At 71.5% G+C, this 54662-nt stretch carries 56 protein-coding genes (2 of these 56 cut by a window edge); 31 read left to right on the forward strand and 25 right to left on the reverse strand.

Annotated features, from left to right (window positions below; genetic code table 11):
* The 3 genes from OHA98_RS07795 to OHA98_RS07805 form a co-directional block, all read right to left on the reverse strand.
* Positions 1–901 carry the 5' portion of an RNA polymerase sigma factor SigF gene (locus OHA98_RS07795; RefSeq protein ID WP_266923695.1) on the reverse strand. 26 nt of this gene lie to the left of the window's left edge, so only the first 901 of its 927 coding nucleotides appear in the window; its start codon is at positions 899–901; the stop codon falls past the left edge of the window.
* Between the two features lie 23 nt (positions 902–924).
* The gene (locus OHA98_RS07800; RefSeq protein WP_003966375.1) at positions 925–1338 is read right to left on the reverse strand and encodes an anti-sigma regulatory factor; all 414 of its coding nucleotides are present in this window, start codon (positions 1336–1338) and stop codon (positions 925–927) included.
* 232 nt (positions 1339–1570) lie between these two features.
* Positions 1571–1831, reverse strand: a complete 261-nt coding sequence (locus OHA98_RS07805; protein WP_266923696.1) for a UBP-type zinc finger domain-containing protein — start codon at positions 1829–1831, stop codon at positions 1571–1573.
* Positions 1832–1866: 35 nt separating this feature from the next.
* Here OHA98_RS07805 and OHA98_RS07810 point away from each other — a divergent pair, with 35 nt between their 5' ends.
* Complete coding sequence (locus OHA98_RS07810; RefSeq protein ID WP_266923698.1) at positions 1867–3468, forward strand: Na+/H+ antiporter; 1602 nt, start codon at positions 1867–1869, stop codon at positions 3466–3468.
* Here the strand turns inward: OHA98_RS07810 and OHA98_RS07815 are convergent.
* The 3 genes from OHA98_RS07815 to OHA98_RS07825 form a co-directional block, all read right to left on the reverse strand.
* Positions 3444–4358: a 1-aminocyclopropane-1-carboxylate deaminase/D-cysteine desulfhydrase gene (locus tag OHA98_RS07815; protein ID WP_266923699.1), complete on the reverse strand. Its 915-nt coding sequence runs from the start codon at positions 4356–4358 to the stop codon at positions 3444–3446. The genes OHA98_RS07810 and OHA98_RS07815 overlap by 25 nt on opposite strands.
* Before the next feature lie 44 nt (positions 4359–4402).
* Positions 4403–5599 (reverse strand): globin domain-containing protein, encoded by a 1197-nt coding sequence (locus tag OHA98_RS07820; protein WP_266923701.1) that lies wholly within the window; start codon positions 5597–5599, stop codon positions 4403–4405.
* A 154-nt stretch (positions 5600–5753) separates the two neighbouring features.
* Positions 5754–6200: an Rrf2 family transcriptional regulator gene (locus OHA98_RS07825; protein WP_266923702.1), complete on the reverse strand. Its 447-nt coding sequence runs from the start codon at positions 6198–6200 to the stop codon at positions 5754–5756.
* 178 nt (positions 6201–6378) lie between these two features.
* On the opposite strand from OHA98_RS07825, the gene OHA98_RS07830 reads away from it, so the two are divergent.
* From OHA98_RS07830 to OHA98_RS07855, 6 genes are all read left to right on the forward strand, one after another.
* Positions 6379–7785 (forward strand): family 2B encapsulin nanocompartment shell protein, encoded by a 1407-nt coding sequence (locus OHA98_RS07830; RefSeq protein WP_266923703.1) that lies wholly within the window; start codon positions 6379–6381, stop codon positions 7783–7785.
* An 86-nt stretch (positions 7786–7871) separates the two neighbouring features.
* Complete coding sequence (locus OHA98_RS07835) at positions 7872–8915, forward strand: family 2 encapsulin nanocompartment cargo protein polyprenyl transferase (protein WP_266927788.1); 1044 nt, start codon at positions 7872–7874, stop codon at positions 8913–8915.
* Positions 8916–9030: 115 nt separating this feature from the next.
* Positions 9031–9627 carry an N-acetyltransferase gene (locus OHA98_RS07840; protein ID WP_266927790.1) on the forward strand — a complete coding sequence of 199 codons (597 nt, stop codon included), beginning with the start codon at positions 9031–9033 and terminating at the stop codon, positions 9625–9627.
* A gap of 57 nt (positions 9628–9684) precedes the next feature.
* Positions 9685–10353, forward strand: coding sequence for a DUF6304 family protein (locus tag OHA98_RS07845; protein ID WP_266923705.1), 669 nt, complete (start codon positions 9685–9687; stop codon positions 10351–10353).
* Between the two features lie 251 nt (positions 10354–10604).
* A complete protein-coding gene (locus OHA98_RS07850; RefSeq protein WP_266923707.1) occupies positions 10605–11576 on the forward strand; it encodes a DUF1648 domain-containing protein in 972 nt (323 codons plus the stop codon).
* 2 nt (positions 11577–11578) lie between these two features.
* On the forward strand, positions 11579–11944 hold the full coding sequence (locus OHA98_RS07855) for a GntR family transcriptional regulator (protein WP_266923709.1): 366 nt from the start codon (positions 11579–11581) through the stop codon (positions 11942–11944).
* Positions 11945–12106: 162 nt separating this feature from the next.
* On the opposite strand, the gene snpA is transcribed toward OHA98_RS07855, so the two are convergent.
* Positions 12107–12787 (reverse strand): snapalysin, encoded by a 681-nt coding sequence (gene snpA / locus OHA98_RS07860; protein ID WP_266923711.1) that lies wholly within the window; start codon positions 12785–12787, stop codon positions 12107–12109.
* A 311-nt stretch (positions 12788–13098) separates the two neighbouring features.
* On the opposite strand from snpA, the gene OHA98_RS07865 reads away from it, so the two are divergent.
* From OHA98_RS07865 to OHA98_RS07885, 5 genes are all read left to right on the forward strand, one after another.
* Positions 13099–14052 carry a LysR family transcriptional regulator gene (locus tag OHA98_RS07865; RefSeq protein ID WP_266923712.1) on the forward strand — a complete coding sequence of 318 codons (954 nt, stop codon included), beginning with the start codon at positions 13099–13101 and terminating at the stop codon, positions 14050–14052.
* A 143-nt stretch (positions 14053–14195) separates the two neighbouring features.
* Positions 14196–15188, forward strand: coding sequence for a reductase (locus OHA98_RS07870; protein WP_266923714.1), 993 nt, complete (start codon positions 14196–14198; stop codon positions 15186–15188).
* A gap of 118 nt (positions 15189–15306) precedes the next feature.
* Complete coding sequence (locus OHA98_RS07875; protein WP_266923716.1) at positions 15307–16698, forward strand: choice-of-anchor A family protein; 1392 nt, start codon at positions 15307–15309, stop codon at positions 16696–16698.
* Between the two features lie 35 nt (positions 16699–16733).
* Positions 16734–17075 (forward strand): DUF952 domain-containing protein, encoded by a 342-nt coding sequence (locus tag OHA98_RS07880; protein ID WP_266923718.1) that lies wholly within the window; start codon positions 16734–16736, stop codon positions 17073–17075.
* Complete coding sequence (locus OHA98_RS07885; RefSeq protein WP_266923720.1) at positions 17072–17953, forward strand: SDR family oxidoreductase; 882 nt, start codon at positions 17072–17074, stop codon at positions 17951–17953. The genes OHA98_RS07880 and OHA98_RS07885 overlap by 4 nt, the downstream gene beginning before the upstream one ends.
* An 87-nt stretch (positions 17954–18040) precedes the next feature.
* Here OHA98_RS07885 and OHA98_RS07890 read toward each other — a convergent pair whose 3' ends face one another.
* From OHA98_RS07890 to OHA98_RS07905, 4 genes are all read right to left on the reverse strand, one after another.
* Entirely contained in the window at positions 18041–19210 is a 1170-nt protein-coding gene (locus OHA98_RS07890) for a DUF1266 domain-containing protein (RefSeq protein ID WP_266923722.1), read from the reverse strand.
* Positions 19207–20325 (reverse strand): DUF1266 domain-containing protein, encoded by a 1119-nt coding sequence (locus OHA98_RS07895; RefSeq protein ID WP_266927792.1) that lies wholly within the window; start codon positions 20323–20325, stop codon positions 19207–19209. Before OHA98_RS07895 ends, OHA98_RS07890 begins: the two co-directional genes overlap by 4 nt.
* 175 nt (positions 20326–20500) lie before the next feature.
* Complete coding sequence (locus OHA98_RS07900) at positions 20501–21208, reverse strand: SDR family NAD(P)-dependent oxidoreductase (RefSeq protein ID WP_266923723.1); 708 nt, start codon at positions 21206–21208, stop codon at positions 20501–20503.
* Entirely contained in the window at positions 21205–21966 is a 762-nt protein-coding gene (locus tag OHA98_RS07905) for a TetR/AcrR family transcriptional regulator (RefSeq protein WP_266923725.1), read from the reverse strand. Before OHA98_RS07905 ends, OHA98_RS07900 begins: the two co-directional genes overlap by 4 nt.
* 146 nt (positions 21967–22112) lie before the next feature.
* On the opposite strand from OHA98_RS07905, the gene OHA98_RS07910 reads away from it, so the two are divergent.
* Positions 22113–23582 (forward strand): DHA2 family efflux MFS transporter permease subunit, encoded by a 1470-nt coding sequence (locus OHA98_RS07910; protein WP_266923727.1) that lies wholly within the window; start codon positions 22113–22115, stop codon positions 23580–23582.
* 229 nt (positions 23583–23811) lie between these two features.
* On the forward strand, positions 23812–24234 hold the full coding sequence (locus OHA98_RS07915; RefSeq protein WP_266923728.1) for a hypothetical protein: 423 nt from the start codon (positions 23812–23814) through the stop codon (positions 24232–24234).
* Positions 24235–24325: 91 nt separating this feature from the next.
* Here OHA98_RS07915 and OHA98_RS07920 read toward each other — a convergent pair whose 3' ends face one another.
* The 3 genes from OHA98_RS07920 to OHA98_RS07930 all read right to left on the reverse strand — a co-directional run bounded on the left by OHA98_RS07920 (position 24326) and on the right by OHA98_RS07930 (position 27903).
* On the reverse strand, positions 24326–25744 hold the full coding sequence (locus OHA98_RS07920; RefSeq protein ID WP_266923730.1) for an MFS transporter: 1419 nt from the start codon (positions 25742–25744) through the stop codon (positions 24326–24328).
* Positions 25741–26715 (reverse strand): nucleoside hydrolase, encoded by a 975-nt coding sequence (locus OHA98_RS07925; protein ID WP_266923732.1) that lies wholly within the window; start codon positions 26713–26715, stop codon positions 25741–25743. The genes OHA98_RS07920 and OHA98_RS07925 overlap by 4 nt, the downstream gene beginning before the upstream one ends.
* Positions 26716–27057: 342 nt before the next feature.
* Positions 27058–27903: a ribokinase gene (locus OHA98_RS07930; protein WP_266923733.1), complete on the reverse strand. Its 846-nt coding sequence runs from the start codon at positions 27901–27903 to the stop codon at positions 27058–27060.
* Positions 27904–28137: 234 nt separating this feature from the next.
* Here OHA98_RS07930 and OHA98_RS07935 point away from each other — a divergent pair, with 234 nt between their 5' ends.
* On the forward strand, positions 28138–28890 hold the full coding sequence (locus OHA98_RS07935) for a GntR family transcriptional regulator (RefSeq protein WP_266923735.1): 753 nt from the start codon (positions 28138–28140) through the stop codon (positions 28888–28890).
* Positions 28891–29003: 113 nt separating this feature from the next.
* On the opposite strand, the gene OHA98_RS07940 is transcribed toward OHA98_RS07935, so the two are convergent.
* Together OHA98_RS07940 and OHA98_RS07945 are read right to left on the reverse strand one after the other, a co-directional pair.
* On the reverse strand, positions 29004–29459 hold the full coding sequence (locus OHA98_RS07940; protein ID WP_266923737.1) for a DUF4440 domain-containing protein: 456 nt from the start codon (positions 29457–29459) through the stop codon (positions 29004–29006).
* Between the two features lie 42 nt (positions 29460–29501).
* Complete coding sequence (locus OHA98_RS07945) at positions 29502–30581, reverse strand: ferritin-like protein (RefSeq protein WP_266923739.1); 1080 nt, start codon at positions 30579–30581, stop codon at positions 29502–29504.
* A gap of 758 nt (positions 30582–31339) precedes the next feature.
* Here OHA98_RS07945 and OHA98_RS07950 point away from each other — a divergent pair.
* The 5 genes from OHA98_RS07950 to OHA98_RS07970 all read left to right on the forward strand — a co-directional run bounded on the left by OHA98_RS07950 (position 31340) and on the right by OHA98_RS07970 (position 36178).
* Complete coding sequence (locus tag OHA98_RS07950; RefSeq protein ID WP_266923741.1) at positions 31340–31717, forward strand: hypothetical protein; 378 nt, start codon at positions 31340–31342, stop codon at positions 31715–31717.
* Position 31718: 1 nt separating this feature from the next.
* Positions 31719–32690 carry a tyrosinase family protein gene (locus OHA98_RS07955; RefSeq protein ID WP_266923743.1) on the forward strand — a complete coding sequence of 324 codons (972 nt, stop codon included), beginning with the start codon at positions 31719–31721 and terminating at the stop codon, positions 32688–32690.
* Between the two features lie 271 nt (positions 32691–32961).
* Complete coding sequence (locus OHA98_RS07960) at positions 32962–34401, forward strand: glycosyltransferase (protein WP_266923745.1); 1440 nt, start codon at positions 32962–32964, stop codon at positions 34399–34401.
* Between the two features lie 39 nt (positions 34402–34440).
* Positions 34441–36018: a DUF6056 family protein gene (locus OHA98_RS07965; RefSeq protein ID WP_266923747.1), complete on the forward strand. Its 1578-nt coding sequence runs from the start codon at positions 34441–34443 to the stop codon at positions 36016–36018.
* A gap of 25 nt (positions 36019–36043) precedes the next feature.
* Positions 36044–36178: a hypothetical protein gene (locus tag OHA98_RS07970; protein WP_266923749.1), complete on the forward strand. Its 135-nt coding sequence runs from the start codon at positions 36044–36046 to the stop codon at positions 36176–36178.
* Between the two features lie 196 nt (positions 36179–36374).
* Here the strand turns inward: OHA98_RS07970 and sodN are convergent, their stop codons facing one another.
* Positions 36375–36770: a superoxide dismutase, Ni gene (sodN, locus tag OHA98_RS07975; RefSeq protein WP_150487741.1), complete on the reverse strand. Its 396-nt coding sequence runs from the start codon at positions 36768–36770 to the stop codon at positions 36375–36377.
* 179 nt (positions 36771–36949) lie between these two features.
* Between sodN and sodX the strand changes: the two genes are divergently transcribed.
* Entirely contained in the window at positions 36950–37387 is a 438-nt protein-coding gene (gene sodX, locus OHA98_RS07980; RefSeq protein ID WP_266923753.1) for a nickel-type superoxide dismutase maturation protease, read from the forward strand.
* Here the strand turns inward: sodX and OHA98_RS07985 are convergent.
* Positions 37291–37920: a CGNR zinc finger domain-containing protein gene (locus OHA98_RS07985; protein WP_266923754.1), complete on the reverse strand. Its 630-nt coding sequence runs from the start codon at positions 37918–37920 to the stop codon at positions 37291–37293. The genes sodX and OHA98_RS07985 overlap by 97 nt on opposite strands.
* A gap of 88 nt (positions 37921–38008) precedes the next feature.
* On the opposite strand from OHA98_RS07985, the gene OHA98_RS07990 reads away from it, so the two are divergent.
* Positions 38009–38770: a trans-aconitate 2-methyltransferase gene (locus OHA98_RS07990; RefSeq protein ID WP_266923756.1), complete on the forward strand. Its 762-nt coding sequence runs from the start codon at positions 38009–38011 to the stop codon at positions 38768–38770.
* Between the two features lie 91 nt (positions 38771–38861).
* Here the strand turns inward: OHA98_RS07990 and OHA98_RS07995 are convergent, their stop codons facing one another.
* The 3 genes from OHA98_RS07995 to OHA98_RS08005 are packed head-to-tail and all read right to left on the reverse strand — an operon-like array spanning position 38862 to position 41556.
* Positions 38862–39614: an amino acid ABC transporter ATP-binding protein gene (locus tag OHA98_RS07995; RefSeq protein ID WP_266927793.1), complete on the reverse strand. Its 753-nt coding sequence runs from the start codon at positions 39612–39614 to the stop codon at positions 38862–38864.
* A 5-nt stretch (positions 39615–39619) separates the two neighbouring features.
* On the reverse strand, positions 39620–40567 hold the full coding sequence (locus OHA98_RS08000; RefSeq protein ID WP_266923758.1) for an amino acid ABC transporter permease: 948 nt from the start codon (positions 40565–40567) through the stop codon (positions 39620–39622).
* Positions 40568–40596: 29 nt separating this feature from the next.
* Positions 40597–41556 carry an ABC transporter substrate-binding protein gene (locus OHA98_RS08005; RefSeq protein WP_266923759.1) on the reverse strand — a complete coding sequence of 320 codons (960 nt, stop codon included), beginning with the start codon at positions 41554–41556 and terminating at the stop codon, positions 40597–40599.
* Between the two features lie 523 nt (positions 41557–42079).
* On the opposite strand from OHA98_RS08005, the gene OHA98_RS08010 reads away from it, so the two are divergent.
* Positions 42080–43312, forward strand: a complete 1233-nt coding sequence (locus OHA98_RS08010; RefSeq protein WP_266923761.1) for an NADP-dependent malic enzyme — start codon at positions 42080–42082, stop codon at positions 43310–43312.
* 262 nt (positions 43313–43574) lie between these two features.
* Complete coding sequence (locus OHA98_RS08015; protein WP_266923762.1) at positions 43575–44540, forward strand: zinc-binding dehydrogenase; 966 nt, start codon at positions 43575–43577, stop codon at positions 44538–44540.
* Between the two features lie 33 nt (positions 44541–44573).
* Here OHA98_RS08015 and OHA98_RS08020 read toward each other — a convergent pair whose 3' ends face one another.
* Complete coding sequence (locus tag OHA98_RS08020) at positions 44574–46007, reverse strand: hypothetical protein (protein WP_266923764.1); 1434 nt, start codon at positions 46005–46007, stop codon at positions 44574–44576.
* A 251-nt stretch (positions 46008–46258) separates the two neighbouring features.
* On the opposite strand from OHA98_RS08020, the gene OHA98_RS08025 reads away from it, so the two are divergent.
* From OHA98_RS08025 to OHA98_RS08040, 4 genes are read left to right on the forward strand one after another with little or no spacing between them, the layout of a single operon-like run.
* Entirely contained in the window at positions 46259–47668 is a 1410-nt protein-coding gene (locus OHA98_RS08025; RefSeq protein WP_266923765.1) for a cellulase family glycosylhydrolase, read from the forward strand.
* The gene (locus OHA98_RS08030) at positions 47661–48197 is read left to right on the forward strand and encodes a GNAT family N-acetyltransferase (protein WP_266923767.1); all 537 of its coding nucleotides are present in this window, start codon (positions 47661–47663) and stop codon (positions 48195–48197) included. The genes OHA98_RS08025 and OHA98_RS08030 overlap by 8 nt, the downstream gene beginning before the upstream one ends.
* A gap of 31 nt (positions 48198–48228) precedes the next feature.
* Positions 48229–48438, forward strand: coding sequence for a helix-turn-helix domain-containing protein (locus OHA98_RS08035; protein WP_266923769.1), 210 nt, complete (start codon positions 48229–48231; stop codon positions 48436–48438).
* Positions 48438–49028: a Clp protease N-terminal domain-containing protein gene (locus tag OHA98_RS08040; protein ID WP_266923770.1), complete on the forward strand. Its 591-nt coding sequence runs from the start codon at positions 48438–48440 to the stop codon at positions 49026–49028. The genes OHA98_RS08035 and OHA98_RS08040 overlap by 1 nt, the downstream gene beginning before the upstream one ends.
* Positions 49029–49091: 63 nt before the next feature.
* Here OHA98_RS08040 and OHA98_RS08045 read toward each other — a convergent pair whose 3' ends face one another.
* The gene (locus OHA98_RS08045) at positions 49092–50183 is read right to left on the reverse strand and encodes a PadR family transcriptional regulator (RefSeq protein ID WP_266923772.1); all 1092 of its coding nucleotides are present in this window, start codon (positions 50181–50183) and stop codon (positions 49092–49094) included.
* A gap of 1 nt (position 50184) precedes the next feature.
* Positions 50185–51042 carry a DUF4097 family beta strand repeat-containing protein gene (locus tag OHA98_RS08050; RefSeq protein WP_266923774.1) on the reverse strand — a complete coding sequence of 286 codons (858 nt, stop codon included), beginning with the start codon at positions 51040–51042 and terminating at the stop codon, positions 50185–50187.
* A 174-nt stretch (positions 51043–51216) separates the two neighbouring features.
* Here OHA98_RS08050 and OHA98_RS08055 point away from each other — a divergent pair, with 174 nt between their 5' ends.
* A complete protein-coding gene (locus OHA98_RS08055; protein ID WP_266923776.1) occupies positions 51217–52113 on the forward strand; it encodes a hypothetical protein in 897 nt (298 codons plus the stop codon).
* Positions 52114–52272: 159 nt separating this feature from the next.
* Here OHA98_RS08055 and OHA98_RS08060 read toward each other — a convergent pair whose 3' ends face one another.
* The gene (locus OHA98_RS08060; RefSeq protein WP_003966321.1) at positions 52273–52458 is read right to left on the reverse strand and encodes a DUF6104 family protein; all 186 of its coding nucleotides are present in this window, start codon (positions 52456–52458) and stop codon (positions 52273–52275) included.
* 177 nt (positions 52459–52635) lie between these two features.
* Between OHA98_RS08060 and OHA98_RS08065 the strand changes: the two genes are divergently transcribed.
* Together OHA98_RS08065 and OHA98_RS08070 are read left to right on the forward strand one after the other, a co-directional pair.
* The gene (locus OHA98_RS08065; protein ID WP_266923778.1) at positions 52636–52992 is read left to right on the forward strand and encodes a CU044_2847 family protein; all 357 of its coding nucleotides are present in this window, start codon (positions 52636–52638) and stop codon (positions 52990–52992) included.
* Positions 52985–54662 carry the 5' portion of a trypsin-like peptidase domain-containing protein gene (locus tag OHA98_RS08070; protein ID WP_266923780.1) on the forward strand. It continues 293 nt past the right edge of the window, so the window shows 1678 of its 1971 coding nt (coding positions 1–1678); its start codon is at positions 52985–52987; its stop codon lies off the right edge, out of view. Before OHA98_RS08065 ends, OHA98_RS08070 begins: the two co-directional genes overlap by 8 nt.

The raw sequence follows: 54662 nt of genomic DNA on the forward strand, positions 1-54662 counted from the left end.
GCAGCTGGGCGAGTGTGCGGGCCAGCAGCCGCGAGACATGCATCTGCGAGATGCCGACCTCCTGCGCGATCTGCGACTGGGTCATGTTCCCGAAGAAGCGCAGCAGCAGAATGCGCTTCTCGCGCGGCGGCAGGTCTTCCAGCAGCGGTTTCAGCGACTCCCGGTACTCGACACCCTCCAGCGCCTCGTCCTCGGAGCCGAGCGTGTCCGCGACCGCGGGCGACTCGTCGTCCGTGTCCGGGACGTCCAGGGAGAGCGTGCTGTACGCGTTGGCCGATTCCAGCCCCTCCAGGACCTCTTCCTCGGAGATGCCCAGCCGCTCCGCCAGCTCGTGCACGGTCGGCGAGCGGCCGTGCTGCTGGGAGAGCTCCGCGGTGGCCGTGGTCAGCGAGAGCCGCAGCTCCTGAAGACGGCGCGGCACCCGTACCGCCCAGCCCTTGTCGCGGAAGTGGCGCTTGATCTCGCCGACGACCGTGGGGGTCGCGTACGTCGAGAACTCCACGCCCCGGTCCGGATCGAACCGGTCCACCGACTTGATCAGGCCGATCGTGGCGACCTGGGTCAGGTCGTCCAGCGGCTCGCCGCGGTTGCGGAAGCGGCGCGCCAGATGCTCCACGAGCGGCAGATGCATCCGCACCAGCCGGTTGCGCAGCTCCGCCTTCTCGGGCGAGCCGTCGGGCAGCTCCCGCAGCTCGATGAAGAGTGCCCGCGCCCCGCTGCGGTCATGTGGATCGTGGTGCCCGTGCTCGCTCATCTGGACCGTCCGCTCTGCCTGCGACTGCTCCACCGCGACCGTACGGCTCTCGGGCCCGTCCGCTCCGTCCACCGGATGCGGCCGGGCCTGTTGCTCAGGGATGGCTGCTGGGCGCACCACCCCGGGTCGGATCGTCTCGTCCCGCACAGAACCGTCCCCGTTCCCCTCGCTCACGCCGGCCCGGGGCCCGCGCCGCGTTGCTTGTAGAGGCTGATGCTGACCGTACGGTCGTCGGCGACCGTGGAGTCGACCTTGCCGGCCAGCGCGGAGAGCACCGTCCAGGCGAAGGTGTCACGTTCGGGCGCGCGGCCGTCCGTCGTGGGGGCCGACACCGTCACCTCGAGAGAGTCGTCGACGAGACGGAACACGCAGCTGAGGACGGAGCCCGGCACGGCCTGCTGGAGCAGGATCGCGCAGGCCTCGTCGACCGCGATGCGAAGGTCCTCGATCTCGTCGAGAGTGAAGTCCAAACGCGCTGCGAGACCGGCCGTGGCCGTTCGCAGCACCGACAGGTAGGCACCCGCAGCGGGCAGCCGGACCTCTACGAAGTCCTGATTCCCGGGCTCGCCTGCGATCTGGGACACCCTCACCTCCAAGGTGGCACAAACTCTTTCGAGGTTCCGGGAGAAGTGGCCCGGAGCCATGTGGTCCGTCGTCGGTTCCTGGCTCGGCGACGCTATCGCGACCCATGATGCCGTGTCGCCGAGACCCCTCACCCCGGCCGTCACTCATGGTAGATCCATGTGTACGGACAGTGGCTAGGGGTCTGCGGCGGCCAATTGCGAAGAACCGGCGCCGCATTGACGTACCCAGACGTCAGACGATCGAACCGTCCTGGAAGCACCAGCGCCAGCTCTCGCCCTGCTCGAAGCTCCGCATCACGGGATGACCGGACTCCTTGTAGTGCGCCGAGGCATGCCTCAGCGGCGACGAGTCGCAGCAGCCGACATGCCCGCAGGCCAGGCACAGCCGCAGCTGCACGGGGTGGCTGCCCGCCGCCAGGCATTCGAGACAGGTGCCGCTGAGCGGGGCGGGCTCGGGGCGCGGCAGTTCGAGAACGTGCGGGCACTCACTCATGATTGCCAGATTACGACGGATGCGAGGACCGTGAGATGGACGCATTGCCGCTGGTGGCCCTGATCGCGGCCAGTGCGGCGGTCGCGGGGGCGGCGCGCCGGACCCCCGTGCCCCCGCCGCTGCTGCTGGTCGCCGTGGGTCTGGTGGCCTCGTACCTTCCCGGGGTGCCGTCGTACACCCTGGACGCGCACATCGTGCTCCCGCTGCTGCTGCCGCCGCTGCTCTACACGGCGGCGGTCGACAGCTCGTACCTCGATCTGCGGGCCAACGCGCGGCCGGTCGCGCTGCTCTCCGTGGGGTACGTGCTCTTCGCGACCGTGGCGGTGGGCTGGCTCGCCTATCTGATGGTGCCCGACCTGCCGCTCACCGCGGCGCTGGTCCTCGGGGCGGTGATCGCCCCGCCGGACGCCGTGACGGCCGCCGCCATCGCCCGCCGGGTCGGGCTGCCCGCCCGGGTCACCACGATCCTCCAGGGCGAGTCCCTGGTGAACGACGCCACCGCGATCACCGCCTTCAAGGTGGCGCTGGCCGCCGCGGTCGGTGAGGGGATGAGCTGGGGCGCCGGGATCGGCGAGTTCCTGCTGGCGGCGTTCGGCGGGGTGGGTGTGGGTCTGCTCCTGATGGTGCCGCTGCACTGGCTGCGCACCCACCTCAAGGAGGCGCTCCTCCAGAACACGCTGTCCCTCCTCATCCCGTTCGTGGCGTACGCGGCGGCCGAACGGGTGCATGCCTCCGGAGTGCTCGCCGTCGTGGTCGTCGCGCTCTATCTGGGGCACCGTTCCTGGCAGGTCGACTTCGCGACCCGGCTCCAGGAGGCGGCGGTCTGGAAGATGGTCGCGTTCGTCCTGGAGTCCGCGGTGTTCGCCCTCATCGGGCTCCAGCTGCCCTTCGTACTGAAGGGGCTCGGCGCGTACGGGGTGGGGGAGGCGCTCGGCTACGCGGTCGTGGTGTTCCTCGCGGTCGTCGTGGTGCGGTTCGTCTGGGTCTACCCGGCCACCTATCTGCCCCGGTGGCTCTCCCGGCGGATCCGGGAACGCGAGCCCGGGACCGACTGGACCGCCCCGCTGATCGTGGGGTGGGCCGGGATGCGCGGCGTCGTCTCGCTCGCCATCGCGTTCTCGATCCCGATGGTCACCCATGACGGTGAGGACTTCCCGGCCCGGAACCTGGTGCTGTTCCTGACCTTCACCACGGTCATCGGCACGCTGGTGATCCAGGGCCTGACCCTGCCCCTCCTGGTGCGGGTGCTGAAGCTCCCGGGGCGTGACGCGCAGGCCGAGACGCTGGCCGAGGCGCAGGCGCAGAGCGAGGCGTCCACGGCCGCCGAGGAACGTCTGGAGGAGCTGCTGTCCGACGAGCACAACCGTCTGCCCCCGCCGCTGGCCGACCGGCTGCGCACCGTGATGGAGCGCCGGCGCAACGCCGTGTGGGAGCGGCTGGGCGCGGCCGACCCGGTCACCGGGGAGTCGGCGGACGACACCTATCGCCGCCTGGCCCGGGAGATGATCGGGGCGGAGCGCGAGGTCTTCGTGCGGCTGCGCGACGAGCGGCGGATCGACGACGAGATGATGCGGACCCTGCTGCGGCGGCTCGACCTGGAGGAGGCGGCGGCCTACCGGGAGACCGACGACTCGTAGGGCGGGCCGGTCACCACGGCGGTCACCGTCGTTCCCGGTGCGAAGGCGCCCTCCTCGGTGAGGGCCGTCAGCGCGTACAGCATCTTCGCGACGTACATCCGCTCGACGGGCAGCCCGTGCCGGTCCTCGAAGTCCTCGGCGAAGGCGTGCAGCTCCGGGGGCGTACGGGCGTAGCCGCCGAAGTGGAAGCGTTCGTCCAGGGACCACCGCCCGGCGCGACGGCCGAAGGCCTCGTGCTGGAGCCGGGTCACCTCGCCCCCCAGGAAGCCGCCGCGCAGGACCGGGATGCCCAGCGCGCGCTGACCCGGATCCAGGCCTGCGGCGAGGCCGGCCAGGGTGCCCCCCGTCCCGCACGCCACGGCGGCCACGTCGGTGCGCCCGCGCAACTCCTGCCCCAGGGCTGTGCAGCCCTGTGCGGCCAGGGCGTTGCTGCCGCCCTCCGGGATGACACAGACCTCCCCGAAGAGGCTCAGCAGCCCCTCCAGGACCTCTGGACGGGTCTTCGCCCGGTACGTCGCGCGGTCCACGAAGTGCAGACGCATGCCGTCGGCCGCGCAACGGGCCAGTGAGGGGTTGAGCGGACGGTGGGCCAGTTCGTCGCCGCGTACGACGCCGATCGTGGGGAACCCGAACAGCCGCCCGGCGGCCGCGGTGGCCCGCAGATGGTTGGAGTAGGCACCGCCGAAGGTGAGCAGGGGCGATCCGGCGGCGGCCGCGAGGTTGGGCGAGAGCTTGCGCCACTTGTTGCCCGGCAGGTCCGGGTGGATCAGGTCGTCGCGCTTGAGCAGCAGCGTGACGCCGTGCCGGGCGAACCGCTCGTCCTCGGCCGGCCGCAGCGGCGAGGGGAGGCGGGGCCGCGGCCGGGCGGGACGGGGGGCTTCGTGGTGCATGCGTCCATTGTCGCCGCGGGGCGGCCCCGGGGGGCGGCCGTGGGTCAGCCGGCGGCGAGCCAGAGGTCCGGGCCGAACACCTCGTAGTGGATGTCGGACGCCCGGACGCCCGAGCCCAGCAGCTGGCCGCGGACGGCGCGCATGAAGGGGAGCGGGCCGCAGAGATAGGCGTGCGTTCCGGGCAGGACGGTGATACCGGTCAGATCGACCGTCCCGGTGCGGCCGGCGGGGTGGCCGGGCTCCGGGTCCTCGTACCAGAAGTGCGCTTCGGCGCCGGGGAGTTCGCCGGTGAGCAGCGTGTGCTCGGCGCGCAGCGCGTGTGCGGCGGGCGAGCGGTCGCCGTGCACGACGGTGACGGGGGAGCGGTGGCCGGTGTCCACCAGGTGCTCCAGCATCGAGAGCATCGGGGTGCAGCCGATGCCCGCGGAGGCGAGCAGCAGGGGCGCGTCCGTGTGGTCGAGCACCAGATCCCCGTAGGGGACGGAGACGCGCAGCCGGTCGCCGGCCCGGGTGTGCTCGTGCAGCTGCCGGGACACCTCGCCGTCCGGGGTCCCTTCCCCGCGGACCCGCTTGACGGTGATCGAGCGCAGCGGGGACCCGGGGGAGCGGGAAAGGCTGTACTGGCGTATCTGCCGGGCCCCGTCGGGCAGTTCCAGCTGTACGGAGACGTACTGGCCGGGCCGGAAGGAGGGAGCGGCGGTTCCGTCCACGGGGCGCAGCCGGAAGGTGGCGACGTCCTCGGTCTCCTCGGTCCGGTCCACCACCTCCCACTCGCGCCACACATCACCGGCGACGACGCCCCGCTGGGCGTACAGGCGCTCCTCGATGGAGATCAGCGCGCCCGCCATCAGCCAGTAGACCTCGTCCCAGGCGGCGGCGACCTCCGGAGTGACGGCGTCGCCCAGCACCTCGGCGATGGCGGCGAACAGATGGGTGTGCACCACCTCGTACTGTCCGGCGGTCACCCCGAGCGAGGCGTGCTTGTGGGCGATGCGGCCGAGCATCACGTCGGGACGGGTGTCCGGGTGCTCGACCAGTTGGGTCGCGAAGGCGGCGATGGAGCCGGCGAGGGCCTGGCGCTGGGCGCCGGAGGCCTGGTTGCCGCGGTTGAAGAGGTCGCGCAGCAGCTCGGGGTGGGCGTCGAAGAGCTTGCGGTAGAAGAGGTCCGCTATCTCCCCGATGGCCGCGCCCACGGCGGGGAGGGTGGCACGGACGGTGGCGGTCGACGTCTCGGAGAGCATCGGTGGACTCCTCAGGGTGGGATGACGGCGTAATTAATTGGTATGGGAGATGCGTATTTTTGGCCGCGACGGACCGCTCCGTGCGCTGACCCGCGTGCGGGCGCGGGGCGACGGAGTGCCGGAACGGTGGTGCGGGGGAGTGCGGCCCGGCGGGTCAGTCCGGTGCGGGGCGGGCGCTGATGCCTACCAGCAGCGGGCCGGTGGGGGAGACGACGAGTTCGGCGACGGTGACCGGGTCGAGGGTGGCGTAGAAGGCATCCTCGGCCAGGCGCAGGGCGCCGCGCAGACGACAGGCGGAGCGCAGCGGGCACGGGGTGTCGCCCTCGCACTCGACCACTTCGCCCGTACCCTCCAGTTCACGTACGAGCTTGCCGACCGAAGCGCGGTGGCCCGCCGAGGTGAGGGTGAGTCCGCCGCCGCGGCCGCGGCGCGCGTCGACCAGACCGAGGTGCTGGAGCCGGGCGACGACCTTGGCGGTGTGGGTGTACGGCACCCGCATCGTGGCCGCCACCTCCCGGGTGGTCGGCGGATCGTCGTCCCGCGCGACGGCCAGTCGCATGAGCACGCGCAGTGCCACATCGGTGAATCTCGTCAGCCGCATGGGCGCCAGAGTAGATAAGTGGCATCCAAGATGCAAATTAACCGGAGCGCCGGGCGACACGGAACACCGTGCCCCGACTTGGGCCCGGTTAGTCACACTCATTTGTGTAATGGCGCTGCGACTCATCGTGCTGAAAGGCTTCTTCGCGCAGGTCAGTCCATGATCGAAAGGACGTCAGATGTCCGTTGGTGAAGAGGTTCGCGACACGCAGGGCCCGCCGCAGCAGAGTCTCGGCACGGCCGCTGCGCGGAACCTCGCGACGACCACCAAATCCGCGCCGCAGATGCAGGAGATCACCTCGCGGTGGCTGCTGCGCATGCTGCCGTGGGTGCAGGTGCAGGGCGGCACGTACCGGGTGAACCGACGGCTCAGCCACGCGGTGGGCGACGGCCGGGTGACCTTCGTGCAGACCGGCGACCAGGTCGCCGTCATCCCCGCCGAGCTCGGGGAACTGCCCGCGCTGCGGGACTTCGGCGACCAGGAGGTCCTCGCCGAACTGGCCCGCCGGTGCGAACAGCGGGAAGTCGCCGCGGGAGAGGTGATCGCCACCGCGGGGGACGCGGCGGACCGGGTCCACCTGCTGGCGCACGGCAAGGTGGAGAAGGTCGGCTCCGGTCCGTACGGGGACGAGGCGGTGCTCGGAGTCCTCGCCGACGGCTCGTACTTCGGCGACCACAGTCTGGTCGACGGTGACGCCGCCTGGGAGTACACCACCCGCGCCCTCACCCCCTGCACGCTCCTGACCCTGCGCCGCGCGGACGTGCTCAACCTCGCGGACCGCGCCGATTCCCTCCGGGATCATCTCGCCGGTGTGCTCTCCATCCCGCAGCAGCGGACCAACCACTACGGCGAGGCGGCGATCGATCTCTCCGCGGGCCACGTGGGAGAAACGGTTGTCCCGCACACCTTCGTCGACTACGACGCGGCGCCGCGCGAGTACGAACTGAGCGTGGCCCAGACCGTGCTGAAGGTGCACAGCCGGGTCGCCGATCTCTACAACCAGCCGATGAACCAGACCGAGCAGCAGTTGCGGCTCACGGTCGAGGCGCTGCGCGAGCGCCAGGAGCACGAGCTGATCAACAACCGTGAGTTCGGGCTGCTGAACAACTGCGACTACGGGCAGCGGATCCAGCCGCACGACGGGGTGCCCAGCCCCGACGACATGGACGAACTGCTGTCGCGCAGGCGGGGTTCGAAGATGTTCCTCGCCCATCCGAAGGCCATCGCCGCCTTCGGCCGCGAGTGCAACCGGCGCGGTCTGGTGCCGGAGAGCGTGGACATCGGCGGCCACCATGTGCCGGCCTGGCGCGGGGTGCCGATCTTCCCGTCCAACAAGATCCCGGTCAGCGACACCCGCACCACGTCGATCATCTGCATGAGGACCGGCGAGGCCGAGCAGGGCGTCATCGGACTCCAGCAGAGCGGCATCCCGGACGAGATCGAGCCGAGCCTCTCGGTCCGCTTCATGGGCATCGACGAGCAGGCGATCATCTCCTACCTCGTCACCGCGTACTACTCCGCCGCGATCCTCGTCCCGGACGCCCTCGGCGTACTGGAGAACGTCGAAGTGAGCCGCTGGCACTGACCCCTTCGGCGGGCCGGGCGGCGCGGGCCGCCCGGCCCGCCGCCCCGCCCGTATCCACCGCACCCACAGGGGGAGTGACCATGACCATGACGAGTACGGACGCCACGACGGAAGGGCACGAGGCCGCGGTGCTCCTGGAGCGCACCCGCGACATCGTCGACCCGCACCTGCGATCGGCGGTGGAATCGCTGCCCGGCGGGATACGCCGAGTCGCGATGTACCACTTCGGCTGGGAGAACGCGGACGGCACCCCGGCCGACGGGCAGGCCGGCAAGGCCATCAGACCCGCGCTGGTACTGGCCGCCGCCAGGGCGCTGGGCGGTGACCCGGACCAGGCGCTGCGGGCCGCCGTCGCCGTGGAGCTGGCGCACAACTTCACGCTGCTCCACGACGACGTCATCGACGAGGACACCACCCGCAGGCACCGGCCCACGGCCTGGGCGGTCTTCGGTATCCCGGACGCCGTCATCGCGGGCGACGCCCTGCTCGCCCTCGCCCAGCGGCTGCTGGCGGAGGACCCGCACCCGGCCTCCGCCCGCGCCTCCGCGCGGCTCGCCTCGTGCGTGATCGAGCTGTGCGCCGGACAGCAGGCCGACTGCGCCTTCGAGGAGCGCGGCCCCGAGGAGGTCTCACTGGACGAATGCCTCGCCATGGCGACCGCCAAGACCGGCGCCCTGCTCGGCTGCGCGTGCGCGCTGGGCGCGCTCTACGCCGGGGCGGGGGAACGGGCCGTCGGCGCGATGGACGGCTTCGGGCGCGAGGCGGGTCTCTCCTTCCAGCTCATCGACGACCTGATCGGCATCTGGGGCGACCCGGCCCGGACGGGCAAGCCGGTCGGGGCGGATCTGGCCGCCCACAAGAAGTCCCTGCCGGTGGTGGCGGCGCTCACCTCCGGTACCCCCGCCGCCGCCGAACTCGCCGCGCTCTACCGGGGCGCCATGAACACCCGCGGCGAAGTGGAGCGGGCAGCCGACGCCGTCGAGCTGGCCGGTGGCCGGGACTGGGCGCAGGTCTGCGCGGCCGACCGGATGGCACGCGCGGTGCACCATCTGTCCCGGGCGGTGCCCGACCCCGCCGCGGCGGGCGATCTGCTGTCGCTGGCCGAATTCGTCACGCGCCGGACCCACTGACCGCCCTCCCGTGACCGGCCTCCCGTGACCGGCCTCCTGTGACCGGCTTCCGGTCCCAACTCTAGGATTCCACCCGTTGGTTGAGGTCGGGCTGGAGAAGGGGCGGGAGCCGGTCATGGGTGTACGGACACGACGGGCGGACGCACGGGACAGGGACCTGGTCGTCTCGGTCCTGGAAGAGGCGTTCCATCACGATCCGGTCAGCAGCTGGGTCTTCCCCGAGGAGGAGCACCGGCGCGCGGTGCACGGGAAGTTCCTCGGCGTCTTCGTCGACGTCACGCTCACCGAGGGCCGTATCGACGTGCTGGAGGACGGCACCGCCGCGGCCCTGTGGCTGCCGGTGCCCGCGGGGGAGCCCGAGGAGGAGGACCCCACACCCGCGCTGATGCGGCGGACCGCGGACCCCGGCAACGAACGGTGCGAACTCGTGGGCCGGCTCACCGGCGCCATCCACCCGCACGACCGGGCCCACGAGTATCTGCTCATGATCGGTGTCTCCCCCGGACACCAGGGGGAAGGCCTCGGGGCGGCCCTGATCGAGCAGGTCCTGGAGCGCTGCGACCGCGACGGCGTCCCGGCCTATCTGGAGGCGAGCAGCGCCCGCAGCCGCAGCCTCTACGAACGGCTGGGATTCACCTTCATGGGCACCACCGTCGAGCTCCCGGACGGCCCCTCGATGTGGCCGATGTGGCGTGAACCGGACGCGGGTTGAAGCGCAGGTGGAGGGCGCCACGGCGACCCGGCCGGGTACGGGCTACAGTCCCTGCTCATGACAGATGAGTCGTGGGCAGGCTGGTACCGGGACCGCGAGGGTTCCGAGGCCGTCGTACTCACCACGGACGGACGGCAACTCCGCATCCGGATCAGGGGCGTCGACTTCGAGGGCGAAAGCTTCGACGGCCTCGGACCGGTGTCCGGCATACCTCCGGAGAACGACCGGTTCGTCCTGGCGGACGGCATGCTCACCGACTGCGTACTGGAGTGGGATCTGCCGATCCCGGTCCTCTCCGCGGGCACGGTGCGCCAGGCCACGCTCGGTTGCCTGCTGTCGTTGCGCCGCAGCGATCCCGACCTGTACCTCGCCCTGCACCTGGACGGCGCGGTCTACGAATCGGCCCGCGCCGAACGGGACTTCGCGTCGGCGATGGCCACGATCCAGCGCATCCTGCCGTCCGGCACGCAGGTGCAGACGTGCATCGCCTGCGCCTTCTCCGACTACTTCCCGGCACCCGTCCGGGGCCTCTCCGGCGCGCTCGCCTGCTTCCGCGGGGCGAAGGACGCCTACCGGGGCGCCGCGGGCGAGGGCGATGTGCTGGACCTGTGGGACCGGCGGACCGGTTTCGTCCAGGAGATCTGGAGCTGCCGCGAGTTCGAGGCCCGCCCGGCCGAGGGCGCCGGGACCGGCCACCGGGGAGCGTTCCCGCTGGAACTCGCCTGACAGTCGTCTCCGAGTGGGCGGAGGGCCCGGCACCGATGGTGCCGGGCCCTCCGTCGCGCCGCGCACCTCTCCTGCCCGGAGCCGCCGGTGCTCCGGCCGGGCGGATGCTCCCGGCCCGCTGACGGTCCGGGCCCGCTGACGGTCCGGGCCCGCTGACCGTCCGGGCCCGCCGACCCGAAGACCCGGCCCGCGCCCACCGCGCCTTGTTGCGCGCGCATTGTTCTACTAACATGCGAACAACGGAGGTTTTCATGAGACGTAGGAACCTTGGCCGCGTCACCCTCGCGGGCCTGCCCTTTCTGATCGCCCTGCTGGTCGACCTGATCCTGTTCGCCGCCCTCAGGGACCGGCTGCCCGACCGGCTGGCGAGCCACTTCGACGCCGCCGGGGACATCGACGGCCATGTCGGCCGGACCTGGTACGTCCTCGGCATCGTGCTGGCGCTCGGCGTGCTCGGCGTGCTGTGGACCTGGACGGTGGCGAGGGGTACGTTCCACGGCCCGTCCCACCACCGGATCATCGCCGGGGGGTACGCCCTGGCGGCGTTCTTCGGCTATGTGCTCGCGGCGGTGCTGTTCGTCAACCTGGACGCCACCGAGGGCGACCCCGCCGGCGGATTCCCGCTGTGGCAGCTCGCCGCGGCGCTGGGGACCGGTGTCCTCGGCGGCGGGCTGGGGCTGCTGCTCGCCCGGCTCGTCCCGGCGCCGCAGGACCCGCGAACGGGCCCGGGACAACTGCCCGGTGAGCGGATCGCGCTCGCCGACGGGGAGGTCGCCGGCTGGGCCCGCAGCGCCGGTTCCTGGTGGCTGCCGCTGTCCACGCTCGCGCTCCTCGCCGCGGCGGTCGTCCTCCAGTTCGCCGTCGGGTGGCTCGCCGCGGTGCCGCTGCTGCTCCTCGGGCTGGCCCTGCTGACCTTCTCCCGGCCCTGCGTCACCGTGGACCGGCGCGGGCTCACCGTCGCCGGACTGCTGCCCTGGCCGCGCGTCCGCGTCCCCCTGGAGCGCATCGAGTCGGCGGACAGCCGGGAGGTCGACGCCCTTGCCGAGTACGGCGGCTGGGGCTACCGGATCCGCCCCGGCCGGAGCGGGGTCATCATCCGCTCGGGCGAGGCCATCGTGGCCAGGCTGGTGGGCGGCCGCGACTTCGCCGTCACCGTCGACGACTCGGCGACCGGGGCCGCGCTGCTGAACACCCTCGCCGACCGGCAGCGGGCGGGGCGCTGACCATGCTCTTCCGGGTCGACCCCACATCCACCGTGCCGCTCGGTGACCAGATCGCCGCGTCGGTCCGCCGTGCCGTCGCCGACGGCGCGGTGACCCAGGGGGAGCGGCTGCCCGCCGCCCGGGTGCTGGCCGAGTCGCTGGGCGTCAATGTCCACACGGTGCTCCGCGGCTATCAGCGGCTCCGTGAGGAGGGGCTGATCGAGCTGCGCCGGGGCCGCGGGGCCGTCGTCACCGGCGGAGCCTCGCCGCACCGGGCCCGGCTGCTGGAGCGCGTACGGGAAGTGGTCTCGGACGCGCGGGAGCTGGGCATGACGGAGGACGAGCTGCTGGCTCTCGTCCGTGCCGAACTGGGCGGGTCCCCCCGGTAGGGCCGAGTGCCGGTGTTCTTGGAGCCGTTCAGCCCACAAGGGGCCACCCCGCGGTGCGGGATGGCCCCTTGTGGCATGGGGGAACCGGTGGCCGGTGCGCGGTGTGCGGCGTTGCCGCCGGGAGCGGTGGCGCCGGGTGCCGTACCTGCCCGTACGGGGGCGTCAGGAGGTGGCGCGGGCCAGCGCGGCCGCGAAACCGTTCTGCCACAGGTAGTTCACCTGCGACTTCTCGCTCGCGTTCGGGTAGGCGTTGGTGCAGGACGTGCCGGGGCCGCCGCCCGACATGAGCTCGCTGCACGGACCGGAGTAGTGGTCCGGAAGGCCGAGCACGTGCCCGGTCTCGTGGGCCGTGACCCGGGTCGAGTCGTACTGCTGGTTCTGCGCGTAGTCGAGGAAGATGTACCCGTTGCCGTGCCCGTCGGTGCTCGCGTACGAGCCTCGCGAGTCATTGCCCTCGTAGTAGGTGAAGTCGGCGTTGGAGCCCTGCTGGAGCTTGACGTTGGAGACCGAGCTGTTCCAGATCTGCGCGCTGCTGGCTATCTGGCTGCTGAAGCTCGGGGCGTTGGAGGCGTTGTAGACGACGGTGACCGCCTGCGTGCCCGGGTTGGCGGCACGCTTCTCGGCGACGGACTTCACCACCGCGTCGAAGAACGCCCGGTTGGCCGCGGCGTTCTCGCTGGACCCCTCGTACGCGGCGAAGCTCGCCTGGGTGCCGGCCGCGGAGCCGGTGGGTGCGACAGGGGCCGGAGCCGAGGCGAGCGCCGGTGCGGTGCCCAGTGCGGCGACGAGCCCGAAGCCGATGCCGACGACGGCCGAGGCGAAGGCGGTCCTGGAGTTTCTCATGGGGGGTTTCTCCTACGTGTCCGATGAACCCGTGCCGCGGGGGTGTCCGGTGACCGGACTCGGTACGGGTGCGGTACGGGGAGAGTGTGGGGGAGCACCGGTCCCGCGCGGATGATGTCAATCCGCGATAGCGCCGCCCTATCGCCCGGCCGGTCCCCGAGCGGGGCCCGGCCGGGCGCCCTGGTGCCACGCGCACCGGAACAGCACGGCATCAGCACGTTTCGGTCGCCCCAACACCCGCTGAATTGACGCCCTTTGGTGGGGTTGCGGCGTCTGGTGCCGGGTGTGCGGGCCGCCATACTCTCGGCTGCATGGAGCTTGAGGTGAGACACCTCAGGGCGCTCTGCGCCATCGCCGAAACGGGAAGCCTGCACCAAGCGGCCCGGCGTCTCGGCGTCAGCCAGCCCTCCCTGACCACCCAGCTGAAACGCATCGAGAACTCCCTCGGCGCCGAACTGTTCCGGCGCGAACGGACCGGATGCCGGCCGACCCTGCTGGGCCGGGCCGTTCTCAGCAGGGCCCGCCCCCTCGTCGACGGGATGAGCGCACTGGTCACCGACGCGCTGGCGGAGGCCGAGGCGGCCCGCCCGCGCGGGGCGCGGCTGCGCATCGGATCGACCGCGAGCCGGGTCATCGGCGGCTGGCTGCGCAGGCTGCGGGTCCGGCTGCCCGGCACCGACATCTCGCTGCGGGTCGATGTGTCGGCCCACGCGCTGCTGCGCACCGTCGAGGCGGGCCGCCTCGACGTCGCCTTCGTGCACGAGGTGGAGGGCAGCCCGCTGTCCATACCGGACGGCCTGGAGCAGCGGGTGCTCCTCGACCGTGAACCGCAGTTCATCTCGCTCGCCCGGGACCATCCGGCGGCAGCCCGCCCGGTGGTGGAGCTCGGTGATCTGGCCGGGGACCGGTGGATGGTGGACCCGACGGTGGACGGCGAGTGGGACGGGGTGCGCCGGGTGCTCGGTGCCGCCGGACTCGACCCGCCCGTGCTGCACGGCGACTACCTCACCGCCGCCTCCCTGGTCGTGCTCGGTGAGGCGGTCGCCCCCTGCCAGCCCACCTCGGGGCCGCGCGACGACATGGCGATCCGCCCGCTGCGCGACGACCCGCTCGCCGTGCGGCTGCTGCTGGTCTCGCGCCCGGAGGCCGATACGGAGGCGGTGTACGGGGAGTTGGAGGCCGCCTACATGGAGGCCGCCCGGCAGGTGACCGGCTACCACGAATGGCTGCTGCGCCACCGCAGCCCGCTGGCGCGCGCACTCTGACACCCGGCACCGGCCTCCCCGCCCGGCCGCGGGTTCCCGGTACGGGGTACGGCCGAGGGTCCGCCGCCCGGCCGCGGGTTCCCGGTTCTGCTGACAGCGTGGTCATGTTCCCGGCCGGGCGTCCGGCGGGCAGAGTCATCACCATGAAGGTACTGATGCTGGGCGGTACGGAGTTCGTCGGACGCGCCGTCACGGAGGCCGCCCTGGCCCGGGACTGGCAGGTCACCGTCTTCCACCGCGGTCACCACGCGCCGCCGCCGGGCGTGACCGCGCTGACCGGCGACCGGACGGGCGGCGAGGGCGGCCTGGTGGCCCTGTCCGAGGGCTCCTGGGACCTGGTCGTCGACACCTGGAGCGGCGCGCCCTCGGCCGTCCGGGACGCCGCCCGGATACTCAACGGGAGAGCGGGGCACTACACATACGTTTCCAGCCGTTCCGTGTACGAGTACCCGGCCCCGGCCGGACTCGGCGAGGACGGCCCACCGGTGTCCGGCGCCTCTCCCGACGCGGGCGGTGACGTCCCGTACGCCCTGGCCAAACGCGGCGGCGAGCTGGCGGCGCTCGACACGTTCGGCGACCGTGCGCTGCTGGCCCGCGCGGGCCTGATCATCGGCCCCGGCGAGAACATCGGCAGACTGCCCTGGTGGCTCGGCCGGACGGCCCGCGGCGGACCGGTCATCGCCCCGGGCCCCCGCGACGCGGCGCTCCAGTACATCGACGCCCGCGACCTGGCGAGCTGGCTCCTGGACGCCGCCGCGAGCGGGCTGAACGGCGCGTACAACACGGTCAGCCGCCCCGGTCACGCCACGATGGGCGAGCTGCTGGACTCCTGTGTGCGGGTCACCGGATCCGTCGCGGAACTGCGCTGGACCGACCCCGGGAAGCTGCTCGCGGCAGGCGTCGAGCCCTGGAGCGACCTGCCGATGTGGCTGCCCGCCGGAGAGCTCCACGACACGCTGTACCAGGGCGGCCACACCAAGGCGTACGCCGCCGGACTGCGCTGCCGGCCGGTCGGGGAGACGGTCGCCGACACCTGGTCCTGGCTGTGCGGGCGGGGCGGCGTCGCGCCGCACCGCCCGGACCGGCCCCCGGTCGGCCTCGATCCGCGGACCGAGGAGAAGCTGCTGGCCGCCTGAGCCCCCGGCGTACCCCGCCTCCGAGGGGCTCGTGCCCGAACTCCCGCATTCCATGAAACCGGCCACATCCGGCGTGTCATACAGGGTGAATAAGTAGTAAAGCTGCATATTTCCCGGCATGGGAGAACAGGCGCACAGGCACGGCAGGCGGATCAAGGCGGCGACCACGGTGGCGACGGCGGCGGCCATGGTGGGCATGTTCGCGCCCGCCGCGGCGGCGGACCCGCTGCCCGGTGGGCTGGGACCCTGTCTCGGCAGCGACTGCCCGTCCACCTGGAACGATCCGAACAACGGACCGGTCGCCGGGTTCGACAGCAACATCAATATCTACGTCGGCGGTGACTTCCTCGTCAGGGAGGCGGCTGCCGAGGCCGAAGGGAAGATCGTCACCCTCGGCGTCTTCGACATGGACAAGCGTCCGGGCGCCTCACAGATCTACAACGTCGGTGTGGCCGGGGTCGGTTCGCGCGTGCCGCCGCCGGACGGCTCCGACTATCTGACGGTGGGCGGCGACGTGACCATCGCCCCCGGCGAGCGGCTGCTCGCCGAAGAGGGCTCCCACTCCGGGAGAGTCGCCCACGGCGGTGGCCTCACCGGCACGGTCAACCCCACCGGCGCCCCGCACTTCGTCCAGGACGCCACCGCACCGTACGAGGCACTGCGCGCCCAGCTGGCCGGGGCGAGCCACTGCTACGCCTACGAGGGCGATGCCCACCGCGGGGCGACGGGCACCTGGCGGACGACGGGCGACACCACCACGTTCACCGGTGACGGCACCTCGGCCGTCCAGATCTTCGACGTGGACGCGGATCTGGTGTCCGCCGCGGGCGGTGACACCGGCTTCGCCTTCGCGGACATCCCGGACGGAGCCACGGTCCTGGTCAATGTGTACGGCAGCACCCGCCGCGTCAGCACGCTCATGGACACCCTGCCCGATCCGGGGCTGCGCGAGCACCTGCTGTGGAACTTCCCGGACGCCACCGGCCTCACGCTGTCCGGCTCGGGCCAGTTCCAGGGCAGCGTCCTGGCCGGCCGGCCCACCGGAACGACGACGCTCCGGATGAGCGGGACCAACGGCCGGTTCTACACGGCCGGTTCGCTCACCCACAGCTCGGCCGGTGAATCGGGCGGCCAGGAGCTGCACGCGTACCCCTTCGTCGGCGACCTGCCCGCCTGCGGCACGGAACCCACGCCCACTCCCACCCCGACGGAACCGACCCCCACTCCGACGGAGCCCACCCCGACCCCGACGGAGCCCACCCCGACCCCGACGGAACCGACCCCCACGCCCACCGAGCCCACCCCCACCCCGACCGAGCCGACCCCGACCCCCTCGGAGAGCAGCCCCGGCCCCAGCCCCTCGCACTCACCGGGCCACCCCGGCGGCGAACTCCCGCACACCGGCTCCCGGGGCGGCGAATGGATCATCGGAGGCATCGCGGCAGCACTCGTCGCGGCCGGTGGAGCGGCCCTGGTGACCGCGCGCAGGGCACGCCGCCGCAACGGCTGATACCGGCGCGCGGGCCCAGACCTTAGCGTGGCCGGATGACCGAACCGCTTCTGCACATCACGGAGGAACCCCTGTGGGAGGCGGCGCGCGGGAAGGGCAGGTACGAGATGTCCACCCGCGGCCGCACCCTCGGGGAGGAAGGTTTCATCCACTGCTCGCTGCCCCACCAGCTCGCCGGTGTGGCACAGATGCTGTACGGGGCCGATGACCAGGGCCTGGTGGTCCTGGTCATCGATCCCGGCCGGCTCACGGACCCCGTGCGGTACGAGGCCGTGAAGCCGGGCGGAGAGAAGTTCCCGCACCTGTACGGACCGCTTCCGGTGGACGCGGTCGTGGAGGTACGGCCCTGGCAACGAGAGGAAGGCGAAACCCAGTGATCGGCCCCCTCACCGCGGTGACCGGAGCGAGCGGCGCGGTCGGCGGCCGGGTCGCCCGGCGGCTCGCGCGCACCGGCGTCCCTGTCCGCCTGCTCGGCCGCGACCCGTCCCGGCTGCCGGACCTGCCCGGCGCGGTCCACGCGCCCCCGGCCCCCTACGGCGACGCGGAAGCGATGCGCCGCGCCCTGGACGGGGCACACACCCTGTTCCTGGTCTCCGCGCACGAAAGCCCCGACCGGGTGCGCCAGCACACCACGGTGGTGGACGCGGCCGTCGCCGTGGGCGTCGAGCGGATCGTGTACGTGTCGTTCCTCGGCGCCGCACCGGACGCGACGTTCACCTTCGCCCGCGACCACTGGCACACCGAGGCACACATCCGCACCAGCGGGCTGCGGTACACCTTTCTCCGCGACAGCCTGTACCTCGCCGGTATCCCGGCGATGACCGGCGCCGACGGCGTCCTGCGCGGGCCGGGCGGCGACGGCAGGGTCGCGGCCGTCGCGCACGAGGACATCGCCGACTCCGCCACCGCCGTACTGCTCGACGAGAGCACCGGCCATGACGGCCGGGTCCACGACCTCACCGGACCCGAGGCGTTCACCCTGGCCGAAGCCGCCGAGGAGCTGAGCCGCCGCACCGGACGGACGGTCCGTTACGTCCCCGAGACCCGGGAGGAGGCCTACGCCTCCCGGGCCGGGTACGGAGCCGAGGACTGGGAGGTGGCCGGCTGGGTCACCTCGTACGAGGCCATCGCGACCGGTGAGATGGCGACCGTCTCGGACGCCGTACCGGCCCTCACCGGGCACCCGGCCATGAGCCTCGCCACCTATCTGGAGGAGAACCCGGACAGCTACCGCCATCTGCTCACCGGGTCCTGACGGTACGGGGCCGCCGGCCCACGGCAGCGCGGCCGACGGTCCAGGACCGCCGGCCCAGGACACCGCCGGCCCGGGACACCGCCGGGCTCAGCGCCACGGAATGTGGCGCCAGGGACTGCCCTCGCTCTCCGCCAGAAGGCGGTGGGCGAGGACGTTCTGCTCGTAGAACGGCCCGTACTCCTCGTCGTCGAAGCGCAGCACCCGGCCCAGCGCGTACGCCGCCGAGAACTCCTCCCACGAACGGTAGGCCGACTTGCCCAGCGCCCCGGCGTACACGATCGCCTGCTCCGCCTCCGCCTGGGTGCAGTAGCGGGCCGACAGCCCCCAGCGCGCCAGGTTCACGGCGCGCCCGTAGTCGTAGGCGACCGTGGTGCGCACCCTGCCGTCGGGCGGCAGCAGACCGTCCGCCCGGAACCGGGCCTCGTACCGGATGATCCTGCGCACCAGTTCCTCGATGCCCCGTACGTCGTCGGGGTCCGCCCCGATGTCCTGGGCGTGACCCGCGGCGGTCTCGCGCCACAGATCGGCCGAGGGCGGCTCGCCGTGCACGACCCGCAGCTGCTCCCGGGCACGGAGCGCGAAGTCCGGCTCCGGCGGGCTGTTGCGGGCGTCCAGCAGGGCGTTCAACTGCTTCTGCCAGCCCGCGTGATCGGTGATCCCCCAGGAGTCGCGGAGCTGCTCGCGCTCCTGTGTGTAGGCGCGGAAGACCGTGCCGATCTCGTTCCACGGCACTCCGTTCCCGATCGCCAGATGAACCCCGCAGGCCAGCCCGTAGGCCAGTGGACCGTGCAGCGCGCCGTGCCGCAGCGCGAGCAGCCTGCCTCCGTCGGGGCGGTCGTTCTCGGCGTAGCAGCGCAGCCACACGGCCCGGTGCGGAGGTGCGGTGGGCAGCAGGAGCTGGGCGGGCGTACCGACGTTGACGCCCAGCAGCTCCCGGGGGTCCGGCCAGTCGAACTCGGCGATCCACCGCAGCGAGACCCCCCGGAACACCCAGTCCGGATGCCACGGCGGCAGCATCCCGCGGGTGAGCACCGGCATGCAGACCTGTCCCGACGGGTCCCTGTGCGGACGCCAGGTGATCACCCTGGGATCGGCGTCGACCTCGGCCTTCGGCGCGGGGATGTACAGCTCCGCCCCGGCCAGCACCCGCAGTTGGGCCTCCGTGTCACCCCGCAGCCCGGCCTCGTAGAGCAGTTGCTCGGTCTCGGACGGCGGGTACCAGGGAGCCGGGTGTGCGGCCGGCGGGTGCGGGTTCATGACCAAGGGATGTTCCGGTAGGGGCTCGTGGGGTCCTGGGTGAGGATGCGGTGCTGGGCCAGCGACTCCTGGACCGTGTGGCCCGTCCCCTCGTCCTCGTCGAAGTGGATCAGCCGGGTCAGGCAGTAGCCGAGCGAGAAGTCCGCCCAGGAGCCGTACGCGCGACGGGCCAGAACGCCGATCCGCAGGACCGCCTGCTCGGCCTCGGCCGGCTCGCAGAAGCGGGCTCCCAGGGCGAGCCGCACCACGTTGACCGCCCGCCCGTGGTCGAACGCGGCCAGGGTGTCGACGCGGTCGTCCGGCGCGAGGAAGCCCTCGGCCCGGAACAGGTCCTCGTAGCGCACGATCCGCCGCAGCGCCTCCCGTGCCTCCGCGAGATCCTCCGCGTCGGCGCGGCGTGCGGCCGGCGTACCGGTCACCGCCTCGGACCACTCCTGGTGGGAAGGCGTGCGGCCGAGCCGGGTGGCGAGGGCGGACCGGGTGCGCAGGACGGTCTCATGGACCCGGCCGACCAGGCGGGTCCGCATCAGGGAGTCGAGCCGTTCCCGGTAGTCGGCTCGGTGGTGGATGCCCCAGGGGCTGCGCAGCCGGGCCTTGTCCGTCGGGTAGTCCTCGTACACGGCACCGAGCTGGTTCCAGACGAGGCCGTTGTGCAGGGCGAGATGGGCGCCGAGGGCCAGCCCGTGCGCGAGCGGCCCGTGCAGCGCCCCGCCGCCAAGGGTGAGCAGCCGGCCCGCCCGCGGCCCGCCGGACCGCGCGTCGGCCTTCAGCCATGCCCGGTGGTGCCGGGTCCGGGCCTCGACGAGGGCGGCGTACGGCGTGCCGTGATTGACCGAGAGCCACCGGCGGTCCCGCGGCCAGGCGAGGGCGAGTTCGGCGAGCCGGGTCCGGCGGAACACCCACTCCGGATGCCAGGGCGGCAGCATGCCCGGGGTCAGCACGGGGACACAGATCCGGCCGGTCGCGGGATCGTGGAACGAGGGGAGCGGGGCGGTGAAGCCGGGGGTGTCGGCGTGCAGCCGGGGGACGAGTACATACAGCGGGGTACGGGAGAGGGCGTCCAGGACCGCGTCCGCGCCGCCGCGTGACGTGGCCTCGTACAGCTCCCGCTCGATGTCCGTCGGCGGCGCGGCGCCGTGTTCCGCGTACGGTCCGGCGGGCGGCGTGGGGCCGGCTCCCGGGTGCGACGGCGCCGGCAGGCCGGTGGTGCTGTGTGTGTGCGGCCCTGCCCCCGCACCGGTCCCCGTGGTCACGGGACGATCCTACGAAACGGTGACCGGGCGGGGACGGTCACCAGGGAACGGGCCCGAAGTTCCCGACGAAGCCGCCCGTGGGGCCGTCGGCTCCCGACATCGCCGTCCGCACGATGATCCCGGCGCCCTCCTCGACGCTCAGGATCCCTCGGTGGCCGTTCAGATCGGTGGCCGTCCAGCCGGGATCCACCGCGCTGAACCGGATCGCGGGGTACGTCATGGCGTACTGCGCGGTGAGCATGTTCAGGGCGGCCTTGGAGGAGTTGTAGCCGAGGCTCGGGTAGTAGACGGGCAGCAGGGGGCGGTAGCGCTCGGGCGCGGCGGCGATGGCCAGGGAGCCGAGTCCGCTGCTGACGTTCACCACGGCCGGCGACTCACCGGCCTCCAGGAGCGGCAGGAACGCCTGGGTCACACGCACGACCCCGAGGACATTCGTCTCGTACACCGCGCGCACATCCTCGGCCGTCATCTCGCCGGGCTCCTTGAGGGGGCCCGTGATGCCCGCGTTGTTCACGAGGACGTCAAGGCCTCCGCTCCGCTCGCGCACGGCCGCCACGGCCGCCCGTACGGTTTCGTCGCTGGTCACATCGAGGAGAACGGCGTGTGCGCCGATCTCCTCGGCGACCGCCCGTCCCCGGTCGAGGTCCCGTGCGCCGAGATGGACGGTGTGGCCCGCCTCGACCAGCCGCCGTGCCGTCTCCCGGCCGAGGCCCCTGGTGGCGCCGGTGATAAGAGTCGTCGTCACGGTCGCGCACTCCCGGAAGAGCGGCTGACACCGGCTTCAGTACGGACACCGGCTTCAGTACGGGCACCGGCTTCGGCACGGGCACCGGCGTCGGTCCGGGCCGCGGGTTGTGTGGCGTGGGCGTGCAGGAAGGTGTCGACCGCCGCCCCTGTCACGGCGCGCAGTTCACCGTCCGGGACCTGTCGGGTGCCGAGCCGGGATCGGATGTCCATCGGCCCCAGGAGCAGGGCGAGGAACTGCTCCGCCGCCAGGTCCGGGTCGTGGGTCCGCAGCCGTCCCGAGAGCGTCAGCCGCGCCAGCCGGTCCGCGAGGGTGTCCATGACGCGCCGCGCCCCCTCGTGCTGTACGACATCGAGCAGTTCGGGAAACCGGGTGGCCTCGGCGTGCATGAGCCGGCGCAGCGCCCATGACTCCTCGGTGGAGTGGGAGCGCAGGAGCCGGTGCCCTGTGAGCTCCAGCGCGGCGCGCAGGTCGTCCCCCGGTTCGCGCAGTCCGTCGAGCGCGGCGAGTTGATGGCCGACCGTGCGGGCGGCGACGGTCTCCATCGCTTCGCGGAACAGGGACTCCTTGTCGCGGAGGTGGTTGTAGACGGTGGGCTTGGCGACGCCCGCCTCGGCCGCGATCTCCTGCACACAGGACTGCCCGTACCCCTCGCGGGCGAAGACCCGGAAGGCGGCGTCGAGGATGGCCCTCCGCTTGTCGATGCGTCCGCGTGAGGTGTCTCGCCGGGGCGCGGGAGAGGTTCTGGATTCCGTCACCCCGTCAGCGTACCGTCGCAACTCGAAGAATGAACCAATGAGTTCAGTCTTCTGGGCGTATTGGTTGCCCGGCTCCGGCGGAGGCCGTTATGTTGAACCGACCGGTTCAAGTGATGTTCCATGACGTTCCTGATGGAGTTGCGACTATGTCCACAACGCGGGATGGCCGTCTGGACCCCGGGCTGCTGCGACTGATCGGCGTGGTCCTGCTGGGCGGGATCATGGGGATCCTCGACAGCACGATGGTGGCCGTCGCGGCCGACACGCTCTCCCGAGAGTTCAAGACCTCGCTGACGTCGGTCAGTTGGGCCTCGACCGCCTATCTGCTCACGCTGACCATCACGATCCCGGTCGCCGGCTGGGCGATCGGCCGGTTCGGCGCCAGGCGGCTGTGGCTGTTCGGGCTGGTGCTGTTCCTGGTGGGCTCGCTGGCGTCCGCGCTCGCCTGGAACCTGAGCAGCCTGATCGTCTTCCGGATCGTGCAGGGCTTCGGTTCCGGTGTGCTCGATCCGCTCGTCCTGGTGATCCTGGCCCGGGCGGCGGGTCCGAACCGGGCCGGACGTGTCATGGGCATGATGGGTGTGGTGCTGTCGCTCGGCCCGGTCCTCGGCCCGGTGCTCGGCGGGGTGGTGCTCGAATCCCTGGACTGGCGCTGGATGTTCTTCATCAACCTGCCGGTCGGGATCGTGGCCTTCCTGCTCGCGACGCGGGTCATCCCGGCCGACCCGGCCGGCGCACGGTCCGGGACCCGGCTGGATGTCACCGGCTTCGCGCTGATGGCCCCCGGCTTCGCCGCCATGGTGCTCGGCCTCACCCAGGCCGGCGAACACGCCGGATTCGCGGCGTCGTCCGTGCTCGTCCCGCTGGCCATCGGCCTCGTCCTGCTCATCGGTTACGTACTCCACGCACTGCGCGCCCGGCGCGTCCCGCCGCTGATCGATGTCCGGCTCTTCAGCAGCCGCAGCTTCGCCGCGAGCGTCACCGTCCAGGGGCTCGTCGGACTTGCCACCTACGCGGGCCTGTTCGCGCTGCCGCTCTATTACCAGCTGCTGCACGGACACGGGGCCCGCGCGGCCGGGCTGCTCGTGGCGCCGCTGGGCCTGGGCTCCGCACTCGCCATGCCGCTCGCGGGACGGCTCAGCGACCGGATGGGGGCCCGCACTCCCGCCCGGTGCGGCGCGGTCGTCGCGGCGCTCGGCGCGTTCGCACTCACCCGCGTCGGCGGCGACAGCGGCGAACTGTGGTCGGCGCTGGGCGCCTTCGCGATCGGCCTCGGCCTGGGCGCCGTCGGCGCGCCCACCATGGGCGCGCTCTACCGGACGCTGCCCCCGGAGAAGGTGCCGCAGGGCAGCTCGGTGCTCTACAACCTCAATCAGCTGGGCGGCGCGCTCGGCGTCGCGCTCGTCACCCTGATCCTCGCGACGGCGGGGGCGGACAACGGGAATCGGGCCGACGCGGTCAGTGGGTTCCACAGCGTCTACTGGTTCGTGACCGCGGTCTGTGTGGTCATCCTGATCGCCACGCCGCTGCTGCCCGGAAGGCCCGAGGCCCTGCCCGCCGCGGCGGCGGTGGAGCCGGAGGGAACCGCGGCGAAGGAACCCGCCGCCGGCGCGTGAGAACGGTGCTCCGCGGCCACGCCGGTACCGGAGAGGCGGCGGAAGCGGCAGCACCGGAGACCGCGAGGGCGACCGGGGTCACCGCGACGGCCGCCCGCGCCAGCGGCCCCGCCGATTTCACCCGGATGGCCGCGTCCGGGTGGCCGCACCCCGCCGGGCGGCGGAGCCTCAGGGTTCGTAGGCCACACCCGGATTTCGGGGTCTGTCGATCGGACTGTGGAGGTCCCCCATGAGCAACGCGGCGCAACAGCACCGGACACCGGCATCCACGACGAACTCCTGGGCGACCGGCGGCCTCGTCTTCGCGGGGGTCCTGATGCTTGTCGAGGGAATCCTCGGCATCTTCCAGGGCATAGCCGCCATCGCCGAGGACGACGTCTACACACGGTTCGGCGACTACGTGTTCAAGTTCAACCTGACCGGCTGGGGCTGGATCCACCTGGCCCTCGGCATCGTCCTGTTCATCACCGGGTTCGGGCTGCTCAAGGAGTCCTCCTGGGCGCGCGGCCTGGGTATCGGGCTGGCCGCACTGAGCATCATCGCCAACTTCATGTTCCTGCCGTACCAGCCCATCTGGGCCCTGGTCCTCATCGCCATCGGGATCTTCGTCATCTGGTCCCTGAGCACCGTCGAGCCCGACGGCAAGATCTGACCGGGCACCACGGCCACCGCCGCCCGGTAACCGGACGGCGGTGCCCGCGTACGTCATGGGTGACCGACGGGAAGGCCGGCGGGCCGCGCCCCTACTTCAGGGCCGGGGCCGCGGAGGCGGCCGAGGGCTCCTCCGCGGGCTGACGGATCAGCGTCGACGCGAGCAGGGCGAGCACCGTGGCGACCGCCGCCAGGGCGAACGCCGTGCGGTAGCCGCCGAGCGTGCCCGCACCGGCCAGTGGGCCGACCAGCGCGATGCCGACCGAGGCGCCGATGCCGAAGCACGCGCCGTTCAGACCGGGGAGCGCGCCGGGGCTCTCCTTGGGGGACAGCACGACACCGAGGCCGTTGAGCATCGTCAGGGCCAACCCGTTGTAGAACACACCCAGGGCGCAGCAGACCGCGAGAACGACCCAGCGGTCCCCGGCGAAGACGGCGGCCACGGCCAGCGCCAGCGCCGAGGCGAGCAGTCCCGTACGCAGCATCGGCAGCCAGCCCCTGCGCGGTGCCAGCCAGCCGGCCACCGGGGCCGCCAGCAGTCCGATCGCCGCCGGGGGCGTCAGGAACAGCAGGGCGGCGAGCGTCGCCGACATGCCGAAACCGGCCTTCCCGTCCTGGCTCAGCAGGACGACCGTGAAGTTCATGGCGGCGAAGACGCCGACGAGGGTCAGCAGCGTCGTGGCCATCAGCGGCCACACCTGACGGGAGCGCAGATCACGCACCGCGATCAGCGGGGTTCGGCCGCGCTTCTCGATCTGCCAGAAGACGAAGAACAGTGCCGCCCCCACGAGGGCGAGAACGGGCGGCCACAGCGAACCCCAGCCGTGCGCGGCGCCCTGACTGATCGCCTGGTTCACGCAGACGATGGCGGCGGACAGCGAGGCCGCGCCCCACCAGTCCATCCGCCCGGCGTCCTTCGCGGGCGGGGTCCCGGGCACGGCGCGCGCCACACAGAGCAGGGCGATCAGACCGGTGACCAGGATCGTGCCGAAGATCCACCGGAAGCCGAGCCGGTCGGCGACGAAACCGCCGAGGAATCCGTCCACGCCGCCGACCCCGCCGTTGAGGGCGGTGATCACACCGAGCGCGGTACCGAAGCGCTTCGGGGACATCGATTCACGCAGCAGGAGGTACGTCAGCTGGAAGGTGGCCCCCGAAGCCCCCTGCAACACCCGTCCGAGGACGAGGAGTTCCACGTTCGGCGCGAGCATCGCCAGCACGGTGCCGGCGCACATCACGGCGAGCGAGGCCAGCAGGACCACGCGCCGGCCGAGATGGTCGCTCAGCCGGGACAGTACGACGCCCGCGACGCCACCGACGAGGAAGAAGAGGTTCTGCGAGAGCGCGACCGTACTCGCCGCCGCGTCGAGCTCGCGTGCGATCTCCGGCAGGGCGGGCGTCACCATCGACGCGTTGAGCTGGAAGGCGACGACTCCGGCGATCAGCGCGGGCATCAGGAAGCGGTGCGTACGGGACCCGGTCGCAGCGTCCCGCAGCGGGACCCGGCTCACGCGGCGGCGCTCCCGCTCGTACGGATCCGCTCCACGAGCCGTTCGGGGAAGCGGCCGTCGGTCTCCAGGACGACCCGGGCGTTGGCGTCGGCCCGCTCGGGGTACGAGAGGTACATCCCGCGGGTGTCCGCGACGAGGGCGCCGCGCGCCGGACCGTCGCCGGTCTCGACGCCGACGTGCAGCCGGGGGGCGAGCAGCGGGGTGACATGGCCGACGGCTATCGCGGCAGCCAGCGGATCGTGACAGGCCGAGCCCCGGTAGGGCAGCACGACCTCTTCGTGGAAGTCGAAGTAGACGTCGAGCACCCGGGCGGCGAAGACGCTCGCGGGGGAGCCGTGGGCGAGGAGATCCCGCTGAGTGGCGGTGGTGAGGTTCTCCCGCATGGTGACGTCGAGCGGGACGATCGTCAGGTCCCAGCCCGCGTCCAGCACGAGCGCGGCGGCCTCCGGGTCGTTCCCGATGTTGGCCTCGGCGAGGGGGGTGATGTTGCCGGGGTGGTGGACGGCGCCGCCCATCACCGTGACGTGGCGGATCATCTCGGGCAGCCGGGGCTCGCGGCGCAGGGCGAGGGCGAGGTTGGTGAGCGGGGCCGTGGCGAGCAGCGACAGTTCCCCCTCCGCCTGCCGGGCGGTCTCGATGATCAGATCGACGGCGTCCACGGTCACCGGGGAGGCGGACGGAGCGGGGAGCCGGACGTTGCCGATCCCGTTGTCGCCGTGGACGTGGGTGGCGTAGTCGGGCAACGAGCCGCGCAGCGTCCGGTCGGCTCCCGACGCCACGGGGATGTCGGTCCGCCCCACCAGTTCCAGGACCTGGAGGGTGTTGACCGCGGCCTGCCGGGCGTCGGTGTTGCCGCCGACGGTGGTGACGGCCCGCAGGTCGACATCGGGGGAGAGCGCGAGATAGAGGAGCGCGAGGGCGTCGTCGACGCCGGTGTCGCAGTCCACCAGCAGGGCTTGGCTCGTCGTCATGTCACGTCGTCCTTGAAGTGATCGGGTTGGTTCTGTCGGGGAGTCGCACGCGGGAGCGGGCTACGGGAGCGGGCTACGGGAGCGGGCTACAGAAGCGGGGTACGGGAACGGGCTACGGGAACGGGCTACGGAAGCGGTACGGGAACGGGCACGCGGGAGAGCGGGTCTCGGGCGGCGAGGAGCGGGAGGCGGGTTCCGAACGGCCCGCGCAGCACCGCGCGCCCCGGCCGCGCGGTGCCACGCACCCCGCCCCGGGCCGAGCAGCGTCGCGCACACCCCCGCCCCGGCCGCACACCCCCGCCCCGGCCGCACACCCCCGCCCGCCCCGGGCCCTCGGGCGGCTCAGTGGGCTTCGGCCGCCTCGTCGAAGCTCCGGCCCTGGGCGCCCGACCAGGTCGTCGCGCGTGCGCCCGCCGCGACGGCGGCACCGAGGGCGTCGGCCGGGGAGTCCCCGGCGGCGAGCCGGGCGGCGAGGGTGCCGGCGAAGCAGTCCCCGGCACCGGTGGTGTCGACGGCGTCCACGGCCGGCGGCACGGCCTCGTGCTCGCCCCAGCGGGCGCCCCGGGCACCGAGCGTCACACACACCGACCGGGCGCCTTCGCCGAGCGCCTCGTACTCGTGCTCGTTGACGACCGCGGGGTCGGCCAGGCGCAGCAGCTCCGGGGGCACCTCGGCGGTGGGTGAGGCGTTGAGCACGACCCGTACTCCCGCCCGGTCGGCCAGCCGGGCGGCCCGTACGACGGCGGGCATCGGGGTCTCCAGCTGGAGCAGGAGCACCTGGGCCCCCTCCAGGGCCCCGGCGGCCCGGTCGACGTCGGCCCCGGTGACGGCCCCGTTCGCGCCGGGGATCACGATGATCGTGTTCTCGCCCAGGTCGTCGACGGCGATGTGGGCCTGCCCCGTGGGTTCGCCCGGGGCGGGGACCACGCCCGCGGTGTCGATGCCGTCGGCGTCGAGCGCCGCGAGGTACCGGCGGCCTCCGTCGTCGTCGCCGACCCGGCCGACCATCCTGACCCGTGCCCCGGCGCGTGCCGCGGCCACCGCCTGGTTGGCGCCCTTGCCGCCGGGCAGCACGGTCAGGCCGCGGCCGAGCACGGTCTCGCCGGCGCCGGGATGCCGGGCCACGTGGGTCACCAGGTCGATGTTGAGTGACCCGAGCACCACCACGGTGGGCCGCTGCTCGTGCATTGTCAGACCTTTCGAGAAGGGAGAACGAGGCATTTCAGATGATTCACACGGCGAAGATGCCGACCGGCTTTCGAGTTGTCCTACATCTTGCCGGTCGACTGGAGGGACAGTAGCTCTGTGGAAGGCCCGCGACAAGGGGGGAAGGTCAACAGGGCGGGGCGGCGAGTATGCTCGGCGAGGCCGGAAGTCGTCCGACAACTGGGTGGGACGTCGACCGAGGAAAGGGGAACCGGGGTGGCTCAGGGCCGTACGCGACGCCGTCAGCCGAGGGTCGAGCTCTACGAACGGATCGTCGCCGCGATCCATGACGGCACGTATCCGTCCGGTACGAAGCTCCCCGCCGAACCCGTTCTCGCCGCCGAGCTGGGGGTCGGGCGCCCCGCGCTGCGCGAGGTCCTCATCCTGCTCCAGGAGGACGGGGTCATCACCCGCAGACACGGCGTCGGAAGCCGGGTGAACCAGCCCCCCACCACGCGTGGGATCGAGCGGCTCTCACCCGTCGAGGTGCTGCTCGGGCCCGGGACCGCGGTCTGCCGACGGCTCGCCGCCGACCTCGACGAGCCGACCGACTTCTCCGGCTTCCACCTGCGCCTCCCGCCCACCAGCCGCGCCTGGTTCTGGGAGACGCTGATCGAGATCGACGGAGTCCCGGCCGGGTTCGCGCACGAATGGGCGGCCGACGCGCCGACACTCGCCGACCTCGGCCCGGACTTCCTCGACGCGATCGGTGAACCGGCTCCGGGGACGCCGCCCACCAGCATGCTCGCACTCCTGCTCGCCACCGTCGACGACCGTACGCTCGGAGCCAGGAGCACCATGGGCGCGACGATCCTCGGCAAGGAGCGCGGCAGGGCGATGGGCCGGCCGCCGGAGACCCCGGCGATCCTGATCACCCAGGTCGTGACCGCGGACGCCCACCCGGTCCTCGCCGCGAAGTATCTGCTCCCGGCGGGCGCACCGCTGATCCATCTGACCCAGCGTCACTGACACGCCCACCGGCCCCGGTCGTACCGGAGGCGGCGGCCCCGGTCCCGGGAAGGGCGGCCGAGCCCTACCGGGCCGGGTCGTGGCGGGCGCTACCGGGCCGGTGGTACCAGGCGCTACCGGGGCCCGTCGTACCAGGCGAACGCCGAGATCCGCCAGCCATCCGGGGTGCGGACGAACTGGATCGTCTTCGTCCCGCCGCCCTCGAACGGCTCACCGTCCAGGACCCCGGACTTGCGGTACTCACCGAACCGCGACGCGATGTCGCCGGTGATGTCGGTCCGTTCGGAGGTCTCCCACTCGGAGAACTCCGCCAGCCGGCCGTCCGCCAGCAGCCGTTCGCGAGGCGCGATGAACTCCTCCACGGTGTAGGCCGTGAACTCCGGACCGGTCTTGACGATCACGCCGCCGGGAAGAACCAGCCGACGGATCCGCCCCACATCGGCGGACGTGCCGCCCCGGTTGTCGAAGGCGCCGAAGAACTCGGCTGTGACGGCGTCGAGTTCGGTCTTGGGGGTGGCGGGGGCCTTGGACGTGCTGAGGTCCTGGGACGTGCTGGAGTCCTTGGGCATGGCGGGACGGTAGCACTCGGCCGGGCACGGTCGACGCCTCGCTCACGCCTCCGCTTCGACGTACCGGAACTCCGGACCGTAGGTCGATCCGCTGTTGTCGGGCAGCGGGATCCGCATCAGCTCCTGCGCCGGTGCCTGGAGCTGGAACATCTGTCCGACCGCCTTGTTCAGCAATTGCGCGGCCGCGGCCGGCGTCTCCGCCTGCCAGGCCTGTTCGATGAACCGCAGCATCGAACTGTAGTGGTGATTGAACGTGTCGAGGAGCCGGCGCACCTCGTCGGGAACCGCCAGCGGGCCCAGAGCCCAGCCGCCCTTCGGGACCGTTCCCATGGGGAAGGCCTGCGGCATGGGGATCACGGCGCCCTGGAATTCGTATTTCTTCGGGTTCTCCGACACCTGGATCAGATGGCGACCGTGAAAGATCTCCCGGAAGGAGTAGAAGTGGGCCAGTTCTCCGGGCCCGCCGGGGAATGGGTTGTCCGGCGAGGCGGCAGTTCCCTCACCCTGCTCCTTGATCGTCGTGACGGCTTTCTCGACATCGTCGAACGAGGTGAGCGCGACGACGTCGTTCCCTTTTCCGTGGGCCGACATGTTCCTGGTGACCTGTCGAGTGCCCGTGATCAGATCCTGATGATTCCGAAATGCTTCCAGAATCGCTGTGTAGAAAGCTCCGATCGACGTATGGCTCTCCCTGGCCTCGACGATGGGCTCATCCGGCCTCTCGATCTGCGAGTACATGTCCAGCGATTGCTTGGTCAGCCCGGAGAGGGAAACGGACAGCTCGGGGCGCACGCCGCCGGGAAGCGAGCCGGGATATTTCGGCACCAGTTTCTCGTCGGCGAGACGCGGGGTTCCGCCGATGGTGGTGAGCATGTTGCAGACCAGTCCCATGTGGGACATCTCGTCGAAGACGATCTCCTGAATCGTCGCGAAGGCGTCGGCACTCTCGCCCGGATCCTTGATCGACCAGAGGCCGCACAAATAAGGCGGAAGTGTGGCGAGTTCAAGCATGATGGCCTGCTGCAACGATTCCTTGAGCCACTGCTCGTCGTGCGCCTCGGTGGGTACCTCCATGAGTTCGGCGATTCTGTTGCTTTCGTAGTTGAGAGCTGTCGTGGTCATGGCGGACCTCTCGCTGGTTGTGGATTTCTGCCCATCGTGGGCGACGTGCGCTCGGCGCATCAACGGCGCGCGGGTGCGAGCTCCCGGATTGCACCCGCACAGGCGATGCTTGACGAGATGATTGAACGTCGAATCGCCGGGTCCTGTTTCCCCGGGATCGTGACCGTGCCCGATTTCCGGCGCCCCGGGCGCCGCTGGGAGGACGTCCTATCACCGAGACATGCCGAAGGGTTGGTGGGAGACTGAGGAGGACCGATTCGGCCTCGGCCTTCAGGGGGTCCGGCACCACGCGGCGCGCGCTTCTCGACGGCGGCTTCCCTCCCGGGGAGGTGCGGAACTGCCTTCGGAGCCGTCGACGGGCGATCGCCTCCCCGGTCACGCCGGCCTCACAGACCGCCGCGTGGTCCGCGCCGAGCAGCGGCGTACTGGAGTCCTTGGCGCACCTGCACGGCAATCGGCTGCTCGGCACGCACCGCCCCTGGAACGGGTGGTGTACGGGCTCCTGGCGCGGACGGGACACGGCATCGCCCGGTGGCCGACGGCCTGATCCGCCGACGGACTGATCCGTCCGGGGGTGCGGCTCGCCGTACGCGGAGGGAGGGCGGAACTCCTGAGGCCGCGCGTCGTATCGACGAACTGCCACGACTGAACTGCCACGACCACCGAACTGCCCTGCCGAAGACCTGTCACGACCGACCGAACCGCCACGCCGAAGACCTGTCACGACTGAGCGAACTGCCCACGACCGGGAGGTCCCCATGGACCCGCTGGAACTGAACGCCGCCGCAACGCCGACGCAGCTCGGCGGCTACCTGAGTGACCTGCCGCAGCCACCGACGGTCCACCACCACGGCCCCGCCAGGAACGTCCGTACGGACCTGTATCAGGGGCATCGGATCGTCGTCACCACCACGTACGAGATCACCGTGGACGGGATGCCCGTCCCGGCGCATGTCGGTGTGGACAACAACGGCCGCGTGCACTGCCACGCGCTGCCGGCCTACCACTTCCTCTCCGCCGTCGACACGGTCCGGACCCTGATCGACAACTATCCCGACGAATACCCGGCACCGCCCGATTCCCCGGGGAATCGGCCACCCGCCGGCGACGGGGGGCACCACCACGGAGGCGGTTGAGATGGCGGTCGTACGCAGGAACATCCTCACCGACACGGCCGTGCGGGACGCCTACCTCGACGGCGTCAACCTGCTCAAGCGTGAGCACTCCACATTCACCACCGCCGATCTCGGCATCGACGGCAACCCGGCCCCGGTACGCACCTACGACCTGTTCGTGATCTGGCACGTCCGGGCCATGCGCACGGCCGTCCCTCCGGCGGGCGACGCCAACGTACGCAACGCCGCGCACATGGGCCCGATCTTCCTCCCCTGGCACCGGGTGATGCTCGGGCTGCTGGAGGCCAACATCCAGCGGATCCTGGGCGATCCGAGCTTCGGACTGCCCTACTGGGACTGGTCGGCGGACGGCGCACTGGACCGGCCCGAGAACGCCGCGCTCTGGCAGCCCGACTGCCTGGGCGGAACCGGAATGCCGGTCACCGACGGTCCGTTCGCCTTCCGGCCGGCCGACCCGGACAGCTTCCGCGTCCGGATCGCCACCAGCCAGAACCTGGCACTCATCCAGACCGACCGGGGCCTGAGACGGGCGCTCGGCGACAGTACGGCTTCGCTGCCCACGGTCGACGACGTGGCGATGGCCTTCAACACGACGCCACCGGTGGGCGACCCGAATCTGGCCTCCTACGACTTCGACCCGTGGGATGCCACCTCGGTGGGCTTCCGCAACTGCCTGGAAGGATTCGAGCCCTACGGCCTGCACAACGAGGTGCACGTGTGGATCGGCCGGGACATGGGCCTCGCTTCCTCCCCCAATGACCCGGTGTTCTTCCTGCACCACTGCAACGTGGACAGGATCTGGGAGGGATGGATGGGCCGCAACGGGCGGAACTACCTGCCCGACATGTCCGCGCCGCCCACCCTGGAGGGTCATCGCATCGACGATCCGATCATTTCCCCGCTCGGTGCGGGGGCGACCCCCAGGGCTGTCCTGGACCCGACGAGCATATACACGTACGACGTCGTGCCCTGAGCGCGGATGATTCGGCACCCGGGGTCAGGATTCATGAGGCACGGCCTCCGTACTGCCTCCCGGTGCGAACCGGGAAAACGCTCCGCGTGCGCTGTTCGCATGAAAAGAGGAAAGGGTTCGCACGTTCGGAGTCCGTATAGCTGTGCGGAATGGCGGGAGGCCGCACAGTGGGCAGGGCCGGAAGGAAACGGGACCCGGATTCACCGTGCGGGCCCGGGGCCGATACCGGTGACCCGGAGACAGGCGGTCAGCCGATTTTGGGGAGTGTGACATGGCTGCCCTTCAGCTGACGGTCGTGGTGCCCTGCTTCAACGAGGCCGAAGCGATCGAGACCTTTCACGCCGCGTTGCTCGCCGCGCTCGATCCCCTGGGCGGCAACCTGGAAATCTGCTATGTGGACGACGGCAGTACCGACGGGACACGGCTGCTGCTGGGTGGCCTCGCGGCACTCGACACGCGTGTCCGGTACACCGCCTTCAGCCGGAATTTCGGCAAGGAGGCAGCCATGCTCGCCGGGCTCCGAATGTCCAGGGGCTCCGCGGTCGTCCTGATGGACGCCGACCTCCAGCATCCGCCCGAACTCATTCCCCGCATGCTGGAACTGCACCGGCACGGCTACGACCAGGTGATTCCCCGGCGTGACCGGACCGGCGAGGGGGTGCTGCGCAACGCGCTCAGCCACACCTACTACGCGCTGGTCCGCCACTGCATGGACGTGGAGGTCATCGACGGCTCCGGAGACTTCCGACTGCTGTCACGACGGGCGGTGAACAGTGTGCTGTCGCTCCCGGAGAGCAATCGGTTCTCGAAGGGGATCTTCTCCTGGATCGGCTTCGAAACGGTCAGCTTCCGGTACCGGAACCGGGAGCGCGCGGCCGGGCAGTCGAAATGGGGAAGCAGAAGACTGCTGAACTACGGAATCGACGGACTGCTGTCCTTCAACAACCGTCCACTGCGCCTGGCCATCTACACCGGATTCTGGGTCTTCGTCTCGGCGCTCGTCTATGCCTTGTGGACCGTTGTGAATGTGCTGCTGAACGGCGCGGAGACCCCCGGTTACGCCACTCTCCTCACCGCGGTCGTGGCGCTCAGCGGAATTCAGCTGGTCACGCTCGGAGTCATCGGGGAATACGTCGGGCGCATCTACCACGAGGCGAAACACCGCCCGCCCTATGTCGTACGGGAGACCGACGAAACATGTCCTTCGCTGCCGGGAGAGCCAGAACCGGTCGCCACGGGCGAGCTGAGCGACATCGCGGCCGACCGGTCGCGCACGATACGGCAGTTCGCCTCCTTCGTACTGATCGGCTGCGTGAACACGGCGGTGTATCTGGCCGTCTATTACGTGCTGAACCAATGGATGCCGTATCTGGCCGCCCATGCGGTGGGATTCACGGTCAGCTTCGTCGGCTCATTCCTGCTCAACTCCTACATCACGGTCGGGACGAAGCCCACCTGGCGGGGGTTCGTGCGGTATCCCCTGTCGAGCGTCATCAACCTCGTGGTGTCGGGCGCTCTGCTGCATCTGGCGGTCAGCGGTCTGGGCGTGGACAAGAACCTCGCCGCCCTGGCCGCCGGCGTACTCGTCACCCCGTTCTCCTTCCTGCTGGCCCGGTGGGCGATCACCTCGGGCCGGGGCGCTCCCGCACCGCCCGACCGGCCCGACGACAACCGGGCCGAGCCGTCGGTGATCAAGTCGGACAGCCACTGACGGCACCCGGTCTTCTCCGGAGAGGAAAGGCACCCGCACATGGTTGGCAGCGTCCCGGGAACCGCCGTTCCGGAACAGCCGGACGAAAAGGGACGGTCCGACGGGAAGGGACCGCCCGGCGGGAAGAGACGGTCCGACAGGAGGACGCAGCAGGCCGGGAAGGGCGCGCCGTCGGACGAACGGGCCCGGCGATCGGGGACGCGGCCCCGGGCGGATCTCTGGGTACCGGCCCTCGCGCTCGTACCGCTCGGTCTGCTCGCCGCCGCATCCTGGTCCGGGCGCTGGGTCCGCCCCGGCGCCGACGACTGGTGCTTCCTGCCGGTCGTACGGGACGAGGGCGTCTCCGGCATCGTCGGCAAGTTCTACCTCGACGACAACGGACGGATCGCGAACGGGCTGCTGGTCGGCGCCTACGCGAAGTTCGGCGTCGCCGGGCACCAGTGGTACGCCCTGGCCGGCGGCGTACTGATGCTGGGCATTCTGTGGGCGGTGGCCGCCGCGGCGCTGCGCAGAGCGGGACTGACCGTGCCCCGCGGTACAGCGCTCCTGATCGCGTCCATGGTCACCGCGCTCTTCCTGTTCGTGACGACCAACACCTACAAGACGTTCTACTGGCCCGCCGCCTCGGTGTCGCACACCCTGCCCCCCGTGCTCGCCTGCGCCGCGACGATTCCGCTCCTGCGGGCCCGCTCACGCACGGGCAGGACCATGGCCCTGGCCTGCGTCACGCTCATGGGCCTGGTCATCGGCACCCTGTCGGAGGAGACCACGGTCGTCGTCGCGGTCGTTCTGTTCGCCGGTCTGCTGATCGGCCACCGGATCCTCCCCGCACACGCCCGGACCTACGGGTGGGCGTGGTGCGCGGCGGGCATCGCGGGGACGGGCATCGGGGCCCTGATCCTGCTCACCTCACCGGGCTCCCGGGCCCGGCGCGAGCGGTACGGCGCGCAGAACGCGGACCTGCTCGCCCCCGAATCGCTCATCGCGTCGCTGCGCGGGTTCGGCGAGATCGTCGTCACGGTGGCCACGACGTGGCAGTACGTCGGGGCGGTCGCGGCGGGACTCCTGCTGGGCCTGGTCGCCCGGCGTGCGGACGGCGCCCCGCCCCGCCCGCCCGCGCACTGGCCCCTGCTCGCCGTCACCGGCACGCTCGCGCTGCTCGTGTCCGGATACCTCTGTACCGTCATCACCTACCCGGCGTTCGGTGAGCGCGTCGCGACCGCCAATCGGCTCTGGAACGACTACCTGTTGCTGTACGTCGCGCTGCTCGTCGGCGCGGGCCTGCTCCTCGGGCAGGCCGCGCGGCGGCCCGTCCGGCACACGGGCCCGGCCAAGGCCGTCTGCGCCGTGCTCTGCGTCCTGGTGTGCGTCGGCCCGGCCGTCTCGCTCATGCGCCTCGACACCCATATGCGGGCACGGGCCCAGCGGTGGGACCACCAGGACCGATGGCTGCGGGAACGGGCGGCGGCCGGCGCCGAGGTCCTCCCGTACAAGGCGGTCACGGTCAGCGGGATGCTGGAGCCGTTCGGCCGGCAGGGACGTGACACCTGGCCGGCCGGTTGCGTGGCCGACTACTACCGCCTCGAACGCGTCACCTACTCGACCGAGCTTCCCTGATCCGTTCCGTAGGGCCACGATGCCGATGCCACAGCAGCGCGGCGGTGAAGTGACCGTGCTGTACGGGCCCGGCGGATTCGAGCCGAACCAGCCGGGCGAGCGGCGACCCTACCCCTGGCACCTGGCCCTGGACGCGGTGACGACGGTCATCGGAGCCTGAAGCCGCACCCTGCCCCTGCACCACGGCGGGGCGTTCGCCCCTTCCTGGACCGACCTCGTCGCGTACAGCACCGCGAAGAACAAACAAGACCGCACCCGGACCGTCACGGGACGCCGTGCTCGGCGGCCTGCGGACCGGGTGCGGCAGCTAGGCGATGCGACCCGCGAAAGCGCAGGTCAAAGGGCCCAGGCAAAGATCAAGCCTGCTTGGTCTCCCAGAAGATCTTGTCGATCTGGGCGATCAGGTCCAGAGCCTTCTGGCCGGTCGCCGGGTCGTTCGAGCCCTTGGCCGCGGAGAGCGCCTTCAGGGTGTCGTTGACCAGCTGGTGCAGCTCCGGGTACTTCTCGAAGTGCGGGGGCTTGAAGTAGTCGCTCCAGAGCACCGAGACGTGGTGCTTCGCGAGCTCCGCGCGCTGTTCCTTGATCAGGACGGCGCGGGTGCGGAAGTCCGCGTCCTCGTTGGCCTGGTACTTCTCCTGAACGGCCTTGACAGACTCCGCCTCGATGCGGGCCTGGGCCGGGTCGTACACACCGCAGGGCAGGTCGCAGTGGGCGCTGACCTTCACCTTGGGGGCAAACAGGCGGGAAAGCATGGGGCTGTCCTCCTCGTGATCGTCTTCTCAGGTGGGACATTACTCCGTGAGCGACCGGATTCAGCGGCTGCCCCATGGGCTTAGGCCAAAAGTCCAGGGTGCGTATCAGACCGGTGGCCGAATGTACGTAGCGGTACGCGGGAGGGTGTACTGGAGGACGGACCGGGGAGGTACCGGAGATGCAGGAGCTGACAGAGGAGCCCTGGCGCGGGCGCGCCGCGCGGGTGCCGTTCCAGGTCGTGGAGGTGACGGGGCCGTCGATGGTGCCCACGCTCTACCACGGTGATCTGCTGCTCGTGAGGTACGGGGCGCCGGTGCGGCCGGGGGACGTGGTGATCCTGCGCCATCCGTTCCAGCAGGATCTGCTGGTGGTGAAGCGGGCCGTCGAGCGCCGGGCGGGCGGCTGGTGGGTGCGGGGCGACAACACGTTCGCGGGCGGGGACAGCACGGACTACGGGACCGTGCCCGAGGAGCTCGTGCTGGCCCGGGTCCAGGTCCGCTACCGGCCGTTGAAGAAGGGTCAGCGGTCCGTGCTCGGCGTGCTCGGCTGGGCCTTCTCCGCGCTGCGGCCGGTCTCGGCGGCGCGCTCCGCCTCCAGGCGCTTGCGGGCCCGGTAGGCGGCGACGTTCGCCCGGGTCGCGCAGCGGTCCGAGCAGTAGCGCCGGGACCGGTTGGTCGAGGTGTCGAGGTACGCGTTGCGGCAGGGCGCGGCCTCGCACAGGCCGAGCCGGTCCACCCCGTGCGAGGTGAGGTGGAAGGCGAGGCCCATCGCCGCGATGGCGGCGTACCCGGCGGTCGCGTTCGAGGGGTGGTCGGCCAGATGCATGTGCCAGTCCGGCTTGCCGTCCTCGTCCCGGGTGTCATGGCCGGAGATCTGCGGGCTCACGGGGAACTCCAGCAGCAGGGAGTTGAGCAGGTCGACCGCGAGCGTCTCGTCGTCGAGGTCGGCCGCCTCGAAGACCGCACGCAGCCGTCCCCGTACGGACCGGAAGCGGGTCACATCCGCGTCGGTCGCACGGCGGGCCGCCTGGCCGTTGGCGCCGAACAGGTCCCGGACGGCTTCGACCGTGGTGAGGATGTCCTTGTTACGGGCCGGCTCCTCGGTGTTGACCAGGCGCACGGCATAGTCCGAGTAATAGGCCAGTTCCACTTGTAGTCCTTACGGTGTCGGTCTAAAGTCGATGCGTCGACCAGTGTAATGGGCGTTATTGGCAATTGAGTATTACGTGGAGGATGACGTGACGGAGACGGCGGCGGGCAGCGACTGGCAGTCCTGGCAGGAGAGCTGGGACCGGCAGCAGGAGTGGTACATGCCGGACCGCGAGGAGCGGTTCCGGGTGATGCTGGACATGGTCGAGGCCGTGGTGGGGCCGGAGCCCACGGTGCTCGACCTCGCGTGCGGTACGGGAAGTATTACGGACCGGCTCCTCCGCCGGTTCCCGAAGGCCACGAGCACGGGCGTCGACCTCGACCCCGCGCTGCTCGCCATCGCCCGCGGCACCTTCGACGGCGACGACCGGGTCACCTTCGTCACCGCCGATCTCAAGGACCCCGGCTGGACCGGGCTGCTGCCGCACGACTCCTACGATGCCGTGCTCACCGCCACCGCTCTGCACTGGCTGCACAGCGAGCCGCTCACCGCACTGTACGGGCAGATCGGCCAACTCGTGCGGGACGGCGGCGTGTTCATGAACGCCGACCACATGATCGACACCGACACCCCCCGTATCAACGCCGCCGAACGCGCCCACCGGCACGCCGCCATGGACCGCGCCAAGGCCGCGGGCGCCCTCGACTGGGCCGACTGGTGGGCCCTCGCCGCCAAGGACCCGGCCCTCGCCGCTCCCACCGCCGAGCGGTACAGGATCTACGGCGAGCACGCCGACGGCGACATGCCCTCCGCGCGGTGGCACACCCGTACGCTGCGCGCGGCCGGGTTCGGCGAGGCGCGCCCCGTCTGGGCCTCGCCCTCGGACACCCTGGTGCTCGCGGTGAAGTGACCCCGCGTCGGGCCGGAACGGGACAGGGGAAGGAAACGGGGAAGGGCGGTACGGGCTGATGCCCGTACCGCCCTTCCCCGTACGCGTGCCCCTACAGCACCTTCGACAGGAACGACTTCGTCCGGTCGTGCTGAGGGTTCGTCAGTACGTCGCGCGGGTGACCCGCTTCGACCACCACGCCGTCGTCCATGAAGACCAGCGCGTCGCCCACCTCACGGGCGAAGCCCATCTCATGGGTGACGACGATCATCGTCATGCCGTCCTCGGCCAGCCCGCGCATGACGTCCAGGACGTCCCCGACCAGCTCCGGGTCGAGCGCGGAGGTCGGCTCGTCGAAGAGCATCAGCTTCGGCTCCATGGCCAGCGCACGGGCGATGGCCACCCGCTGCTGCTGACCGCCGGAGAGCTGTGACGGGTAGTTCTTCGCCTTGTCGGCGAGCCCGACCCGGTCCAGCAGCCGTTCGGCGCGCGCGTGCGCGACGGCCCGTGTCTCACCCTTGACCTGGACCGGGGCCTCCATGACGTTCTCGATGGCCGTCATGTGCGGGAACAGGTTGAAGCGCTGGAAGACCATGCCGATGTCCCGGCGCTTGCGGGCGACCTCGCTGTCCTTGAGCTCGTAGAGCCTGTCGCCCTTCTGGCGGTAGCCGACCAGTTCGCCGTCGACCGAGAGCCGGCCCGCGCTGATCTTCTCCAGGTGGTTGATGCACCGCAGGAAGGTCGACTTGCCGGAACCGGACGGGCCGATCAGGCAGAAGACCTCACGCGGGGCGACCTCCAGGTCGATGCCCTTGAGGATGTGCGCGGAGCCGAAGGACTTGTGGACTCCCTCGGCCTTCACCATGGGGTTCACATCGAGCCTCCGTTCGGGCGTCCCAGCGACAGCACTCCGGCCTTGACCTTCTGGAACGGTGTGGCCGCCAGGCTCCGGCTGGAGCCCCGGGCGTAGTAGCGCTCCAGGTAGAACTGGCCGACGCTCAGGATCGAGGTGAGGATCATGTACCAGGCCGCGGCCAGGAACAGCATCTCCACCGTCGCCCCCGAGGTCTGCGAGACGTTCTGGGTCGAACGCAGCAGTTCGGTGTACTGGACGGCCACCGCCAGGGACGAGGTCTTGAGCATATTGATGACCTCGTTGCCCGTCGGCGGCACGATCACGCGCATCGCCTGGGGGACCACGATCCGGCTCAGGGTCTTGCCGTGGCTCATGCCCAGCGCGTGGGCCGCCTCGGTCTGCCCCTCGTCGACGGACTGGAGCCCGGCCCGGCAGATCTCCGCCATGTACGCGGCCTCATTGAGCCCGAGGCCCAGCAGCGCACAGAGGAACGGGGTCATGAAGGACGACCACTCGTCCTTGTAGATCGGCCCGAGGTTGATGTACTCGAACACGATGCCGAGGTTGAACCAGACCAGGAGCTGTACGTAGACCGGGGTGCCGCGGAAGAACCAGATGTAGCCCCATGCGATCGAGGACGTCACCGGGTTCTTCGAGAGCCGCATCACCGCGAGCACGACGCCCAGCACCACACCGATGATCATCGCCAGCACGGTGATGATGACGGTGTTCTTCACGCCCTGGAGGATCTGGTCGTCGAAGAAGTAGTCCGGGATCGCGCTCCAGTTGATCTTGCCCTGGGCGAATGCGTAGACGAGTGCGGCCAGCAGCGCGATGGCGACGACGGCCGAGACGTACCGGCCGTAGTGCCGCACCGGGACGGCCTTGATGGCCATCGGCACGGGTGTGGGAGTGGGAATGGGCGGCGTGTCGGCCGGCCCTGTCTTCTTGATGTCAGTCACAGGTGCTGCCTTTCAGCGCCGGTCTCCGCTCAGGACCCGCCGTTGATCTTGGCCTCGCTGACCGCTCCGGCCTCCACACCCCACTTGGCGATGATCTTCTCGTACTCGCCGCTCTTGATGATCGCGTCGAGCGCGGCCTGCACGGCCTTGGTCAGATCCTTGTTGTCCTTGGCGACGGCGATGCCGTACGGGGCCGCCTCGACCTGCTCGCCGACCAGCTGGAAGTCGTTGCCGCCGCCGGAGGTCTTCACCGCGTACGCGGCCACCGGGAAGTCGGAGGAGCCGGCGTCCGCACCGCCGCCGCGCAGGCGGGTCTGTGCCTCCAGGTCGTTGTCGAACGCCTCGATGGAGATCGTGCCCTTGCTGCCGCACTTCTCGTTCTCGGTCTTGGCCAGATCGTGCGAGACCGTGCCGCGCTGGACCACGATCTTCTTGCCGCAGAGGTCCGACCAGGTCTTGATGCCCCTGTCGTCGCCCTTCTTGGTGTAGATCGAGACACCGGCGGTGAAGTAGTCGACGAAGTCGACGCCCTCGCCGACCTTCTTCCCGGTCTCGGAGTCGATGCCTTCCTGGCGGTCCTTGGTGTCGGTCATCGACGACATGGCCAGGTCGTAGCGCTTGGAGCGCAGTCCGGTGAGCAGCGTGTCGAAAGTGCCGTTCTCGAAGGTGAACTTCACCCCGAGCTGCCTGCCGAGCGCGTCGCCGATGTCGGGGTCGATGCCGACGGTCTTGCCGGACTTGTCCTTGAATTCGACCGGAGGGTAGGCGATGTCCGAACCGACCTTGATCTCGCCCTTGTCCCTGATCGCCTGCGGAAGCAGATCGGCGAGCGGGGCGTTCTCGGTGGTGTTCGTCTCGCCGCGCTTCTTGGTGGCGGAGTCGGTCTGGTCGCCACAGGCGGTCAGCAGCATGGTGCCGGCGACCGCGATGGCGCAAACCGCTGCAATCCGGGCCTTCGCGGTCGTACGACAGGTGGTGCTTGCGGTCATGTCGGAGTCCTCCGGCAGGTGAAGGGGGGTGCTGAAAGGTGGACGCGCGCACAACTTCGAGTGTCGCCACCTTGTGTGATTACGGCATCTTGCCATTCGGATTACCCCATTCAGGGAGCCTGTCATGTCAAAATCGGGTAACGGGCGACCCCCGAACCTCAACTGGCCGGTACGTCAGGGCCGGACCATCCGTGGGAATTGCATCCTCCGGCCGGAGGATCTCCGGTACGTCTCGACCGGTGGACGACTTTTATGCCGCTTAGCGGACTTGTCCCGATATTCGGCTATGAGTCACGTCACCGACTCGATACGGACTCGTCCGAGGCACTGTTCGTCAGGTAAAAAAGACGTTTACACCCCTCATCCGGGGCTCAGGGCGCGTGTGCGGCGCGCCCGCGCGTATGTAATCCCCCCTGCGGGAGCGGGCCAACCACTCCGCGCAGGCACGTACGCGGTGCCCGCCCACCCCTCCTCAACCAGGAGTGGCCACCCTCAAACGATGAAGACTTAAGGGGTCAACACCATGGCAGCGGAGATCGTCAATCCTCGCAGCGACAGCACTACTGACAGTGACATCGATCACGTGGATACCACAGCCGACGAGCCCTTCGATCCGGCCTTCGCCCTTCACCGCGGCGGGAAGATGGCCGTGCGGTCCACCGTCCCGATCCGGGACAAGGACGACCTCTCCCTCGCGTACACACCCGGCGTCGCCAAGGTGTGCAGCGCCATCGCCGAGAATCCCGAGCTCGTCCACGACTACACCTGGAAATCGCAGGTCGTGGCCGTCGTGACGGACGGCACCGCCGTCCTCGGTCTCGGTGACATCGGTCCCGAGGCATCCCTCCCGGTGATGGAGGGCAAGGCGATCCTGTTCAAGCAGTTCGGCGGGGTCGACGCGGTGCCGATCGCGCTCGCCACCACCGACGCGGACGAGATCGTCGACACCGTCGTCCGGCTCGCGCCCTCCTTCGGCGGAGTGAACCTGGAGGACATCTCGGCCCCCCGGTGCTTCGAGATCGAGCGCAAGCTCCAGGAGCGCCTGGACATCCCCGTCTTCCACGACGACCAGCACGGCACCGCCGTCGTGACCCTCGCGGCCCTGCGGAACGCCGCGAAGCTGTCCGGGCGGACGCTCGGAGATCTGCGCGGGGTCATCTCCGGCGCCGGGGCGGCAGGGGTGGCCATCGCCAAGTTCCTGCTGGAGGCCGGGATCGGCGATATCGCCGTGGCCGACCGCAAGGGCATCGTCAGCCGGGACCGCGAGGACCTGACCGACGTCAAGCGGGAGCTGGCCGCGATCACCAACAGGGCGGGCATCTCCGGACCGTTGGAGTCGGCCCTGGCCGGCGCCGACGTGTTCATCGGTGTCTCCGGCGGTACGGTCCCGGAGGCGGCCGTCGCCTCGATGGCCCCGGGGGCGTACGTCTTCGCCATGGCCAACCCGAATCCCGAGGTCCACCCCGACATCGCGCACAAGTACGCGGCGGTGGTGGCGACCGGGCGTTCGGACTTCCCGAACCAGATCAACAACGTGCTGGCCTTCCCCGGCATCTTCGCCGGCGCGCTCCAGGTCCGGGCTTCCCGGATCACCGAGGGCATGAAGATCGCGGCGGCGAACGCGCTGGCCGACGTGGTCGGTGACGAACTGGCGGCGGACTACGTGATCCCGTCCCCGTTCGACGAGCGGGTCGCCCCGGCGGTGACGGCGGCCGTGGCCGCCGCCGCGCGGGCGGAGGGCGTCGCGCGCCGCTGACGTGGCGACAGGGGGTGGGGCGGGCCCGCGGTGTGCGGGGCCGCCCCACCCTTTCCGTTGTGCGTGTGCGTGTGCGTGTGCGTGTGCGTGTCCGGCGTGTGTGCCGGTAGCCGGTGCCGGTAGCCCGTGACCCTGCGCCTGCCCGTGCCCCTGCCTCTGCCTCTGCCCGTGACCGGACCGCCTGTAGTGTTCCGGGGCGGGTTGGCGTGTGTCACACCGTCGGCCGGTTACGCCGCCGGACTCTCCGCCCTATCGTCGAGCCATGTTCGCCGCCTACGCAGCCCGCATCGACCCCGACCAGCCCCTGAACGGCCTTGAGCTGGGTGAACGCCCGGCGCCCGAGGCGCGTCCCGGCTGGACCACCGTCAACGTCAGGGCCGCCTCCCTCAACCATCACGACCTCTGGTCCCTGCGCGGCGTGGGCCTCGCCGAGGACAAGCTGCCGATGATCCTCGGCTGTGACGCCGCCGGGGTCGACCAGGACGGCAACGAGGTCGTCCTGCACTCGGTGATCGGCCAGACGGGGCACGGGGTCGGCCCCGGCGAGACGCGGTCCATCCTCACCGAGCGCTACCAGGGCACCTTCGCCGAGCAGGTCACCGTGCCCAGCTGGAACGTGCTGCCCAAACCGAAGGAGCTCACCTTCGAACAGGCGGCCTGCCTGCCGACCGCATGGCTCACCGCGTACCGGATGCTGTTCACCAACGCCGGGGTGCGCCCCGGCGATTCCGTGCTCGTCCAGGGTGCGGGCGGCGGTGTCGCCACCGCCGCCATCGTGCTCGGCAAGGCGGCCGGACTGAGGATGTTCGCCACCAGCCGGGACGAGGGCAGGCGCGGGCGGGCCGTCGAACTCGGCGCCGTGGAGGCGTACGAGTCCGGCGCCCGGCTTCCCCACCGCATGGACGCGGTCATCGAGACGGTCGGTGCCGCCACCTGGTCCCACTCGGTGAAGGCGCTGCGCCCCGGAGGCACGATCGTCATCTCCGGCGCCACCAGCGGTGACCGCCCCTCGCATGCCGAACTCACCCGGATCTTCTTCCTCGAACTGAAGGTCATCGGCTCCACGATGGGCTCCAAGGACGAGCTGGAGGACCTGCTCTCGTTCTGCGCGGCGACCGGTGTGCGGCCCGTCATCGACGAGGTGCTGCCGCTGGACCGGGCCCGGGAGGGGTTCGAACGGATGGAGTCGGGAGAGCAGTTCGGGAAGATCGTGCTCACCTCGTCCTAGGGCCGTCCCGCCAGGGGCCGGAGGGGGCAGCGCTCAGGAAGGGCCCGCGACGTCCTGGCCGATCCGCGTCAGTTCCATCGCCGCCCCCGCCACCGGGCTCATCCGGCGCTTGCGGAGGTCCAGGACGGGGTCCGGGTTCGAGAGGCCGTGTGATGCGAGCAGATTCATCAGGGACCAGATCACGTCGGGGCGCCCCGCCAGGGGGAGCTCCCGGCCCTCGGGGGTGATGACCGCCGCTGCGGTGGTGCCGGCGAGCAGATTGGTGCGGGGCCAGTCGACGACGTACGAGCCGCCGGCCGGGTCCGCGTACAGGACGACCTCCCTGGTGCGGTGCAGCACCGCCAGGTAGGTCATCGGGACCGTCAGCCTCCGGGCGGACTCGAACGGCGGTGTGCCGTCCGCCGGATGGACGCGCAGCACCGTATCGAGGACCGGCCCGTGGTCCTGGAAACTGTGCGTGGAGCGCATCTTCAGGAACCGGCCCCGCACCAGAACGCCACCGCGGCTCGACCACCGCCGGCCGACGGATCCGAACTCCGCCCGTTCACCCGGGAGCCCGTCCACGATCCACCGGGATTCCTCACCCGGCTCGGTCACCGGCGCCCGTTCTTCGGGGAAGGAACGGTCCCGCTCGACCACGGCGGTGTAGCGCGCCGCCGTGTGGGCGTCCAGGCGCCGGAGGTCGATCGTGTCGCCGGTCAGCTCGACGCCTCCCGCCGACCGTGAGATCCGCATCTGCCGCAGCAGGCGGCCGGGGCGCCGGGTCGCATCGCTCAGCCCGCCGTCGAGGCCGGCCACCCGGCAGGTCCGTGTCCCCGCCAGCAGGGTGCTGCTGGGCCACAGGGGGGTGACGCTTCCGTGGGGCTGCGGACCGGCGGATCCGGCAGGTCCGGCAGGTCCGGCAGGGGCGACGAGGACGGCCAGGCGGCCCGCCGTGACCGCCGACAGACACACGGACGGGACCCGCCACTGGTCCGTGATCTCGAACCACCCCGCCGGGCCCCCGGCCTCCGCTTCCTCCGCCTCGTACACCCGCAGCCTCAGTTCGACCAGTGGGGTGAATTCGTTGGGGGTGTAGTCGCCCGGGTACGTCGTGACGCCCGTCCCGCCCTCGGGGTCGTACCGCGCGAGTGACGCCTCCAGCACATCCGCGCGTACCAGCCGTGCCTGCGGATGGCCCTTCGGGGACTGCGGAGCCCACATCACGAAGCTCTCCTCGCCGTAGGAGAAGCCGCCGTCCTCGACCCGGTCCGCGCGCGTGATCCGGGGGAATCCGCGACGCGCGAGCCTGGAGGCCAGGACGAGGACCAGGCCCGAGCCGGCCAGCGCGGCGAGCAGCGGGATCCAGGCCCAGTCCTCGCCCTCGGACCAGGCGATCCAGGCCACGACGTAGGCCAGCGGCACCGGGAAGCAGCAGACCATGACGAAGAGAAAGTTGCCGACCACCGCACCGGCATAGCTACGCATGTCCCCGCCTCGCCTCGTTCCCGCGCCCCGGCGGCACGGGTCGTGGCCCGGGGGTTGCTGTCCTCGGCCCATAGTTCCGCCGCCCCCGCCCCAGCACCACCCTTCCGGAGGAACCGGTCGGCGCGTCCTTCCCCGCACCGGTCCGCCTCCATCCCGGACCGGATCGCGGTCGCATGCCCCGTACCGTCCACCGAATGTCCCCGCCGCAGGCACTCTTGATGGAGTGTCAGTTCTGCTGATGGGATCTGCCCATGCGAATCGGCAGAGCACTCGTGGCAGTCGTCGTCTCCTCCGTGCTGGCGGCCGGGGCCCTCGCCCCCGCCGCGTCGGCGCGTCCCGCCCCCGACCGGCCGGGGAGTGGCATCCCGCGGCTGACCGACGACCGCGGCAGGGCCCTCACCCTGCGCGGCTGGAACGTCGAGGACAAGGCGAACCGGGGTGAGGCGGCCCTGACGGCCGTGACCGAGAAGCACTTCCGCGATCTGCGGGCCAAGGGGTTCAACTTCGCCCGGCTGCTGGTCTTCTGGGACGATCTGGAGCCGGAGCGGGGCCGGTACAGCGAACGGTATCTGCGCCGGATCGACCGGATCCTGGACTGGGCGCGGAAGTACCGCGTCCAGGTCCTCCTCGACGCCCACCAGGACGTCTTCGGCCCGGCGTTCGGCCACCGCGGCATCCCCGCCTGGGCCACCCGTACCGACGGGCTGCCGTTCACCCCGCACCCCGACGACTGGTTCGCCGAGTACTTCGAGCCGGCCGTCCAGCGGGCCTTCACCCACCTGTACGAGGACCCGGACCTGCGGCGCGCCCAGGCCGACATGTGGCGGGTCCTCGCGGGCCGGTTCGCGCACCATCCGGCGGTCATCGGCTACGACCTGATCAACGAGCCGATGGGGGAGCTGCGGGAGGGCGAGGAACTGCCCGCGGCCGCCCGCCGGATCGAGGCCGAACAGCTCACCCCGATGTACAACAGGCTGGCCCGCGCGGTGCGTTCGGTCGACCGCGACACCTGGGTCTTCGTCGAGCCCACGCCGATCGTGGGCGAGGGCGTGCCCACCGGGCTGGGCCGGATCGAGGACCGCAGGGCCGTGTACGCGCCGCACTTCTACAACACGGCGATGGAGGCGGGCGCCGACTACGACCCCGGCGCGGGCTGGATCGAGTCGTACGAGGCCGCCGTGACCGCGTACCCGAAGGAGCGGCGCATGCCGGTCGTCGTCGGCGAATGGGGGCCGCTGAACAACGGGCTCCCGCTGATGAACCGTTTCTACCGCGAGGCGGTCGCCTCCCTGAACCGCTACAGCTCCGGCTGGGCGGGCTATGTGTGGTGCTACGGGGGCGGCTACTGCGCCCTCGACGAGCAGGGCCGCTTCCGTACGAACAAGGAGCTGACCGCCACCCCGTACGCCCCGGCGGTCGCGGGCACGGTCCGCTCCGACACGTACGACGCGGATACCCGGGTCTACCGGCTCACCTACACGGCGGCCCGGCGCGGTACGACGGAGATCTCGCTGCCGCCCTCGGCGCGGGGCTGGCGGGTCTCGGTGGACGGGTCCGCCGTGGTCCGGGGGGACGCGCGGCACGGCGGAGAGCTGCGGGTCGTGGCGAGGGGCGGGGCGCGGGTGGGGGTGACGGTGCGCGAGAGTGGCGCCCATGGCTGAGATGAAGACCCCTGAGGGGCTGGTGCTGCGTTCCTGGCGGCCGGACGACGCCCCGGCCGTGCTGCGCGCCTTCGCGCCCGCCGGGATGTCCCGCCAGTCGGCCCGTCCCGTCACGACCCCGGCCGAGGCCCTGGAGTGGGTGGCGGACCGGGAGCGGGAGCGCGCGGCCGGGACCGGCTACGCCTGGGCCGTCGTGGGGGAGGGCGAGGTGCTCGGGTGCGTGACCGTGGGTGCGGTGAACCGCGTCCACGACACGGGCTGGGTCTCGTACTGGACGGCCGGCCCCGCCCGGGGGCGGGGTGTCGCCGGGGCGGGCGTACGGGCGCTCGCGCGCTGGGCCTTCGGCGACCTCGGCCTGTTCCGGCTCGAACTGGGGCACCGGACGAACAATCCGGCCTCCTGCCGGGTCGCCGGGCGGGCCGGGTTCGCGGTGGAGGGGATCGAGCGGGGCAAGCTGCGGTACGGCGAGGAGCGGTTCGACGTGGAGCGGCACGCCCGTCTCGCGAGCGATTCTGTCAACGAAGGTTGACGAAGTGGCCGCGTCAACGTAGGTTGACGGCATGACCGAAGCAACGGATCTGGCCGCACGTGCCGGTGACCGCGACCCGCGTGTCGGGCTGCGGGCCGTCGCCGCGCTGCGGCGTCTGCTGGAACAACTCGAAGCCGTGCAGGTCGCGAGCGCCCGCGCCCAGGGCTGGTCGTGGCAGGAGATCGCGGCCGAGCTGGGCGTCAGCCGGCAGGCCGTGCACAAGAAGTACGGGAGGCATTGATGTTCGAGCGATTCACCAAGGGCGCCCGAGCCGTCGTGACCGGTGCCGTCGTCCAGGCCGAACGGGCCGGTGCCGGCTCGGTCGCCGAGGAACATCTGCTCCTCGCCCTGCTGGAACAGAGGGGCAGCCGGGCCTCCTTCGCCGTCGCGGCGCTCGGCCTCGCCGACGGCCGTGACTCGCTGGAGTCCTCGCTCGCCGATGCCCGTCGGCGCGGAGGCCTGACCAGGGCCGACACGGAGGCGCTCGCCGGGATCGGGATCGACGTCGACGAGATCGTGTCCCGTGTGGAAGGGGCGCACGGCGAGGGCGCGCTCGCCGGTGACCGGACGAGCCGCCGGTGGTGGTCCGGGCGCCGCCCGTTCACCCCGGGCGCGAAGACCATCCTGGAGAAGTCGCTGCGGGTCGCCCTCGGGCGCGGCGACCGCTTCATCGGCGAGGAGCACCTGCTGCTGGCGCTCACCGCCACCCCCGGAACGGTCGCGGACGTCCTCGCCGAGCACGGGGCGACCTACGCGACCGTGGAGCGTGCCCTGTACGGGGCCGGGGCAGCGGACCGGCGCGGCGGAGGGCCGCAGGCGGAGGCGGGCTGACCCGCACCCCGCCCGCCCCGGCCCCCGTGGGGTGCCGGGCGGGTGCGGGGCGGCCCTCCGCCGTCAGGCCCTGTCGCGGTCGCCGGCGCGGTCGTCCTCGCCCGCCGGGCCGCCCTTGCGCAGCAGCGAGTCGACGTGGGCCGCGGCCGTACCCAGGTGGTGGCGGGCCTCGGTGACCTGTTCCGCCGTGACGCCGTGGTCCCGTGCCGCATCGCGGATGTCGTCGCGGAAGCGGTCCAGGAGGCGGTCCAGGTCGCGGGCCGGGTCGCCCGTGGTGGCCGTGTCCCGGCCCCACTCGGGGTCCGCCCCGGCGGTCCCGGCCGCTCCGGTGGCTTCCGTGTCCTCGGAGGTCCGGGTGTCCTCGGGCTTGCCGAAGGGGGGCCAGTTGCCCGTCCTGGCGAATCCGCCGAGCTGGCCGGTGATCTCGGCCAGGCCCTCGCGCACACCGGCGGGCCAGTCGCCCCGCGCGAAGTGCTCCTGGACCTGGCGTGCGGCGCTCTGCATCTGGTCGCGTGCCTTCTCCTGGGCCTCCTGGGCCTGACGGCGGGCCTGCTGGGCGTCCTCGCGGGCGCGCCGGGACTCGTCCTTCGCCCGGCGGGCCTGCTCCTTCCACTCCTGCTTGGCCTTGCGCAGCTCTTCCTTCGCCGTGCGCCATGCCTCGCTGTCGCCCAGGTCGCCCAGGTCGCCGAAGTCGCCGAACGGGTGGGGGCGGGAACCCTTCGCGCCCTTGGTGCCCTTGCCGCCCGGCGTTCCGCCGCCAGGGGTGTGCCGGGACTCGGACGCGGCGGCCCGCATCTCGCTGCGCAGCTTGCCCGCCGCTCCGCGGACGTCGTCGCGGATCTCGGCGGCCAGCTCGGAGACGGAGTCGCGGATCTCCAGTTCCAGATCGGCCAGTTCGCCGCCGCGGCCCGCCAGCTCGGCGCGTCCCGCGTCGGTGATCGAGTAGACCTTGCGGCCGCCCTCGGTGGCGTGCGTGACCAGGCCCTCGGCCTCCAGCTTGGCCAGGCGCGGGTAGACGGTGCCCGCCGAGGGCGCGTACAGGCCCTGGAAACGTTCCTCCAGGAGCCGGATCACCTCGTAGCCGTGGCGCGGGGCCTCGTCCAGCAGCTTCAGCAGGTAGAGGCGCAGGCGGCCGTGGGCGAATACGGGGGGCATGTCAGAGAACCTTTCCGGTCGGCTCGGCGTCGTGCGGTTCTTCCTCGGCCTGCGGGCGGCGCAGCAGGGCGATGGAACCGGATGCGGTCATCGCCCGCAGTGTCCCGGTCCCGGCGCCGAGGGTGCCGGTGATCTTCTTCGCCCCCCACTGTCCGCTGACCCGCAGGTCCTCGAAGGCGCTGGACAGGGTGCCGCTCGCGGTGTTCGCCTCGACCGTCGCGTCCGCCGGGTGCGGCAGCCGGATGGCGATCTCGCCGGAGACCGTGGTCAGCCGGATGTCGGTGGGCCGTCCGGACGGGTCGAGGTCCAGGATCATGCCGCCGCTGACGGACTCGGCGCGTACGGAGGTCCCGGCGCCGTCGACCACGGTCAGATCGCCGGAGACGGACTGGAAGCGGAGATCGCCGGTGACGTCCTGGGCCTCCAGATTCCCGGACACCGTCTCGGCGGTCACCTTGCCGGTCAGGCCGGACACGCTGGTGTCACCGCTGACGCCGCGCACGTCGGTGCGTCCCCGGATTCCGGAGACGACGGCCTCGGCGCCGACCGCGCCGACCTCCACGGCGCAGTCGGCGGGCACGACGACGGAGACGACGGCCCTGCGGCGCCAGCCCTTGTCCTCAAGCCACTTGTGGAGGCTCTTCCAGTGCAGGTCCTCGTAGGCGACGGTCAGGGTGCCGTCCTGCTGGGTCACCACGAGCGGCGGGCCCTCCAGCGCGGAGATCTCCAGCCGGGCGGCCGTCTCCTCGCTGCCGACCACGTTGACGGTGCCGTTGACGACGCGCACCTGGAGCGTGGTCACCGGTTCGTCGAAGGTGAGCTTCTGCGGCTCGGCGACGGCCCACGTCGACACAGGCATGGATATGACCTCCCGGAGAGCGTGGTGACGCAACATATCGCGTCTCGTGTCGAACACGATATATCGCGGCTTGGTGAAGTCAAGCGTGATCGGGGGAGCCGCTGATCGCCCGAACGCCCAGAGGTGTCGCTCGAATAGCGTCATACATGGGCAAATTGCCCTAGCGTGTGAGGCATGAACGCGACATCCGTGGGGGCACTGCTGCTGTGCCGGGCCGACCCCGAGACCGTACGGCCCCTGGCTCACCTCCTGCGCGAGCCGATGCTGCTCACCCCGGCGGGGGACGAGTGGAGCGCACTCGTACCGGAGGGGAAGCCCTGGAAGGGCGCGGGGCGGGCGGGCGCGGCACCGGCCGGGCCGGGGCGGGCGGGGACGGACGCCGCGGCGGACGGGGCGGCCGAGCCCGTCGACCGGGTGCTCGGCGGCTGGGCCACCGCGCTCGCGGTCGGCTCCGCCTGGCCGGTGCTGGCCCTGTGGTGGGACGGCGACCGGGCGGGCTACACGCTGGCCGCCGGGTTCCGCCGCCCCGTCGGCTACATCTGGCTCGCCGACGGCACCCCGGCGGGCGAGGGCGAGGCCATGCGCACCTTCGCCGCACGGCTCGGCCTCGACCCCGTCCTGGATCTCCAGGCGCTGGAGGAGCTGACCCTGCCGGACCCCGACGCGGACGCCGACGCCCGGCTGACCGGACTGCTCGCCGTGCTCACCCGCACCGGACTGACCCTGCCGACCGGCCTCGGCCCCGGCGAGTCCGCCGACCGGCTGCGCGGCGTGGCCGAGGTGCTGCCGGGGACGGAACGCGTCGAGTGGGCGGGCTGGCGCGATGCCGTACGCGTGGAACTGGACGCGGTCGAGAACAGCCGCCTCGGCCCGTGGGTGAGCGGCCCCGGGGCCCGAGCGGTGGCCGTGGCCGAGGTCGTGGCCGGGCTGCCGCTCCTGCTGTGGGGCGCACGCCGGCGCAGCGGAGGCTGGGCCGCGGCCGGGGCGGTGCTGCTGGTGCAGGGCGCGCTGGGTATCGCGTACCACCGCGTCCGCGGGGCCCGGCCGCCCCGGAGCCGGGGACAGGAATAGCGCCGGGGAGACGGACAGCGCCCGGGACCGGGTCGGCTACGGAGCCGGAGCCGGTACGGAGCCGGGACGGGGTACGGAGCCGGAGCCCGGGGGCAGGGGCGGGCGGCGGGCAGGGGCGGAAGGGGCGGAAGGCGAAGGCCCCGACGCGCGCGTCCGCGTCTACGCGTCCTCGTCGTCCTCGTCGTCCAGTCGCGCCAGCCAGGTCGCGAGGCGCTCGACGGGCACCTCGAAGTCGGGGTTGAGGTCGACGAACGTACGCAGCTGCTCGGCGAGCCACTCGAAAGTGACCTCCTCCTCGCCGCGCCGCTTCTCCAGTTCCTCGATGCCACGGTCGGTGAAGTACAAGACGTGCTCCTGTTGCGTACGGAAGTTCTCCCCTCAGGGTATGGGGTCGCCGGAGCGGCCGGATCTCGACGGTGCGAAGCCGTTCCCCCTCGCCTGCCGGGGTGCCGGACAGTAATCTTGTCGGCCGGATCAAGTCAGCGCCGGGGCACCTGCCTTGACGTGCGGATCGGGGGAGCCGTGAGTGGTCGTGTCCGTCGTATCGATCTCGGTGACGGCAAGATCGTCTATGCCAGGGTCAGCGCGGCCGAGGGGTACGGGTCGTCCGACCGGGACGTCGGCGTGGCCGACGCCGCCGCGGCCAGACTGGAGCAGCTCAACGAGCTGATCGCCCGGGTCGGCGGCACGGTCCTGGACGCCGCGGCCGCGGTCAAGCCGCACGAGGCCTCGGTCACCTTCGGGGTGGAGCTGAGCACCAAGTCCGGCAAGGCGCTCGCCATCCTCGCGGACGGCGAGGCCAAGGCGTCCGTCCAGGTCTCCCTCACCTGGCGGCTGGGCGAGCGGGACCCGGAGGGGCCGGCCGGCACGGATGTCTGACGGCCTTCCCGACCTCGACGCACTCGTCCGGGCGGCCACCGTTCACTTCCTGCCGCCGGAGCCGGGCCAGGACCGGATGTGGGGCAGCGGCTTCTTCGTCGCGCCCGGCTGGATCCTGACCGCCGCGCATGTGCTCCTCCCCTATGTGCGGGAGGACCGGGACCGGCGCTTCAGGGTGGCCGGTGACCAGCGGCAGCACGGCATCGCCCCGGCCCCGGCACGGCTGGAGCAGTGGCTCGTCGGTGACCCGTGGAGCGAGCACATCCCGGCCCAGCGCGATCTGGCCCTGGTGCGGCTGCTCGACGACACGGTCGAGCACGAGTGCGTTTGGCTCAGCGACCAGATGGTCTCCAGCGGCGGTGACCGGGTGGCGTTCGGTTTCCGGCCGACCCAGGAGGAGGCCGAGGAGGACATCAGTCCGTACGGGCTCTGGCGCGGCGCGGTCAAGGCGAACGTCGACGACGGGGCGCTCGCCGTCCGGTTCGAGTCCCTGGCCGAATTCCCTCCGGGTGTCTCGGGCGGACCGGTACTGGATCCCGCCACCGGCGCCGTGCTGGAGATCGTGAAGTCCGGCCGCGCGGAGCAGGACGGCGGACGGGCCGTGTCCGCCGCCGCCCTGCGCCGGTTCGGCGTGCTGTACCGCGAGGTCATGGACGCCCATGACCGCTGGCACCACGGCCGCCGGGCCGACACCGGCAGCTGGACCTCCCACCAGGGCCGGCTCGGCGGCCGGGGCTCCGGCGCCGACGCCGAACAGTGGTCCCCCGAGGACCGGGTGAACGCGCTGAACCACCTCGCGGGCCTGGCCCCGCCCCTGGAGGGCGATGCCGCGGGGCTCGCCCGCCACGTGCGCAACGAACGGCTGCCGCACACCGTGCCGGCGCCCCTGACCTGGCGCGACGGGCACGGGCTGCTCTACCGGGGCGACGGCACCCCGCTCCCGGCGTACGTCTTCATGCACTACCTGCGGCTCGTCGGCGAACTCACCCGCGGCTACGGGGGCGACACGAGCGGGCTCGACGACTGGCTGGACGGCCGGCTGCGCAGGCTGCCCCCGCACCTGCGGCGGCTGGTGGAACAGGCCCGGCTGCCGGAGAGGGACAGCACGGAGCGCGTCGTCATCCCCTACCCCGGCCTCGCCGACCCGGCCCACATCGTCGTCGTCGAGCTCGACGAACTGCCCTACGGGACCCTGCACTGGCAGATCAGGATCGACGACGGCAGCGGTGACCACGAGATCTTCGCCTCGGAGACCGACCCGAACGGTGTGGCGCCCGGCCGCCTCCGCCTCAACCTGCGCGAACACCTCGCCGAGGCCTTCCAGTTCGCCGATACGGCGGGCGGGGTGCCCGCACCCTGCGAAGTCGTCGTACCCGCCGGGTACTTCGACACCCCCGTACACCGGTGGCAGCTCGCCGACGAAGCGCGCCTGGGCGATCCCGCCCATCTTCCGGTCGGGGTGAGACGGCGGATCGTCCTGCGCAACGTGGACCGGCGCGGGGAGCCGGACGCCCTCTGGTCGGACCGCTGGAGCGCGGCGGCCGGCTGCGGACCGCTCACGGCGAGCCGGGTGCCGCCCGCCGGACAGCCGCCCCGGAGCAGGCACTTCGCCGAGATACAGCCCTCCGGCATCCCCGTCCTGTGCCATCCCGCGGGCCGGGGCATCGGCC

Source organism: Streptomyces sp. NBC_00654 (genome assembly GCF_026341775.1).
Taxonomy (GTDB): Bacteria; Actinomycetota; Actinomycetes; order Streptomycetales; family Streptomycetaceae; genus Streptomyces.

What these genes read in the sequence shown, in the direction of transcription:
- OHA98_RS07805 (WP_266923696.1), bottom strand. Translation starts at nt 1,831, where the DNA reads ATGAGTGAGTGCCCGCACGTTCTCGAACTGCCGCGCCCCGAGCCCGCC.
- OHA98_RS07810 (WP_266923698.1), top strand. Translation starts at nt 1,867, where the DNA reads ATGGACGCATTGCCGCTGGTGGCCCTGATCGCGGCCAGTGCGGCGGTC.
- OHA98_RS07815 (WP_266923699.1), bottom strand. Translation starts at nt 4,358, where the DNA reads ATGCACCACGAAGCCCCCCGTCCCGCCCGGCCGCGGCCCCGCCTCCCC.
- OHA98_RS07820 (WP_266923701.1), bottom strand. Translation starts at nt 5,599, where the DNA reads ATGCTCTCCGAGACGTCGACCGCCACCGTCCGTGCCACCCTCCCCGCC.
- OHA98_RS07825 (WP_266923702.1), bottom strand. Translation starts at nt 6,200, where the DNA reads ATGCGGCTGACGAGATTCACCGATGTGGCACTGCGCGTGCTCATGCGA.
- OHA98_RS07830 (WP_266923703.1), top strand. Translation starts at nt 6,379, where the DNA reads ATGTCCGTTGGTGAAGAGGTTCGCGACACGCAGGGCCCGCCGCAGCAG.
- OHA98_RS07835 (WP_266927788.1), top strand. Translation starts at nt 7,872, where the DNA reads ATGACGAGTACGGACGCCACGACGGAAGGGCACGAGGCCGCGGTGCTC.
- OHA98_RS07840 (WP_266927790.1), top strand. Translation starts at nt 9,031, where the DNA reads ATGGGTGTACGGACACGACGGGCGGACGCACGGGACAGGGACCTGGTC.
- OHA98_RS07845 (WP_266923705.1), top strand. Translation starts at nt 9,685, where the DNA reads ATGACAGATGAGTCGTGGGCAGGCTGGTACCGGGACCGCGAGGGTTCC.
- OHA98_RS07850 (WP_266923707.1), top strand. Translation starts at nt 10,605, where the DNA reads ATGAGACGTAGGAACCTTGGCCGCGTCACCCTCGCGGGCCTGCCCTTT.
- OHA98_RS07855 (WP_266923709.1), top strand. Translation starts at nt 11,579, where the DNA reads ATGCTCTTCCGGGTCGACCCCACATCCACCGTGCCGCTCGGTGACCAG.
- snpA (WP_266923711.1), bottom strand. Translation starts at nt 12,787, where the DNA reads ATGAGAAACTCCAGGACCGCCTTCGCCTCGGCCGTCGTCGGCATCGGC.
- OHA98_RS07865 (WP_266923712.1), top strand. Translation starts at nt 13,099, where the DNA reads ATGGAGCTTGAGGTGAGACACCTCAGGGCGCTCTGCGCCATCGCCGAA.
- OHA98_RS07870 (WP_266923714.1), top strand. Translation starts at nt 14,196, where the DNA reads ATGAAGGTACTGATGCTGGGCGGTACGGAGTTCGTCGGACGCGCCGTC.
- OHA98_RS07875 (WP_266923716.1), top strand. Translation starts at nt 15,307, where the DNA reads ATGGGAGAACAGGCGCACAGGCACGGCAGGCGGATCAAGGCGGCGACC.
- OHA98_RS07880 (WP_266923718.1), top strand. Translation starts at nt 16,734, where the DNA reads ATGACCGAACCGCTTCTGCACATCACGGAGGAACCCCTGTGGGAGGCG.
- OHA98_RS07890 (WP_266923722.1), bottom strand. Translation starts at nt 19,210, where the DNA reads ATGAACCCGCACCCGCCGGCCGCACACCCGGCTCCCTGGTACCCGCCG.
- OHA98_RS07910 (WP_266923727.1), top strand. Translation starts at nt 22,113, where the DNA reads ATGTCCACAACGCGGGATGGCCGTCTGGACCCCGGGCTGCTGCGACTG.
- OHA98_RS07915 (WP_266923728.1), top strand. Translation starts at nt 23,812, where the DNA reads ATGAGCAACGCGGCGCAACAGCACCGGACACCGGCATCCACGACGAAC.
- OHA98_RS07925 (WP_266923732.1), bottom strand. Translation starts at nt 26,715, where the DNA reads ATGACGACGAGCCAAGCCCTGCTGGTGGACTGCGACACCGGCGTCGAC.
- OHA98_RS07930 (WP_266923733.1), bottom strand. Translation starts at nt 27,903, where the DNA reads ATGCACGAGCAGCGGCCCACCGTGGTGGTGCTCGGGTCACTCAACATC.
- OHA98_RS07940 (WP_266923737.1), bottom strand. Translation starts at nt 29,459, where the DNA reads ATGCCCAAGGACTCCAGCACGTCCCAGGACCTCAGCACGTCCAAGGCC.
- OHA98_RS07945 (WP_266923739.1), bottom strand. Translation starts at nt 30,581, where the DNA reads ATGACCACGACAGCTCTCAACTACGAAAGCAACAGAATCGCCGAACTC.
- OHA98_RS07950 (WP_266923741.1), top strand. Translation starts at nt 31,340, where the DNA reads ATGGACCCGCTGGAACTGAACGCCGCCGCAACGCCGACGCAGCTCGGC.
- OHA98_RS07955 (WP_266923743.1), top strand. Translation starts at nt 31,719, where the DNA reads ATGGCGGTCGTACGCAGGAACATCCTCACCGACACGGCCGTGCGGGAC.
- OHA98_RS07960 (WP_266923745.1), top strand. Translation starts at nt 32,962, where the DNA reads ATGGCTGCCCTTCAGCTGACGGTCGTGGTGCCCTGCTTCAACGAGGCC.
- OHA98_RS07965 (WP_266923747.1), top strand. Translation starts at nt 34,441, where the DNA reads ATGGTTGGCAGCGTCCCGGGAACCGCCGTTCCGGAACAGCCGGACGAA.
- OHA98_RS07970 (WP_266923749.1), top strand. Translation starts at nt 36,044, where the DNA reads ATGCCACAGCAGCGCGGCGGTGAAGTGACCGTGCTGTACGGGCCCGGC.
- sodN (WP_150487741.1), bottom strand. Translation starts at nt 36,770, where the DNA reads ATGCTTTCCCGCCTGTTTGCCCCCAAGGTGAAGGTCAGCGCCCACTGC.
- sodX (WP_266923753.1), top strand. Translation starts at nt 36,950, where the DNA reads ATGCAGGAGCTGACAGAGGAGCCCTGGCGCGGGCGCGCCGCGCGGGTG.
- OHA98_RS07995 (WP_266927793.1), bottom strand. Translation starts at nt 39,614, where the DNA reads ATGGTGAAGGCCGAGGGAGTCCACAAGTCCTTCGGCTCCGCGCACATC.
- OHA98_RS08005 (WP_266923759.1), bottom strand. Translation starts at nt 41,556, where the DNA reads ATGACCGCAAGCACCACCTGTCGTACGACCGCGAAGGCCCGGATTGCA.
- OHA98_RS08010 (WP_266923761.1), top strand. Translation starts at nt 42,080, where the DNA reads ATGGCAGCGGAGATCGTCAATCCTCGCAGCGACAGCACTACTGACAGT.
- OHA98_RS08015 (WP_266923762.1), top strand. Translation starts at nt 43,575, where the DNA reads ATGTTCGCCGCCTACGCAGCCCGCATCGACCCCGACCAGCCCCTGAAC.
- OHA98_RS08020 (WP_266923764.1), bottom strand. Translation starts at nt 46,007, where the DNA reads ATGCGTAGCTATGCCGGTGCGGTGGTCGGCAACTTTCTCTTCGTCATG.
- OHA98_RS08025 (WP_266923765.1), top strand. Translation starts at nt 46,259, where the DNA reads ATGCGAATCGGCAGAGCACTCGTGGCAGTCGTCGTCTCCTCCGTGCTG.
- OHA98_RS08030 (WP_266923767.1), top strand. Translation starts at nt 47,661, where the DNA reads ATGGCTGAGATGAAGACCCCTGAGGGGCTGGTGCTGCGTTCCTGGCGG.
- OHA98_RS08035 (WP_266923769.1), top strand. Translation starts at nt 48,229, where the DNA reads ATGACCGAAGCAACGGATCTGGCCGCACGTGCCGGTGACCGCGACCCG.
- OHA98_RS08040 (WP_266923770.1), top strand. Translation starts at nt 48,438, where the DNA reads ATGTTCGAGCGATTCACCAAGGGCGCCCGAGCCGTCGTGACCGGTGCC.
- OHA98_RS08045 (WP_266923772.1), bottom strand. Translation starts at nt 50,183, where the DNA reads ATGCCCCCCGTATTCGCCCACGGCCGCCTGCGCCTCTACCTGCTGAAG.
- OHA98_RS08050 (WP_266923774.1), bottom strand. Translation starts at nt 51,042, where the DNA reads ATGCCTGTGTCGACGTGGGCCGTCGCCGAGCCGCAGAAGCTCACCTTC.
- OHA98_RS08055 (WP_266923776.1), top strand. Translation starts at nt 51,217, where the DNA reads ATGAACGCGACATCCGTGGGGGCACTGCTGCTGTGCCGGGCCGACCCC.